The organism is Hymenobacter elongatus, from assembly GCF_004745955.1.
Classification (GTDB): Bacteria; Bacteroidota; Bacteroidia; order Cytophagales; family Hymenobacteraceae; genus Hymenobacter; species Hymenobacter elongatus.
In genome coordinates this window covers 1-44766 of sequence record NZ_SRLD01000042.1, presented here as the reverse complement: position 1 = coordinate 44766, position 44766 = coordinate 1, and the positions used below count along the sequence as shown (strand labels likewise).

General features: G+C 60.9%; 38 protein-coding genes and 2 pseudogenes. 29 read left to right on the top strand and 11 right to left on the bottom strand.

The window, feature by feature from the left end; genetic code table 11:
* Positions 1-80: 80 nt before the first annotated feature.
* Positions 81-1388: an amidohydrolase family protein gene (locus E5J99_RS17735; protein WP_135499158.1), complete on the bottom strand. Its 1308-nt coding sequence runs from the start codon at positions 1386-1388 to the stop codon at positions 81-83.
* 121 nt (positions 1389-1509) lie between these two features.
* A complete protein-coding gene (locus tag E5J99_RS17730; RefSeq protein WP_167852199.1) occupies positions 1510-2421 on the bottom strand; it encodes an arginase family protein in 912 nt (303 codons plus the stop codon).
* 75 nt (positions 2422-2496) lie between these two features.
* On the opposite strand from E5J99_RS17730, the gene E5J99_RS17725 reads away from it, so the two are divergent.
* The 7 genes from E5J99_RS17725 to E5J99_RS17695 all read left to right on the top strand — a co-directional run bounded on the left by E5J99_RS17725 (position 2497) and on the right by E5J99_RS17695 (position 8474).
* A complete protein-coding gene (locus E5J99_RS17725) occupies positions 2497-2955 on the top strand; it encodes a hypothetical protein (protein WP_135499156.1) in 459 nt (152 codons plus the stop codon).
* A 30-nt stretch (positions 2956-2985) separates the two neighbouring features.
* Complete coding sequence (locus tag E5J99_RS17720; RefSeq protein ID WP_135499155.1) at positions 2986-3426, top strand: hypothetical protein; 441 nt, start codon at positions 2986-2988, stop codon at positions 3424-3426.
* 67 nt (positions 3427-3493) lie between these two features.
* A complete protein-coding gene (locus E5J99_RS17715) occupies positions 3494-4357 on the top strand; it encodes an SDR family NAD(P)-dependent oxidoreductase (protein ID WP_135499154.1) in 864 nt (287 codons plus the stop codon).
* Between the two features lie 108 nt (positions 4358-4465).
* Positions 4466-5200, top strand: a complete 735-nt coding sequence (locus E5J99_RS17710) for a YebC/PmpR family DNA-binding transcriptional regulator (RefSeq protein ID WP_135499153.1) — start codon at positions 4466-4468, stop codon at positions 5198-5200.
* Between the two features lie 164 nt (positions 5201-5364).
* Positions 5365-6429: a serine hydrolase domain-containing protein gene (locus tag E5J99_RS17705; RefSeq protein WP_135499152.1), complete on the top strand. Its 1065-nt coding sequence runs from the start codon at positions 5365-5367 to the stop codon at positions 6427-6429.
* 228 nt (positions 6430-6657) lie between these two features.
* Positions 6658-7314, top strand: coding sequence for a pseudouridine synthase (locus tag E5J99_RS17700; RefSeq protein WP_135499151.1), 657 nt, complete (start codon positions 6658-6660; stop codon positions 7312-7314).
* Positions 7315-7406: 92 nt separating this feature from the next.
* Entirely contained in the window at positions 7407-8474 is a 1068-nt protein-coding gene (locus E5J99_RS17695; RefSeq protein WP_135499150.1) for a proline iminopeptidase-family hydrolase, read from the top strand.
* A 159-nt stretch (positions 8475-8633) separates the two neighbouring features.
* On the opposite strand, the gene E5J99_RS17690 is transcribed toward E5J99_RS17695, so the two are convergent.
* Complete coding sequence (locus E5J99_RS17690) at positions 8634-9617, bottom strand: hypothetical protein (RefSeq protein WP_135499149.1); 984 nt, start codon at positions 9615-9617, stop codon at positions 8634-8636.
* 420 nt (positions 9618-10037) lie between these two features.
* Here E5J99_RS17690 and E5J99_RS17685 point away from each other — a divergent pair, with 420 nt between their 5' ends.
* The 17 genes and pseudogenes from E5J99_RS17685 (at position 10038) to E5J99_RS17605 (ending at position 27295) form a co-directional block, all read left to right on the top strand.
* Positions 10038-10385 (top strand): hypothetical protein, encoded by a 348-nt coding sequence (locus tag E5J99_RS17685; RefSeq protein ID WP_135499148.1) that lies wholly within the window; start codon positions 10038-10040, stop codon positions 10383-10385.
* 250 nt (positions 10386-10635) lie between these two features.
* Positions 10636-11736 carry a 23S rRNA pseudouridine(2604) synthase RluF gene (gene rluF, locus E5J99_RS17680; protein ID WP_135499147.1) on the top strand — a complete coding sequence of 367 codons (1101 nt, stop codon included), beginning with the start codon at positions 10636-10638 and terminating at the stop codon, positions 11734-11736.
* Positions 11737-11927: 191 nt separating this feature from the next.
* Entirely contained in the window at positions 11928-12452 is a 525-nt protein-coding gene (locus E5J99_RS17675) for a GNAT family N-acetyltransferase (protein ID WP_135499146.1), read from the top strand.
* A gap of 30 nt (positions 12453-12482) precedes the next feature.
* Positions 12483-12884, top strand: a pseudogene (locus E5J99_RS17670) (DUF6855 family protein).
* Positions 12885-13027: 143 nt separating this feature from the next.
* Complete coding sequence (locus tag E5J99_RS17665; RefSeq protein WP_135499145.1) at positions 13028-13273, top strand: Kazal-type serine protease inhibitor family protein; 246 nt, start codon at positions 13028-13030, stop codon at positions 13271-13273.
* A gap of 614 nt (positions 13274-13887) precedes the next feature.
* Positions 13888-14322 (top strand): inner membrane protein YiaA, encoded by a 435-nt coding sequence (gene yiaA / locus E5J99_RS17660; RefSeq protein WP_135499144.1) that lies wholly within the window; start codon positions 13888-13890, stop codon positions 14320-14322.
* Between the two features lie 286 nt (positions 14323-14608).
* Positions 14609-15604, top strand: a complete 996-nt coding sequence (gene bioB, locus E5J99_RS17655) for a biotin synthase BioB (RefSeq protein WP_135499143.1) — start codon at positions 14609-14611, stop codon at positions 15602-15604.
* A 380-nt stretch (positions 15605-15984) separates the two neighbouring features.
* Positions 15985-16248, top strand: coding sequence for a hypothetical protein (locus tag E5J99_RS17650; RefSeq protein WP_135499142.1), 264 nt, complete (start codon positions 15985-15987; stop codon positions 16246-16248).
* 23 nt (positions 16249-16271) lie between these two features.
* Positions 16272-17444 (top strand): aminotransferase class I/II-fold pyridoxal phosphate-dependent enzyme, encoded by a 1173-nt coding sequence (locus E5J99_RS17645; RefSeq protein ID WP_135499141.1) that lies wholly within the window; start codon positions 16272-16274, stop codon positions 17442-17444.
* A 153-nt stretch (positions 17445-17597) separates the two neighbouring features.
* Complete coding sequence (locus tag E5J99_RS17640; protein WP_135499140.1) at positions 17598-18140, top strand: Crp/Fnr family transcriptional regulator; 543 nt, start codon at positions 17598-17600, stop codon at positions 18138-18140.
* Between the two features lie 70 nt (positions 18141-18210).
* Complete coding sequence (locus E5J99_RS17635; protein ID WP_135499139.1) at positions 18211-19062, top strand: acyl-CoA thioester hydrolase/BAAT C-terminal domain-containing protein; 852 nt, start codon at positions 18211-18213, stop codon at positions 19060-19062.
* Between the two features lie 39 nt (positions 19063-19101).
* Positions 19102-19722 (top strand): dethiobiotin synthase, encoded by a 621-nt coding sequence (bioD, locus tag E5J99_RS17630; protein WP_135499138.1) that lies wholly within the window; start codon positions 19102-19104, stop codon positions 19720-19722.
* A 495-nt stretch (positions 19723-20217) separates the two neighbouring features.
* A complete protein-coding gene (gene bioA / locus E5J99_RS17625) occupies positions 20218-21561 on the top strand; it encodes an adenosylmethionine--8-amino-7-oxononanoate transaminase (RefSeq protein ID WP_135499137.1) in 1344 nt (447 codons plus the stop codon).
* Positions 21554-22768, top strand: a complete 1215-nt coding sequence (locus E5J99_RS17620; RefSeq protein ID WP_135499136.1) for a beta-ketoacyl synthase N-terminal-like domain-containing protein — start codon at positions 21554-21556, stop codon at positions 22766-22768. The genes bioA and E5J99_RS17620 overlap by 8 nt, the downstream gene beginning before the upstream one ends.
* Positions 22769-23252: 484 nt before the next feature.
* A complete protein-coding gene (locus tag E5J99_RS17615) occupies positions 23253-24608 on the top strand; it encodes a M20/M25/M40 family metallo-hydrolase (protein WP_135499135.1) in 1356 nt (451 codons plus the stop codon).
* Positions 24609-24634: 26 nt separating this feature from the next.
* Entirely contained in the window at positions 24635-25252 is a 618-nt protein-coding gene (locus E5J99_RS17610) for a hypothetical protein (RefSeq protein ID WP_135499134.1), read from the top strand.
* A 303-nt stretch (positions 25253-25555) separates the two neighbouring features.
* On the top strand, positions 25556-27295 hold the full coding sequence (locus E5J99_RS17605) for a T9SS type A sorting domain-containing protein (protein WP_135499133.1): 1740 nt from the start codon (positions 25556-25558) through the stop codon (positions 27293-27295).
* A gap of 135 nt (positions 27296-27430) precedes the next feature.
* Here the strand turns inward: E5J99_RS17605 and E5J99_RS17600 are convergent, their stop codons facing one another.
* Together E5J99_RS17600 and E5J99_RS21390 are read right to left on the bottom strand one after the other, a co-directional pair.
* Complete coding sequence (locus tag E5J99_RS17600; protein WP_135499132.1) at positions 27431-28282, bottom strand: DUF2911 domain-containing protein; 852 nt, start codon at positions 28280-28282, stop codon at positions 27431-27433.
* 522 nt (positions 28283-28804) lie between these two features.
* Positions 28805-28957: a hypothetical protein gene (locus E5J99_RS21390; RefSeq protein WP_167852198.1), complete on the bottom strand. Its 153-nt coding sequence runs from the start codon at positions 28955-28957 to the stop codon at positions 28805-28807.
* 114 nt (positions 28958-29071) lie between these two features.
* Here E5J99_RS21390 and E5J99_RS17595 point away from each other — a divergent pair, with 114 nt between their 5' ends.
* Positions 29072-30409 carry an aspartate kinase gene (locus E5J99_RS17595; protein WP_135499131.1) on the top strand — a complete coding sequence of 446 codons (1338 nt, stop codon included), beginning with the start codon at positions 29072-29074 and terminating at the stop codon, positions 30407-30409.
* Between the two features lie 49 nt (positions 30410-30458).
* Positions 30459-31634, top strand: coding sequence for a diaminopimelate decarboxylase (gene lysA / locus E5J99_RS17590; protein WP_135499130.1), 1176 nt, complete (start codon positions 30459-30461; stop codon positions 31632-31634).
* A 205-nt stretch (positions 31635-31839) separates the two neighbouring features.
* Here lysA and E5J99_RS17585 read toward each other — a convergent pair whose 3' ends face one another.
* Positions 31840-33504, bottom strand: a complete 1665-nt coding sequence (locus E5J99_RS17585; protein ID WP_135499129.1) for an ArnT family glycosyltransferase — start codon at positions 33502-33504, stop codon at positions 31840-31842.
* A gap of 130 nt (positions 33505-33634) precedes the next feature.
* Between E5J99_RS17585 and E5J99_RS17580 the strand changes: the two genes are divergently transcribed.
* Both E5J99_RS17580 and E5J99_RS17575 read left to right on the top strand, forming a co-directional pair.
* Complete coding sequence (locus E5J99_RS17580) at positions 33635-35122, top strand: SDR family oxidoreductase (RefSeq protein WP_135499128.1); 1488 nt, start codon at positions 33635-33637, stop codon at positions 35120-35122.
* A 528-nt stretch (positions 35123-35650) separates the two neighbouring features.
* Complete coding sequence (locus E5J99_RS17575; RefSeq protein WP_135499127.1) at positions 35651-37477, top strand: prolipoprotein diacylglyceryl transferase family protein; 1827 nt, start codon at positions 35651-35653, stop codon at positions 37475-37477.
* Between the two features lie 581 nt (positions 37478-38058).
* Here the strand turns inward: E5J99_RS17575 and treF are convergent.
* The 5 genes from treF to E5J99_RS17560 all read right to left on the bottom strand — a co-directional run bounded on the left by treF (position 38059) and on the right by E5J99_RS17560 (position 43956).
* Positions 38059-39906 (bottom strand): alpha,alpha-trehalase TreF, encoded by a 1848-nt coding sequence (gene treF / locus E5J99_RS17570; protein WP_245319075.1) that lies wholly within the window; start codon positions 39904-39906, stop codon positions 38059-38061.
* 241 nt (positions 39907-40147) lie between these two features.
* On the bottom strand, positions 40148-40273 hold the full coding sequence (locus tag E5J99_RS22095; RefSeq protein ID WP_262713039.1) for a hypothetical protein: 126 nt from the start codon (positions 40271-40273) through the stop codon (positions 40148-40150).
* Positions 40274-40327: 54 nt separating this feature from the next.
* Positions 40328-40462, bottom strand: coding sequence for a hypothetical protein (locus E5J99_RS22090; RefSeq protein ID WP_262713038.1), 135 nt, complete (start codon positions 40460-40462; stop codon positions 40328-40330).
* Between the two features lie 24 nt (positions 40463-40486).
* Complete coding sequence (locus E5J99_RS17565) at positions 40487-41431, bottom strand: hypothetical protein (RefSeq protein WP_135499126.1); 945 nt, start codon at positions 41429-41431, stop codon at positions 40487-40489.
* A complete protein-coding gene (locus tag E5J99_RS17560; protein WP_135499125.1) occupies positions 41431-43956 on the bottom strand; it encodes a type IA DNA topoisomerase in 2526 nt (841 codons plus the stop codon). The genes E5J99_RS17565 and E5J99_RS17560 overlap by 1 nt, the downstream gene beginning before the upstream one ends.
* A 551-nt stretch (positions 43957-44507) precedes the next feature.
* On the opposite strand from E5J99_RS17560, the pseudogene E5J99_RS21640 reads away from it, so the two are divergent.
* Positions 44508-44766: pseudogene (locus E5J99_RS21640) on the top strand (M1 family peptidase); the annotation flags it as partial.

The following is a 44766-nucleotide window of genomic DNA, read 5'->3' as shown; positions in this document are numbered from 1 at the left end:
TGTCGCCCGCCGTGCGGCCCACGTCCCCGGCTTTGCCCGCCAGGTGCGGCGCCAACAACGCCCACGCGCGGTCACTGATTTCATCTAAACTTTGCACGAACGCAAAGATAATTGTCCGTACAACCTAGTAGCGAGGCTTCGTAGCCCGGCACCAGCCGCCCGATGCGGCGGCCGGGAAAAATGGCCTGGGCCGTGGTTTCGCTCCACAGTCGCAGCAGCATGGCATGATCGAAGACCCCGAGCTCTTCCCAGGCCAACGCCTCCCCCACCGGCGTTTCGCCCCACCAGTCGGCTCCTACCAGCGGCCGCACGCCGTGGCGCACCATGGCCCGCAGCTGCCGCCCCTGAAACGCCCGAAACGCCCGCAGCCGGGCGGAGTCGGCGGGGGCAAAATACGTACTCCCCACCCACACCGTGGGCGTTACGACGATGCCCCGGCGGCCGGCCGCGCGCAGGTCGGCGGCTGTCAGGGCCCCGCTGACCAGCGTGTCGGCGAGGTTGCCGCCGTAGGTGGGCGCGTGCGCGAAGCCATCCACACCCATCTGCACGCCCAGCCGGAAATCATCGGCGGTTTCGATGTGAGCATACACGCGCAGGCCCTTAGCGTGGGCCCGGCGCACGATTTCAGCCGCCACGGCGGGCCGCAGGCCCTGTTCGCCGGGCTTGCCGGAGCGGGGCCGGGTGTCGTATTCGCGGGCGTGCAGCAGGTAAATCTTGAGCACGTCGGGCCGGCCGGCCATGATGTGGGGCCACTTGGCGGCCACGGCGGGCAGGCTGTCCAGAAACCAGTACGCATCGTTTTCCCGCAGGCGACTCCGGGCAATCCGGTTCTGCTGGGTGGCCCACTGACTGGGGTCATACAAGCCCATGGCCCGCGGCTCGTAGGCCATAAACGGGTGGCCCAGCGTGCTGGTAAGACCACCGTGGGCGTATGCCACATCCACGCTTTGCGGCCGGTTCAGAAACGGGCGGGCCTGTTCGGCGCCGGAGCGCGAGTTGGTCAGTACCTGCACGTAGTACACGCCATCGGCCAGGTATTTCCGGATCATTTCGGGCAGCCCGGCGGTGCCGTCGAGCATGTGGTTGTGGGCCTCGGCAAAGGGCGGCACCACCCACTGGCCCCGCAGGTCCACCACGGTATCGACATGCAGCGGCCGGCGGCGCTGGAACAAACCGTTCCGAACGAAGACCGTCCGATCCTTAAACCGCTGCCCGTCAAACCAATGGCCATTGCGCAGCTCCCAGCTCCGGCTCGGGGAATTGGCGCGTACGTAGGCCGCCGGGCGCGGCAGTCGGGCAGCGGCGGGCTGCGCCTGGGAGCCATCCGGCAGCGCGGAAAGCAGCAGGCTGATCAGGAAGAGGAGCAGTGCGGGAGTTACGGATTTCATGGCGGGCAGCTAGGTAGTATGGCCCAAACATACATGACACTACTCCCCCAGCCCAGCCCGTTTCGGCCAGCCGCAGCCCGTGCCGCCGGGTGGCGGCTTCCGCCGTTCAGTAACGCCGGCGCTACTCCCCTATTGCCTTGGCGACGCCCGTCAGATAGGCGGTGATGATGGTGGCAGCCAGCCGGGCGGTCTGGTTGTCGCGGTCGAAAACCGGGTTCAGCTCCACCACCTCAAATAGCCGAACACCTGGCTGTTGCCCGGCCAGAAATGCAGCTTCCGTGGCCTGGCGCGGCGTGAAGCCATCGGTACTCGGAGCCGACACGGCCGGCGCAAACGCTTCGGCGCAGCCGTCGATATCGAAGCTCACGAAGGCGGGGCCGGCAGCCGTGGCCCGGCGCAGCGCCCGCTCCTGAAAGAGCGGCATACCATCCTGCTGCACGTGGGCCAGCGGCACGATGGTCGCGGCGTGCTGATGGAGAAAGTCGATATCCTCTTTGGTGTTGAGGTTGGAGTGCAGGCCGATTTCGGTGAAGCGGCTTCCGGCCAGGATTTCCTCGCGCAGCAGCTTGCCAAAGGGTGTTCCGCTGCTGATAACCGGCTTGTCCTTCACGTCGGCGTGGGCATCGAGGTTGATGCCGCCTACGGGCTGCCCGCCGGTGGCATCGTAGAGGCCGCGCACGGTGCTGTAGGTGCCGTCGTGGCTGCCACCGAGCACGACTACGCGTGGGTAGCGGCGCAGCAGCTCGCCCAGGCGGCGGCGAATGGTTTCGTGGTTCGTGGTGTGGTCGGGGTGGTGCAGGTCGAGGTTGCCGGCATCGGCAATGCGCAGGCGGCTTAGGTCCACGTCGTGCTCCAGATTATAGGTTTTGTGGTAGCGGCGCAGCTCCCTCCGGATGGCATCGGGGGCGTGGGCGGCCCCGGCGCGGCCGCCTTCCAGCACGGTGCCAAAGTCGAGGGGCAGGCCAACGAGGCATACGTCGGCTTCGGGCAGGTCGGCGGCGGGGCGAATCAATTCGCGGAGAAAGGTGGGCATGGCACGAATGTAGCGTGCAGCGCCGAACCATCGTTGAGCCACCGCTTGCCCGGGCGGCATTCCGTATCTTTCGCCATGCGCTACCGTTTGTTTTTCCTTTTTGTGCTGCTGCTCGCGGGCAGCTTTTCCGGGGTTGCCCAACGGGCGCAACCAGCCAAAGCCGCCCCCATCACCCCGCCGGCCACTTCGTTCTTCACCACCTACACCTACCTGAGCTACGCCATCGTGGACCGGGAAACCAAGGCGACGCTTATCCCGGCCCGCGGCGTGGGCGGCACGCTCAGCCTGCACCCCGACGGCACCTTTCAGAAGCGCCTCACGCTGCAGGGCAACGGCGGCACCCTGCACTTCGACCAGGACGGCCGCTTCACCTTCACCGGCTCGGAAATCACCTTCACCTACACCGACGCGAAGGGCCAGCCCCGCATCGACCAGGGCTCGTTTCGCCTCCAACCGGCCGTGCAGCTGCTCACGCTCACGCTGGTAGGCTTCCCGGCCGGCAACCAGGGAATTTACACGCTGCAGGCCCAATAAATTGCGCAACCATCCCCTGAGCTACGGACAATGAAACGCGTGGAGCTTACGCTGCTAACTACCGCAGGCACCCTACTCTTCACGCTGGGTTTTGGCCTATGGATTGATGCCGGGCCAGCCCTGCTGGTGGTCTACCTGGTTCTGATCGTGCTTCTGCCCCCGATCCTGGCGCTCAGTTTATCCGGTAGTGCGTGGCTGGTTCCTGCCTCGGGTAGTGGCCAGCTGCTGGTTGCGGGGTTGCTTAGCCAAGCAGCGCTACTTACCATTTTATGGCTGTTTGCGCCTCGGCCGTCAGGGGCGCTTTCGTTTGGGCTGGGTATAGTGCAGCGGCCTTCATTGGCGGCATTCCTGCTGGTACCCTTCTGGCTGGGGCTGCTGGCAGCGGGCTGGTTGCTGGGAATTTTCAGCGCTCAGAAACCTGGCCAGGAATCCGTTTCGACTACTGGAACGGCCACCGGCCAGCAGCCGTAGCGCTCAGGAAATAGCTGCACGGCGTACTACCGGGCGAAATCAACTGATTCCGGCTAGCTTGCGCTCTATGCAAACTTCCCTTCCGACCCTGCTGATTACGGGCGTTTCGAGCGGCGTGGGCCTGGCCACCGCCCGCGCTTTTCTAAGCCGCGGCTACCGCGTATTCGGCAGCCTACGCACTCCCGCCGACGCGGCCCGCGTGCAAGCCGAGCTGGGCGAGAATTTTGTCCCGCTGCTTTTCGACGTCACCGATGCCGCCGCCATAGCCCGGGCGGTGGCCGAAGTTAGCCGCCAGCTGAACGGGGAGCCGTTGCGCGGGCTCATCAACAACGCCGGCGTGGCTTTCGGCGGGCCGCTCCAGCATCAGCCTATTGCGGTAATACGGCAGCACTTCGAGGTGAACGTGCTGGGGCTGGTGCAGGTCACCCAGGCCTTTTTGCCCTTGCTCGGTGCCCGGCCCAACTTCCGGGGGCAGCCCGGCCGGGTCATCAACATTGGCTCGGTGAGCGGGCAGGTGGCCGCGCCGTTTATGGGCGCTTACGTGGGCACCAAGTTCGCGCTGGAGGGGCTTACAGCTACCTGGCGGCGGGAGCTGCTGCTCTTCGGGGTGCCCATGGTGCTGATTGGGTTGGGCGTAACCCAAACGCCCATCTGGGACAAGGGCATCGACCTGGAGCCGTACCACGCCACGCCCTACTACGGCCCGGCCCAGCGCTTCATCCGCTTCATCAACAAAACCCGCCCCCAGGGCCTGACGCCGGAGTACGTGGCCGGGCGGCTGGTGCAGATTATGGAAACGCCCCGGCCCCGGGTGCGCTACACCATTGTGCCCAACTGGCTGCGTACCTCGCTTATTCCCCGGCTGCTGCCCGCCCGCTGGCTCGATCAGCTGATGGGCCGCGGGCTTGGCCTGCTGCCGCCGCGCCGGTAGCGGCGCGGCGTTGCGCCCGGCCAGGCTTTCTGCTAACTTGCAGCCCTTTCGGCCCCCACCTCCCCGAAACCAGGCAAGAAGTACCAATAACTAAGCACTACACGACGAATGGGAAGAGCATTTGAATTCCGTAAAGGCCGCAAAATGAAGCGCTGGGACAAGATGTCCAAAGATTTCACCCGTATCGGCCGCGAAATCGTGATGGCCGTGAAGGAAGGCGGCACCAACCCGGATGCCAACTCCCGCCTGCGCACGGCCATGCAGAACGCCAAAGGCGTGAACATGCCCAAGGACCGCGTGGAATCGGCTATTAAGCGAGCCAGCAGCAAGGAGGAAAAAGACTATCAGGAAGTGGTGTACGAAGGCTACGCGCCCCATGGCGTGGCCGTGGTTATCGAAACGGCTACCGATAACCCCACCCGCACCGTGGCCAACGTGCGCATGTACTTCAACCGGGGCAACGGGGCCCTGGGCACCGCCGGCTCCTCCGACTACACCTTCACTCGCAAGGGCGTGTTTCGCCTGGCCGCCGAAGGGCTGAACCTCGACGAGCTGGAGCTGGAGCTGATTGACGCCGGTGCCGAAGACGTGTACGCCGACCAGGAAGAGGACGAGCACGGCACGGTTAAGGACTTCATCGTGGTCGAAACCGCCTTCACCGACTTCGGCCAGATGCAGCGGGCCCTGGAAGAAAAGTACCTCAACGTGGTGTCGGCCCAGCTGCAGCGCGTGCCCAATACCACTGTGAGCCTCGATGGCGACGAGCTGGAAGAGGTGATGAACCTGATTGAGAAGTTCGAAGAGGACGACGACGTGCAGGCCGTGTACCATACACTGGGCTAAGCAGCTGATTCGCCGGATTTTTTGGCTTGCGCGGATGCCGCTCCGGCGCAAGCCACTCCGAAACGCGGGCCGCTCCGGTTGGGGCGGCCCGCTTGCATAGAGTACTCTTTATAGTTATTGACACACTGATTCCCTTATCTCAAAAAAGTAAGCACCCTGATAAAATGAAGCTATTCCTACCCGTGCTATTGCTGCTCATTGGCTTCAGCTCCGTTGCCCAGCAAGCTGAAGTAGCGGCCCTGCTTAAGAAGGAAAACGTGACAGGGATGCAGCTGGTGTACAGCAAAAAAGGCGAAACGCTGGTCTACAGCCTGGGCCTGCGCAAAGCCGGCACTACCCAAGCCGTTGATGCCCGCACTACCTTCCAGGCCGCGTCCCTGGGCAAAGTAGTGCTGGCCTACACCGCGCTACGCCTCCACGACCAAGGCCTGCTGAACTTGGACAAGCCCCTGCTAGCGTACTACCCTTACCCGCGCCTGCAGGGGGAGCCCCACGCCGACAAAATAACGGCCCGCATGGTGCTAGGGCATACGACCGGCTTGCCCAACTGGGCGGGCTACCCGCTGGCGGAGAGCTGGAAAACGTCTGCTTTGCACCTGAGCTACGCGCCCGACAGCTGCTGGAGCTACTCGGGCGAAGGCTACGTTTTTCTGCAGAAAACCCTGGAACACCTGACCGGCAAGTCGTTTGAAAAGCTGGCCCAGGAGCACGTATTCGGGCCGCTGCAGATGAAAAACACCAGCTTCACCTGGCAACCCCGATTCGAGGCTAATGCGGCTTTCGGCCACGACAAAACCGGCAAAACCACCGAAATAAAGCGCTTCAAAGAGCCCAACGGCGGTTTTAGCTTGCTCACCACGGCCACCGACTACAACCGTTTTTTGCAGGCTCTCATCAGTGGTAAGGGCCTGAAGCCCGCTACTGCCAAGCTGCTCGTCACGCCCGCCAACGCGGCCAACCGCTGCACCACGCCCCCTACTGCGGCCGACGCGAACATTGCCTGGGCCAGCGGCGTGGGCCTAGCCACCACCAGCCACGGCCCGGCCCAATGGCACTGGGGCGACAACGGCGACTTTCGCGGCTTTTTCATGACTTTCCCGGATACTAAAGAAAGCCTGCTTTTTCTCACCAACAGCGCCAACGGTCTTCAACTCACCGACGAACTACTGCGCTTGTTCGTCGGCGCCGGCCAGTACCAGGCCATGCAGTGGCTGGCCGAGGAAAAGTAGAAACGCATCTTTGTGTCTCAATCGTGGCCTCTGTATTAGGTCTGCAAAAGCAGTAGCGCGAACTTTGTAGTTCACGTGCCAGAACGATAACCGTTGAATGGCAGGCGATACACGAACTACCACCGAAGAGTAGCGGAGCTACAGTACGTGCCAGCCCCCAACGACCAGACGCGAATACGCGTCTCTACATGCCCGGTTGCGCCTGCAACCGAAGCCAACACCTGTGTCATGATTGAAGAGCCAATACCAATACCCACATCCGAACCCGAAGCCGACCTCATCCACCGTCACTTTATGGTGCACAAGCCCTACGGCTACCTGAGTCAGTTTGTGTGCGAGCTGAAAAAGAAAAAGCTGCTGGGCCTGCTCCACGATTTTCCGGCCGGCACCATGTCCATCGGCCGCCTCGACGAAGCCAGTGAAGGCCTGCTGCTGCTCACCACCGACGGCAAAACCAGTGAGTTGATTCGGGACAAGAAAATCGAAAAGGAATACTATGCCCAGGTCGATGGCCTCATCACCGACGAAGCCGTGGAGCAGCTGCGGCAGGGCGTGGAAATAGGGCTGCACGGGGGCAAATACCAAACGCTGCCCTGCCAGGCGTTTCGGCTCGAAGCCGCCCCCACCTTCGGCGACCGGGGCCGCAAAATCCGCGACGACCGGCACGGGCCCACCAGCTGGGTGTCCATCATCGTGACGGAGGGCAAATTCCGGCAGGTGCGCAAGATGACGGCCGCCGTGGGCTTCGCCACGCTACGCCTGGTGCGGGTGCGCATCGGCGGCATCGAGCTGGGCGATTTGGCGGCGGGTGACGTGCGGGAAGTAGAAAGCTTCTTCCCGCTGGCCGCCGAGCGGCGGGCCCTGATGGCAGCCACCGCCCAGTAGGCTACGCGGCTTTTGGGAAGGCCAGATTTATGGGTAGGTTTAAAGCCCGGCGCGTTTTCCGGCTGTATTCCATTCTCCTTCCGCCCTGTGCCATGCTGAAAAAACTACTCGGTTCCGTCCTGTTGCTGGCCGGCCTCGGCACCGCTGCCTGCACGTCAGAAACCAAAAATGAAGCTGGGGCAACGGCTACCGCATCAGCTGACACCTACTTCCAAAGCACGGAAGAAGGCGTGCAGGATGGCGGCGTGCGCGTCATCCCGATTACGACGGCCAAAGGCACCTTCAACGTCTGGACCAAGCGTTTCGGCAACAACCCCACCATCAAAGTGCTGCTGCTCAATGGCGGCCCTGGTGCCACGCACGAGTATTTCGAGTGCCTGGAGAATTTCCTGCCGCAGGCAGGCATCGAGTTTATCTACTACGACCAGCTCGGCTGCGGCAACTCCGACAACCCCAAAGACACGGCCCTCTGGAGCCTGCCGCGCTACGTGGAAGAAGTGGAGCAGGTGCGCAAAGCCCTGAACCTGAGCAAGGATAATTTTTATCTGCTGGGCCATTCCTGGGGCGGTATTCTGGCCGCCGAATACGCCTTCAAGTACCAGCAGAACCTGAAGGGACTCATCATTTCCAACATGATGATGAGCTGCCCGGCCTATGGCACCTACGCGCAGGAAGTATTGGCCAAGCAAATGAAGCCGGCAGTACTGGCCGAGGTGCGGCAGATTGAGGCCCGAAAAGACTTCGCCAACCCGCGCTACATGGAGCTGCTGATGCCAAACTTCTACGCCGAGCACATCTGCCGGATTCCGCTCGACAAGTGGCCCGAGCCGGTAACGCGCTCCTTCGCCAAAATGAACCAGTCGCTCTACGTCACGATGCAGGGCCCCAGCGAGTTTGGCGTGGCCGGCAAACTAGTAAACTGGGACCGGGTGGCCGACCTGCCCAAGCTCACAGTCCCAGTGCTCAGCATCGGCGGCAAATACGACACCATGGACCCCGAACACATGCGCATGGTAGCCCAAAAGGTGCAAAACGGCACCGCCCTCATCTGCCCCAACGGCAGCCACATGAGCTTTTATGATGATCAGCAAACCTACATGAGCGGCCTTATCAAATTCCTAAAAGGTGTGGACCAGGGCGAGGAGAAGGTGCGGCTGTAGAGCGGCCGCTCGTGCAGATGTCTTTTCTCATTCCACCTACCCAGCAAGGAAGCAACACTTGCTTTCAGTGCTGCTACGCACACGAAAGGCCCCTTCTCCACTAGAGAAGGGGCCTTTCGTGTGCGTAGCAATTGCCTTACTGCCACTAGTAGTACTCGTTTACAGTGAGGTTCTAGCAGTAGCTCCTTTGTAAACAGCCGTATGAGTCGAGTTACTTTCTTCGATAGTGAAGGCAACGCCCAGCCCACCCAGCCAAGCCAATGTCTTGCTGGTGCTCGACGTGTTGCTGTCGTTAGAACTACCACTCACGGGTATAGCAAATGGTTGGCCTGTACCGCGCACTCTGGAATTACCTTCTACTGCCAAATAGGAAGCATCGTTACACAGCCACCCAGCAAAGCGGGATCTATATTCATACTTAGTGCGCACGCCATGAGAAGCATATACGGCGTAGGTTACATTCCACTGCTCAGCTACCATGCGCGTTTCACGGCTGTTCCACGTCTTGGGCATCGCTCGGTTGTTGACATCGGAGTACACGTTACGGGTATACCAGCCGTAGAAATTACCCGTGCGTTGCGCCGTAGAAGGCTCTTTTACTATTTCGCTTTTAGCGTCTTCAGAAACATATTTAAATTCGATGGGAATATGTTTTACTTCCGGATCGTTCCAGCTATGTTTTATTAAAATATCTTCCCGCTCTGCCGGAAATATCAGCTCCTCATACTGATTAACTTTATGAATCTCTTGGCCAACCTGAAAAACACCGTCTGCATTTAGTACTGCAGCAAATTTTTCATCAGGCACTCCTAAAAGTTTGCCCTGAGAAATCAGGTACTGTACCGTACCCTCTTCCCGCTCCTCCATATCAAACTCTTTGTAGTGTTCTACAAGGGAGGTAACACCGTTTTCAGAATCCCACTTCACAAGTGATTGATGATCTAGTGCCTGCAGCCCTTTCATGGTCTCCAAGAATTGATCTTCGCTTTCAAAAACCAAGCGTCCATTAGCGGTACTTGTGCCCTCATAAAGAGCAGAGGAAGTATTAGCTTTTTGGGACGAGGCTGGATTTACGGGCGCTTTTTCGCAGCTGAGTAGGCCCAGACCCATAGCCAACAAGAGGTATTTAGAATTATGTTTCATCAGTTAATTGAGGTAATAAAAGAAGTAGGTTTGATTTTTAAAAACCATGTATGACACAAGCAGTTAGCTACTTCTCACACATGTTGCTTTTATTTACTACTTACTACTTTTAATGTATTAAGCAGTGCTATAGGAAAGGGCCCTTTCAACAAGCTGCCGGCAAGATTGTCAGAGAAACTGGTGGCAGCTATTTTTTTACACCAACAGTGCTTTGGACTGGACCAACACTAATTTTCCCTAAAGAGGAGTTTCCGGCCAAAAGCATCCTTAAGCCGCTGTTGATCTGCTTGGCTATCTTCACCCCAATCATTGCCCTGCTCGTGTACTCGATTTCCAACGAGTAGCTAGTTTCCCCAGTGCCACTGCGGCTTTGCGCCCTGTTGGGCGCTGCTACTTTCTACTTATCTGCCGCCTCACCCCGTGCCCGTCCCCTACCGCACCCTCTTCTTCCTCGACAACGCCACCACCAGCATTGTGGAAATCAAGCGCCTCGACCTGCCCACCGAGCAGGACCCCGGGTTGCTCTACCACTGGCTCTTGTTCGATAAAGCCACTCAGAACATCATCAAGCTCGAATTTCTGTCCATGAACTCCCTGCCGCAAGTCGAGGAGCGGGAGTTTGCGCAGGGCAGCCTGCGCTTCGACCCGCAGACGGGAGCCTACACCAGCGCTACCACCGGCCAAACCCAGCAGCTCGCCGCCAGCCGCCACACCGCGCTGCCCCAGCCCCTGGCCCAGGCCGCAGAAGGATATTTGCAGGCGTTATAACAGGAGCTACTTTCAGCAAAGGGCCCGCTCAACCAGAGTTGGGCACAGGAACTGTTGTGCGGGAGCATTATGACGCTCTCTGGCCTTACGGGCCACACCGCCCGAAGCAACACCCGCGCTGCGTTCTGCGACGGCAGCCCAATACGCCGCGCCACCGCGCCGCGCCACCCGAACTGCCACCTAGCTTCTGTGTAACTTGCGGCCTTGCTCGCGCCATTTGCGGGTGTTTCATCTCCTTGCCTCCTGCCTCATGCCCAGTTCCGATTCTACCCGCCTCAACAAATACATCAGCGAAAGCGGCGTCTGCTCCCGCCGCGAGGCCGATAAGTTCATCGAGCAGGGCAACGTGTTCGTGAACGGCAAGCGCGCCAGCATCGGCGACCAGGTGACCCGCAAAGACAAGGTTATCGTGAACGGAGCCCTTATCGAGCCCCGCGCCGAGGAAGATGCCATCTACATTGCTTTCAACAAGCCGCCGGGCATTACCAGCACCACCGAAACCAGCGTCAAGGACAACATCATCCGCTACATCAAGCACAGTGAGCGGATTTTCCCCATCGGCCGCCTCGACAAAGACTCCCAGGGCCTGATTCTGCTGACCAGCAACGGCGACATCGTCAACAAGATCCTGCGCGCCGGCAATAAGCACGAGAAGGAGTACATCGTGATGGTCGACAAGCCCATCCGGGAAGAATTTATCGAAGGCATGCGCGGCGGCGTGTCCATCATGGGCATCATGACCCAGAAGTGCGAGGTCAAAAAAGAAACCAACTACATCTTCCGCATCACCCTGATTCAGGGCATGAACCGCCAGATCCGCAAGATGTGCGAAGCCTTCGGCTACGAAGTAGTGCAGCTGGAGCGCATCCGCGTGATGAACATCACCCTCAAGGGTATCGGCGTGGGCGACTGGCGCGAGCTAACCGAAAAGGAGCTGGCCGGCATCCTGGAAATGACCAAAAACTCGTCGGGCACCAAGGAAGCCTCCCTGCCCAAGCGCCGCGCCCCCGTGGTGAAGCAGCTGGGCTGGGACGTGAAAGGCCCGCGCATGGCCGAGGAAGGCGCTTTCGAGCAGCCCGCCCGCCCACCGCGCGCCTCCAGAGCCGGCGGCGCCGCCAAGCCCGCCCCTCGCAAAGCCGCTCCCGGCAAGGCGGCCGCTCCGAAAGGCAAGTTCAAAGCCAAATCGGCCCCCGACCCGGATTACTTCGACGGCAAGCCCGTCAAGCCCACCAAAAAAGCGGCGGCCAAAGCGGCCCGACCCAGCGTGGCCGGTGGCAAGCTCAGGCCCGCCGCCAAAACCCTGAACCGGGCCCCCAAAGGCAATGCTGGCCGCCGTGGCGGCAGCCGGTAGGGCCCCTTACGTGTACTCTACTACAGCCCGTCCTGCTGAGCGCCACTTCAGCAGGACGGGCTGTAGTAGGTAAGAGCATGGTTGAGAATTGGCAAAAAACATTTTGTGTTATGCTTCATCTGGCTTCCGGCAGTCGAAGCAGGGCGGAAATGCGTTTTTGCAACATTTTAACTACCCTCTAAAACCCTGCTATGGAAATATTCGCTGAAACGGAGCGCCTGCTGCTGCGCGAAATTCTGCCCACGGATGCTGATGGTCTGTTCGCCCTAAACTCGGACCCCGAAGTGCTGCGCTACCTGGGCGCCGAGCCCATCAGGACCATCGAGGAAAGCCGGGCGCAGGTCGACTTTATCCGGCAGCAATACCTCGCTAACGGTATCGGGCGCTGGGCCGTGGTCGAAAAGCAAACTAATGCCTTCATCGGCTGGTCGGGCCTGAAGCTGGTGGCCGGCCCCACCAACGGCCACTCGAATTACCACGATCTGGGCTACCGTTTTGTCCGGCAGTACTGGGGTCGGGGCTACGCCACCGAGGCCGCCCACGCCGCCCTCCGCTACGGCTTCGACACACTTCGCCTGCCCGCTATTTACGCCGTGGCCGACGTTGAAAATACCGCCTCCAACCAAGTACTGCAGAAAGTCGGGCTGCAATTCATCGAAACCTTTGCTTTGGAAGGAGTGCCGCACAACTGGTACGAATTGCGGCGGCGGCACTAATTCGCCCTCCCGCTTTTCCGCGTTACACCCATGCAAGAAGGCACCACAGAAAATCCCTGGCAGCTGAAAACGCCCTCCGGCACGGCCGCCTACACCATGCACCGCGAGCAGAAAGACGGCCGCGACCTGTTGGTGTGCACGGTCGGCAAAACGGTGCTGCACTACGACCACCGCGCCCTACACGACTTGTACGCTATGCTGAAAGCCCACAGCGACTGGCTACCACTGGGCAGCGCCGACGAGCAGAAACCGGCCGCCGCCGGCACGGTGGAAGCCGGGGGCCGGGCCGCTGACAACCCCATTGGAGGCTGATATGGGTTGAAAAAGGGCTTTTGGAGCCGCCTTGGCATGTCTATTCCGCCCCTGATGGAAGCGCTGGGGTTGGCAGAAGTTGAGCACAACGCCAAAAACAACCGGATGCGCGCTATGTGAGGAGCCTGGCAGCCAGAAGCGCAGACAGCGTGGGCGAGGGCCCGAAATAGCATGTCACAATTAGAGATACTATGGCCTGGTATCGGGCCACGATTTTGGTTACTATTGCGCTATCCATCCACTTCATTAGCTTTCATCGATATATGAAGCAATTAGCCGTTTTTGCCCTGCTCCTCTTCGCCGGAGCCTCCTGCTCCAAGGAAAATGCCGCTCCTGAGTCCGTAAAGGCCCAGACCAGCGCCAGCGCCAAAGGGGATAATATCAACTGCCCCGACGTGTACGCCCCCGTGTGTGCCAATGGCGTGACGTACCCTAATGCTTGCTACGCCGGCAAAGCCGGTGTCACAATTTACACCCAGGGAGCCTGCGGCGGCGACGGCGAAATCTAAGCGCCGCCGGACTTGACTACAGCATGAAACGCCGAGACGCATTGTTGCGTCTCGGCGTTTCTGTTTCGTAGTATGCGGTATTGACTTCGTTTCACAATGAAATGCCAGTATCTGCTCCCAGCAGGCTTGCCCTTACGGCAGTACACTCTACAGATCCATAAAACCTGTTTTTCCCTGAACGCCAATGGTCCAGAGTAGCCAAAGCTACCGTGGACCATTGGCGTTCAGGGAAAAACAGGTTTTGAAGTAGAAGAGTCCTACTCCAGGCTGTGTGGACAGCAAGTAAAAAGAACGTCCTGTCGAGCAGCGCGAGACATCTCGCGTGCTGAAGTTGCAGTAGTAAATCATGTTACCATGGCACGCGAGATGTCTCGCGCTGCTCGACAGGACGTTCTGGAAAGAGAAAGGCAAAATACCTCCCAAAGCGCTACTGGCCACGCAGCCTGGGCACAACGGAGTCGTGGACAAGGCCTCTGTCAGGCGCTCGGGTAATATATTAAGCCCGACGCCGCTGGTCAAGCCTATACCAATGCTGCAAACTCATGACTAGGTTTGAGCAGCCGGGCAGGGATGCTCAGCGCCATATTCTCCTAGCCTTTCCTTCGCTTTTTTCTATGATTCAGAAACCTTCCAATGCGTTTGTCGGGGCCTCCTGGGTGGCGCTGCTGGCCGGTATGGTGGCCTACAACATAGGCCTGTGGAACGCGACGATGCAGCTCAATGAGAAAGGCTACTACTTCACAATTTTGCTCTACGGCCTCTTCGCCGCCGTGAGCCTACAGAAAACCGTGCGCGACCAGCTGGAAGGCATTCCGGTGACCAACATCTATTACGGCCTGTGCTGGTTTGCGACCCTCTCGGCCGTGCTGCTGCTGAGCGTAGGCTTGTGGAATGCGGGGCTGACCTTGAGTGAGAAAGGCTTTTATGCTATGTCGTTTATGCTAAGCCTGTTTGCCGCCATTGCCGTGCAGAAAAACACGCGCGACAGCCGCCTGGTTGGTAATGAGCCAACCACGGCGTCCGAGCCGCCCTTCAACAACCTGAGCTAGCCCACAGCGGTAAAGCCACTGGCCGGTGGGCGGGGCAGACGGCCGGAAGTGAGGCAGCAGGAGGCAGTAGTTGCTCCCGGTTGGGGCGGTTGCGGGAGGAGCAATGGGCGGCTGCGGGCCGGAAATTCACCCCGGGCCAGGTCAGAATTTTCGTCTTCCGCAGAGCTGGGGCGCAGATAATCGGCTTCTCGCGTAACTTGCGCACCTAAGCCTACCTTTCACCGTGCCGGCAGTCTTCCCTTCCAGGCCACGACTCGCCTTCTTCCCCCCACCGAACTTTCCCGCCATGCTCCGTACCGACTGGACCCTCGACGAAGTTAAAGCCATTTATTACCAGCCCGTGCTGGAGCTCGTAGCCCAGGCCGCCGAGGTACACAAGCAGCACCAAGCCACCGGCGAAGTGCAGGTGTGCACGCTACTGAGCGTAAAAACCGGCGGCTGCCCCGAAGACTGCGCCTACTGCCCCCAGGCCGCCCGCTACCACACCGGTGTGCAGGCCCACAAGCTGCTGCCCGATGCCGAGGTGATTTCGGCCGCGCAGCGCGCCAAAGATTCGGGCTCCACGCGCTTTTGCATGGGGGCCGCCTGGCGCGAAATCCGCGACAACCGCGACTTCGACCGGGTGCTGGGCATGGTGGAGCAAGTGAATGAGCTGGGGCTGGAAGTGTGCTGTACGCTGGGCATGCTGAACGAATACCAGGCCGAGCGCCTCAAGCAGGCCGGCCTCTACGCCTACAACCACAACCTCGACACCAGCGCCGAGCACTACGCCGAAATCATCACCACGCGCACCTACGACGACCGGCTGAACACGCTGGAGCACGTGCGCAAAGCCGGTATTTCGGTGTGCTCGGGCGGCATTATCGGCCTCGGCGAAACCGATGAGGACCGCGTAGCCATGCTCCTCACGCTGGCCACGCTGCCGGCCCACCCCGAGTCGGTGCCGGTGAATGCGCTGGTGCCGGTGGAAGGCACGCCCCTGGCCGAGCAGCCCCGCGTGAGCGTGTGGGAAATGCTGCGCATGATTGCCACGGCCCGTATTCTGATGCCCGGCACGATGGTACGCCTCTCGGCCGGCCGCCAGGAAATGCCCGTTAGCGAGCAGGCGCTGTGCTTCCTGGCTGGTGCCAACTCCATTTTCAGCGGCGAGAAGCTCCTGACCACGCCCAACCCCGACTTCGACGCCGACCGGCAGATGTTTGCGGTGCTGGGCCTCAAACCCCGCAAAGCCTTCAAAGACGTGCCCGTAGGCGCTACCGTGCTAGGCAAGGAGCTTGCATAGCATAATAAAAACGTCATTCTTACCAGGCAGTGTGGACAGCAAGTAAAAAGAACGTCATGTCGAGCAGCGCGAGACATCTCGCGTGCAGTAGTAAATCATGTTACTAGGGCACGCGAGATGTCTCGCGCTGCTCGACATGACGTTCCAGAAAGGCAAAATGCCCTCCAAAGCGCTACTGTCCACACAGCCAGAACGTCCTGTCGAACATTCTGCGCTTCAAGCAGAGAGGAGACATCTCGCGTGCTGAGGTTGCCAACCTAATCCGTTCTGCTTCATCGCCTTTTCCCAACAACCTCAGCACGCGAGATTCCTCGCAAGCTCGGAATGACGTTCTTTTGGAATGACGTTCCATTTGTCGTAATCACCCTTCTTGCTCTTCTATGGATATCACCTTTGACCTCAATCTGGACCACACCTACGCCGAAGAATTGCGCCAGCAGCACGGCTCGCTCAAAGCCCAGGAGGTAATTTCGGAATTGGAAGACCAGATTGGGTCGGCCATCAACCTGGTGTTTCAGCGCACGCAGGTGTTGCCCGGCGTCGGCGACCGGGTGGAAGTTGATTCGGAGTGGGTGGTTGTCAACAGCCGGGGCTTTGGGCAGGATGGCACCATTTGGCTGTCGGTGAAGCGCTTCGTGGCTTAACCAGATATTTTTCCCTCGCTCCGATGCCTTCTGACTCCGCCCTGCTTCACCGCCTTGCCCAGCACCTGCTGCTGCGCGAGGCGGCGGGCACCCGGCGGCAGCTAACCCTGCCCCAGCCGGGCCGCGTCGATTTCAGCTCCAACGACTACCTCGGCCTCGCGCACTCCGGGGCAGTACAAGCAGCGGTGCAGCAGGCCTTGCAACAGGATAATTTGCCAGCTGGCAGTACCGGCAGCCGCCTGCTCACCGGCAACTCCGCCGCCGCCGAAGCCCTGGAAACCCACCTGGCGAAGTTCCACCGTGCCGAAGCAGCGTTGCTGTTTAACTCCGGTTACACCGCTAATCTGGGCTTTTTCAGTGCTGTGCCGCAGCGCGGCGACACGATTCTCTACGACGAAGCCAGCCACGCCTCCGTGAAAGATGGCATCCGAGGCTCCTTCGCCACGGCCTGGAGCTTCCGCCACAACGACCTGGCCGACCTGCGCCGCAAGCTGGCCCGCGCCACCGGCAGCGTGTTCGTGGCCGTGGAGGCCCTCTACTCGATGGATGGCGACGTGGCCCCGCTGCCGGAGCTGGCCGCGTTGTGCCGGGAACAGGGCCTGTATCTGGTGGTAGATGAGGCCCACACCAACGGCCTCTACGGTGCCCACGGCGAAGGCCTGGTAGCCGCGCTGGGGCTGGAAGACGCGGTATTTGCCCGCATCCTCACCTTCGGCAAAGCCCTCGGCAGCCAGGGCGCGGCGGTGGCCGGCCCCGCCGTATTGCGCGACTACCTGCTCAGTTTCAGCCGGCCCTTCATCTACACCACGGCCCTGCCGCCCCTCACCGTGGCCGCCCTCACGGCGGCCTACGCGCTGCTGCCCGCGCTGCAACCGGCCCGGCAGCAGCTGTTCGCCCTTTCCGATTCCCTCAAAGACCGCCTCAACGCGGTGCCGGGCCTGCGCGTGCCATCGGCCAGCCACGTCATTCACCCGGTATTTTTCACCGCCAGCCCCGGCCCCGCCCACGTCCGGGCAGTGGCCGCCGCCGCCCAGCAAGCCGGCTTCGATGTGCGCGCCATCGTGGCCCCCACCGTGCCGGCCGGCACCGAGCGGCTCCGCCTGATTGTGCATTCGTATAATACGGAGGCCGAAATTGCGGGGCTGGCGGGGGTGTTCGAACGGGCGGGGACCGACACAACCCTATCTGACCAGTAGAAGCTGACCAGCGAGGCGCACCTTTGCCGCTCTTACTCCATCGTGCCCATCCGTTATCGTTCAAGATAAAGGCGCAGGGATGCGGCCCCACCTATTGCTTACCGAATCCTCACCGTTGTGCCTATGCTTGCCGCCGACACCTTGCTTCCGCACATGGAACAATACATCCGCATTTCAGAAGCGTTGCGGGAGGCGCTGCTGAACCGGGTGCGGGTGGCCAGCTATGGCAAGGGCCAGCTGCTGCACGACGCCCGGCACGTGTGTACCCGCAGCGACTTCGTTCAGCGGGGCCTGGTGCGGCTCTACTACCTGCGCGACGGGGAAAAGATAACCGAGTATTTCAGCGCCGAAGGCGAGTGGGTGAATTCGCCCAACAGCTTCATCAAGCGCCTGCCCGACATCTACTACCTGGAGGCGCTGGAGCCGACGCATACCCTGAGCCTGCAGGTACAGGACCTGGGCTACCTCTTCGATACTTTTCCGGAAATGGAGCGCTACGCCCGGCTCTCGATGGGCTCGGTATTTGGCCACCTGATGGACCGCATCACGTCGCTGCGCTTCACTTCGGCCAAGGAGAAATACGCGCATTTCTGCGACACCCACCACGATATCCTGCCCCGCCTGCCACTGGGCATGGTGGCTTCCTACTTGGGCATCACGCAGGAAACCCTGAGCCGGGTTCGGGCCGGGCGCTGAGAATTTGATCTGCATCAAAGAGGTTGAGGCCAATCGCGGCTAACCTTTGCAGAAACCAACCCCTTCTGCTATGCGCCACCTCCTCCTTTCCCTCACGCTGTTCCTGGGTGTACTACTGACGGCAGCCTCCGCGGCCACGGCCCAGATCGATCTAAAAACGCCTGGTGCCCAGAGCCTGCTCTATGTGGGTTCCGGTCGGCACCAACCCCTGCTGGTCGGGCTGGGTGGCTCGGAAGGTGGCAATGCCTGGGCCAGCAAACACTGGCAGCCCACCCGCGACCAGCTGGTGGCCGACGGCTACGCCTTCCTGGCCCTGGGCTATTTCGAGGCCCAAGGCACCCCGCTCCTGCTGGACCGGATTTCGCTCGATACGGTGTACGCGGCCATTAAAGCCGCCACGCGACACCCACAAATAAATGGCCGGAAAATAGCGCTGGTGGGAGGTTCGCGCGGGGCCGACCTGGCGCTGCTGCTGGCCAGCCGCTACCCCGACATCCAGTGTGTGGTGAGCATTGTGGGAAGCCACGTGGCGTTTCCGGGAAACACCAACCACTTCACTACATCGGCGTGGTCGTACCGGGGGCAGCCCCTACCGTTTGTGCCCGTGAATGAAGCGGCGGTACCGTTCCTGATAAAAGGCGACTTGCGGGCCACCTTTGCGGCCATGCTCACGGACACGGCGGCAGTGCGGCAGTCTCGTATCCCGGTCGAAAATATCCGGGGAGCGGTGCTGCTGGTATCGGCGACCCAGGATGAGGTATGTCCCTCTACCCCCATGGCTGAACAGATGCTGGCCCAGCTAACGCGCGCGGGCTTCCGCTACCCCAGGAAGCACCTGGCTATTGCGGGCGGGCATGCCGAGCCGCTTAAGCATTTTGATAAGATAATTCGCTTTCTGCACACGAACTTTCCGGCTCACTAGGCGGCTTCCGCCCTTTCTCTACCCCCATCCTCCCCCCTTTTGGAACGACTCTTCATCACCGGTATCGGCACCGACGTCGGCAAAACCCTCATATCGGCCATTCTCACCGAGGCCCTGCACGCCGACTACTGGAAGCCCGTGCAGGCCGGCCTCACGCCCACCACCGACGCGGCCACCGTGCGCGGCCTCGTGCAGAACTCCGTCAGCCGCTTCTGGCCCGAGCGGCACCGGCTGCTACTGCCGGCTTCGCCCCACGCCGCCGCCGCCGCCGAGGGCATTACGCTGCACCCCACCGATTTTCAGCTGCCCGCCACCGATAACCACCTGCTGGTAGAAGGCGCGGGCGGCCTGCTGGTGCCCCTGGCTCCCGGCTTCCTGCTAGCCGACCTGGCCCAGCAATTCGCGCTTGACGTGGTGGTGGTATCGCGGCACTACCTGGGCAGCATCAACCACACGCTGCTCACGCTGGAAGCCCTGCAACGGCGCGGCCTGCGGGTGCGCGGCCTGGTGTTCAACGGCGAGCCGAATCCGGCCACGGAGGACTTCATTACCCAACATACCGGCGTGCCCATCATGCCCCGCGTGCGGCCGGAAACGGAAGTAACCCCGGCCGTGGTGAGCCGCTACGCCGCTGCGTTCCGGGCCTGGTTTGGGTTATAGACTTACTCCCAAAGCAGGCCGTAAGTAAGCATATCGTTCTGGCATGCGCCTCACCCCCTGACCCCCTCTCCGAAAAGGAGAGGGGACACCGGATTAGCTTCGACCGTTTGGCTCCCCCTCTCCTCTTTGGAGAGGGGGCCGGGGGGTGAGGCGACCCGGTCGCGCCGTTTGCACGGTTACTCACAGCTGATCATTGAAGTCTGATTACCGTTGCGGTAGAGATGCTTCGGCTTCGCTCAGCATAACGTTCACGTTTCGTTGTTCTGTATTCCGCCACACGGCTATTGGCTCCGGAGTTCGTCAAAACAGCGCTGCGAACCTCTGCGGAAATCTCTGCGCCCTCTGCGGAAACCGTCGTCTGCCACGCCGGAACCATCGCCTGCAACACCGGAACCATGGCCTGCCACGCCGGAACCATCGCCTGCAACACCGGAACCGCCGTGCGACCCGCTGGTTGTAGCTTTGTCCCGGCCGACACTTCCGGCTCCACCTACAATGCCTACGCTTCCCGATTCCACTCTTTCCCTGGCCGAGCGCGACCACGCCGTGCTCTGGCACCCCTACACCCAGATGCAAACCGCCCCGCTGCCCATCCCAATTGTGCGGGGCGAGGGCTCGTGGCTCATTGCCGAAGACGGCACCCGCTACCTCGACGGTATTTCGTCGTGGTGGGTGAACCTGCACGGGCACGCCCACCCGCACATTGCGGCCCGTGTGAGCGAGCAGCTGCGCACCCTGGAGCACGTACTGTTTGCCGGCTTCACCCACCCCACGGCCGTAGAGCTGGCCGAGCAGCTGCTGGCCCTGCTGCCCGCCAGCCAAGCCCGCGTATTCTACTCCGACAATGGCTCGACGGCCGTAGAAGTGGCCCTGAAAATGGTGCTGCAATACTTCCACAACCAGGGCCAGCCCGAGCGCCGCACCTTCCTGTGCTTCCGTGACTCCTACCACGGCGACACCTTCGGGGCCATGGCCGTGAGCAGCCGCGGCGCCTTCACCCAGCCCTTCTGGCCGCTGCTGTTTGATGTGGAGTTCCTGGAGGTGCCGGTGCCGGGCCGCGAAGCCGAAGTGCTGGCCCAGCTGGATGCGCTGCTGACCCGCCCCGATGTGGCCGGCTTCATCTTCGAGCCGCTGGTGCTGGGCACGGCCGGCATGGTGATGTATGAGCCGGCGGTATTGAGCGAGATGCTGCGCCGCTGCCACCACCACGGCGTGCTGGCTATTTCCGATGAGGTAATGACCGGTTTCGGGCGCACCGGGCCGCTGTTTGCCAGCAGCCTGCTCACTGAGCAGCCCGATATGATGTGCTTTTCCAAAGGCCTCACCGGCGGCACGCTGGCCATGGGCCTTACCACCTGCGCCGCGCCCATCTACGAGGCGTTTCTGAGTCAGGACAAGATGCGCGCTCTGTTTCACGGCCACTCCTACACCGCCAACCCCGTGGCCTGCGCCGCCGCCCTGGCCAGCCTGGAGCTGACGCGGGCCGACGAATGCACCCGGCAGCGGCAGCAGATGGAGGCCGCCCACGCCGCTTTCCGCCAGGAAACCGAGGGGCAGCCGGGCATTCGGGCGGTGCGGCACCGGGGCACTATTCTGGCCGTGGAATACGACCCCGGCGAGGGCACCAGCTACTTCAGCCGCCTGCGCGACGCCTTCTACCAGCTCGCCCTCGACCACCACGTAGTGCTGCGCCCCCTGGGCAACGTGGTCTATCTGCTACCGCCCTACTGCACCACGCCCGCCGAGCTGGAGCTGCTCTACGCCGTGCTGCGCCGTATGCGGGCGTTGGTGCTCGACTTCACGCCTGCCGCCAACCTGCCCGAAATCCTGCATGACTAGCGCCGCTTCCGACGACCTGATTATCATTCGCGGCCGGGGTCGGGTTTCCGCTTTGGGCGAGTCTTTGCTAATGGCTGAGGCAGCAGAATCCCCGTTTCAGTCGCGCCGGCTGGGGCCGCACACGCTGGCCGTGGGCAGCCTGCCGGCGGCGGCAGAAACGGCACTAACCGATTTGCGCCGCAACTACGCGCCCTACCGCCAGCTCGACCGCACGGTGCTGCTGGCCGTGCTGGCCGCCCGCCAGGCTACCGCGCAGGCCGGCTGGCTGCCCCAGGATTCGGCCGCTCTGGGCGTCAGCATCGGCTCATCCAGGGGCGCGACGGGGCGGCTGGAGCAGTTTCACGCAGGCTTTCTGGCCGACGGAACCGTGGCCGCCGCCGCGTCGCCGCTCACTACGCTGGGCAACGTGGCCAGCTGGGTAGCCTACGACGCGGGTACTACGGGCGGGGCGGCGCTCAGCCACTCCAGCACGTGCAGCAGCGCGTTTCAGGCCCTGGGCAATGCCGTGGCGTGGCTGCGGGCAGGCATGGCCGGGCGGTTTCTGGCCGGGGGCACCGAGGCTCCGCTCACCGATTTCACCTTGGCCCAGATGCAGGCGCTGGGCATTTATTCGCCCTTTGCCCCCGCCGACTTCCCTTGCCGACCAGGCGCGGGCAAGCCATCCACGTTCGTGCTGGGTGAGGGCGCGGCCATGTTTGCGCTGGAAAAAATCAGCCGACAGGCACTGGCACAGGAGCAGGCCGCGCACCCAACCGCAGCCCCGGTTTTTTGCCTGGAAGGCGTGGGCTTTGGCTTCGAGGCCATCGGCAGCAAAACCGGCCTCTCCGCCGATGGCCAGCACTTCCAGATGGCTATGCGGGCGGCGCTGCGCATGGCGGGCGGCACTATAGCGGATGTAGACGCGCTGGTGCTGCACAGCCCCGGCACGCCCGCCGGCGACGCGGCGGAGCGGCAGGCCATACAGGCGGTTTTTGGGCACAAGCAACCCGATTTGGTGTCGAACAAATGGCTGCTGGGCCACACGCTGGGCGCATCGGCGGCCTTGAGCCTCGACTTCGCCTGCCAGCTGCTGACTACCCAACGCTGGCCCACGGCCCCGTTTGCTACCGATTTGGCGGTGGCCCCGTCCCGCCCTATTCGGCGCGTATTGGTCAACGCGGCCGGTTTTGGAGGCAACGCGGCCAGCGTATTGGTGTCGGTGGGGTGAGGAAAGGGTTTTTCAGCTAGCTCCGTTGTTTGCACTGTCATCCTGAGTAAAGCGAAGGACCTTCCTCTTCTTACCCACTGGAGATTCTACCAACGTGCTGTAGCTCTTTACCGTCGGCACAACAGGAAGCTTTTGCGCATTGAATGAAGTTTATCATTCAGGTGAGAAAAGTCCTTCGCAAGCTCAGGATGGCAGATAAAACACTAGACTTGTTCCTCAATAAGAAATCGGTTGTTTTCCAAGCGGTATTTGAGACCAGAAACTTTGGCTTCTCAAGGAGCAACCCCATACTGGCTTAGTCAGCCAAAAAAACTTTCCGATTGCCAAAAGCAGCGAAAATTTTCAGCCATTTCTTATTCGGGAATAAGCCTCCAGAATAAACAACGCCCTTTTGCCTTTTTTCGCCTGTTTTCCGCTTACTCTCCCGTAATTTCCGCACCGAATCTTCCCCGCGACTATTTCGCGCTTTCCTTTTCCTTGTCTTATGAATTTACGTTTCGCGCTGCTGCTGTCGGCTGGTATGGTTCCGGCTCGTCTTTTCGCCCAGAACACGACTGCTCCCGACCCCGCCATCAAGCAGATGGTGGAGGCTGTTTCGGCTAAAAACCTGGAAGAAGACATCCGCAAAATGGTGTCGTTTGGCACGCGCCACACCCTGAGCGACACCAAGAGCAAAAAGCGCGGCATTGGGGCGGCCCGGGTGTGGGTCGAGCAGGAGTTCCGCAAGTATGCCAAGGCCAGCGGCGGCCGCCTGAAAGTGGAACAGGACACCTTCCTGGTGAAGCCCGACGGCCGCCGCATCAACCAGCCCGTTATCATGGCCAACGTTATGGCCACGCTGCCCGGCACCGACCCGGCCGATACGCGCGTTTTCATCGTGAGCGGCCACCTCGACTCGCGGGTGACGGACGTGATGAACGCCACGGCCGACGCGCCGGGTGCCAACGACGACGCTTCGGGCGTGGCGCTGGTGATGGAAATGGCCCGGGTAATGTCGCAGAAGCAGTATCCGTGCACGCTCATTTTCGTGGCTGTGCAGGGTGAAGAGCAAGGCCTGTATGGCTCGACGCACATGGCCAAGCGCGCCAAGAAAGAGGGCTGGAACCTGGTTGGGATGCTCAACAACGACATCGTGGGCAACTCGAAAGGCTTTGACCCCGAGATTTCCGACAATAAGCACATTCGAATTTTCAGCGAGGGCGTGCCGGCCACCGAAACCGCCGACGAGGCCCGATTGCGCCGCACCCTGAGCAGCGAAAACGACTCGCCCAGCCGCCAACTGGCCCGCTACAGCAAAATTGCCTGCGAGCAGTATGTCAACGACTTCGGCGTGCTGCTGGAGTACCGCCCCGACCGGTTTCTGCGCGGCGGCGACCACACGCCCTTCAACCAGCAGGGCTTTACGGCGGTGCGCTTCACGGAGGTGAACGAGAACTTCAACCACCAGCACCAGGACCTGCGCACCGAAAACGGCCTGCAATACGGCGACCTGCCCGAGTTTGTGGACTACGAGTACCTGCGCAAGAACACGGGCGTAAACCTGGCCACGATGGCCAGCCTGGCCCTGGCCCCCGGCTCGCCCGAAAACGTAGGCGTGCTCACGGCCAACCTCACCAACCGCACCCAGCTGAAGTGGGACGCGCCCAAAGTGGGCGAAAAACCCGCCAGCTACGTGGTACTGATGCGCGAAACCACTTCCCCGGTATGGCAGCAGCGCTTCCCGGTCACGACCAACGCGGCCGATTTGCCGCACAGCAAAGACAACTTCATCTTCGGCGTGGCCTCCGTGGATGCCGAAGGCCACGAGAGCCTGCCTGTGCTACCGAAGCCAGTGCGGTAAAGCCTCTCGCGCCAGCCAGCCCTAGTATGAGGAAGTATCTGATTTTGTTTCTGGCAGCTGCTCCTACGGCCTGTACCAGCCCAGCCGATCAGCCAGCGAAGGTGGAGCGGCCCGTGCCGGTGCCGGAGCCAACAACGGTGGCTTCTTCCACAGCAGGCCCGGACCAGACAGTCCGACAGTTTGTAGATTGGTATCTGGCGAAGTGGGAGACCTTGCCCACTGATTTTTTGCTCAATGACGACGGACAGGACAGCACCATGTTCTACGCGGTGAATTTTCCCGGCACGGAAATCTGGCTACGGGAGGTGCAAAAAAGCGGCACTGTATCTTCGACCTATCTGGCGGGCTGGCGCACCTACTTCCGACGCTACGCCGATACACTGCAGTTGCACCCGCAGAACGATGGTCCCCCAGCCGGATTCGATTACGACTTTCTGATGCTTTCCCAAGAAGCTGATGCTAGGGCGGCCGAGCTGAAAGTAGGCACCTTGGTGGTTACGCGCCGGCAGGGCCGCCGGGCGCAGGTGCAGGCCCGCGGACCGCGCCATGAAAACTGGCAGGAAGGGCTGGATTTCGAGCTAACGCAAGCTGCCGACGGCCGCTGGCTGATTGACAAAATCACGCCTGGCGGCAGCGATTTGTAGCGTTTTTTAGCAGCAAGTGCAGTAGAGCTACGTACACTCTGTATCAGCCCTAAATAGCTCAAAGGCCCGGACGAGTGTCATCCGGGCCTTTGAGCTATTCAGCTATTGTAGAGTAGCCTTGTCGAGGCGGATGATCAGGGCCGGGCAAGAATTACGGGACGACTCTCAACTAAAAATACCCACATGTGGGTATTTTTAGTTCTCTGGAGGTTCTCTAATGTTGTGCTGACCTACTAACCAACCTTGCGGTTCATGAAGCACATTTTTACCCTTCTATCTCCTCGTATTGCGAGTTCAGTTTTAGTGACTTTTGCCTTGGCGCTGGCTACTACTACCGTGACGGCCCAAACTCCAGTCTGGCAAGGCGGCGTGCAGAGTGTGGCCACGGCTGCTCCTAATGACGACTCCGGGGCTATTGGCCAATCGGTAGCAACGGACGCAGCCAACAACGTGTACGTGGGCGGCTTTCTGAACAGTGGGCAAAACAGCGGAGTACCTGCGGTACAAACTTTTGGCAGCACTACCCTCAGCAGCACCCAATTGCAGAGCGGATTCATCGCGAAGCTCTCCCCGGCCCTGCAATGGCAATGGGCGGTGCGGGCCACCACCAACCAGGATGCGTTGGGAATTCGTCTGGTAACGCCCGACGCGGCCGGCAATGTGTACGCCGCAGGAGAGGCCATCAGCTTTGGCGCCAACAGCAACGTGGTGACGGTCGGCACACTTAGCCGGACAATCAACTCGACCAATACGATGTTCGTGACCCGTCTTACACCCACTGGCCAGCCCCAGTGGATAGCCCCCGTAACGAACGCCGACGATGAAGGCTACGTGATACCCCAAACAATGAGTGTGGACGCAGTCACCGGAAACATTATTGTGGCCGGTTCCTATTCCGGTGGTGCAGCCACGTTTGGTACCATCACCTTGCCCGATCCATCGAATGACAGGAATCCCAGGGCGGTATTCGTGGCCCGCCTCAGCCCTACTGGCACATGGCTAAGTGCCATAAGCGTAGTACCCACTCTTTCGACCACTGCCCCCAACCTGGGGTTGCAGGTACGCGCCGCCGCCGTGGGGCCGCAAGGGCAAGTAACGGTGGCGGGAACCTTACAGGATGCTTCTGCCACCTTTGGCACCTCAACGTTGACCGCTGCTACTGGTAGCGGTACCAAGCTGTTTGTGGCCCAACTCAACGCTGCCAATCAGTGGCAATGGGTGGCCACCAGCACCGGCGCGCCGGCTAGTCAAGCACTGGGAGTCGCCTATGACCGTAGTGGTAGCCTCTGGGTGAGTGGCTCGGCTGCAGCAGGCACTGTGTTAGGCAGCACCACTATTTCCACTGCTTCCCCCTTTGTGGCCAGGCTTTCAGCGGCGGGCCAGTGGAGCACAGTGGGCACCGCGTCCGGTGGCCTCACATTCGGCAATATTACAACCGACCAAGCCGGTAATGCCCTCGTAACCGGCCGCCTAACCAGCACAATTAGCCAGTTGTACACCTTTGGTAGTCTGTCATTTACGGCCACCGGACGCCGCAGCTTCGTGGCCCGCTTCAGCACAGTTGGCCAATGGGAGTACGCTTTGCCAGCACCGGCTATCAATGCGGGCGCTACCACGTATTATCTGAGCTCACCAGTACTCGACCAACTCGGCAACCTCTATACGACTGGCTATTTCCAAGGCTCGCTTACGCTCGGCAGCACTACTCTTACCGGTCATACCAGCAGCACTACCTTTAGCGGCGACGTAGTGGTAGCGCGTTTGGCCAGCGCCGGCGTGCTGAGCACCCGCAAAATTACGGACCTGCAACCGGTAGCCCTGTGGCCCAACCCTACCACGGCTGCCGCCGGGGCCACGCTGCGCCTAATTACACCCGCAAGTCAACTATTGCTCGTGCAGCTCTTCGATGCCGTTGGACGACAGGTGCGCCACACCAGTCTCAAGGCTGGGCAGCAGGAAACCACGCTCCCCACCGCCGGTCTGGCTCCGGGTCTTTATACGCTTCGCTGCGGTCAGAGCCTGGAGCAGCTTATGGTAGAATAAGGCAGGTAGCGGCCACGACAGCATATTTATTATTCATAAGCTGGGACGGCAGAGCATTAGCTCCTTATTTCATCTTACAAAAAGGCCCGCACGATAGTCGTGCGGGCCTGCTTTTGTTATAGTCCTGGCCGTCGATTACTTCTTGCCCACTTCCGCCAGCACCTGCTGGCCCAGGCGGGTGTATTCGCCCTTGGTTACCTCGTTCTTTTCCAGCTTCACCAGCTCCAACGACTGCCGGGCAGCTTCGGCGGCTTCGGCGTTGCGCTTGGTGCGCTGCAATACCCGGGCTTTCCAGTAGTACGCCGAGTAGGTGGGCTTGATTTTAATGGCCTCGTCAATCCAGGTCAGCGCCTGAGGCATGTCGGGGTTGTTGCTGTTGTAATAATACTGCGCGGCACTCATGTAGGGCTTCTTCTCCCCCTTCATGGCTTCCTGAATCTGGGCCAGTACGCGGGCGTTGGCGTCGGCCAGAATCGGCACCGCCACCTGGGTTTTGTCCCAGCGCAGGGTGAGGTCGGCGGCAGCAGATTGCAGGTTTTCGAGCGTCAACGACAGGTTTTCGGCCACGCTGGCCACCGACGAGGCTTTGGCTTTTACGCGCACCACGTCCAGCTCGGGCTTATAGCCGTAGGCCCCCCACTGGGCCGTATCCTTATTCAGAATCAGTGTCCATTCCTTGGCGGCCGGAATGGTGAGCAGAGCGTAAGTGCCGGCCGCCACTTTCTGGCCGCCGAAAGTTACCTCCTCGCCAAAGCGGACTTTGGTGACGGTGTTGGCTCCGGTGCGCCACACCACATCGTAGGGCACCAGCTTACCGAATATCGCCCGGCTTTTCTTCGCCGGGCGGGAGTAGTCGAGGCCCACAAACGACGTGGAGAACTCCTGGCGAATGGTGACGCGGGGGCTGGCGGCGGGCAGGCGCAGCTGCTGCGCCTGGGCGGCCGAAACCAGCATCGCCGTAGCGCCAAACAGGTAAAAAGCTTTCATGCGGTGGTGAGAAAAAGGGATGAGTGAGCTACCAACACAGCGGCCCACCAAAAGTTGCAGATGCCCCGGCGGCTCTTTTTCCGCTTCCCGACTAGCGCGGCCCTACTCTCTCGCCCCTGGACCACCACTATTTTAATTACACTCTTCTCCTGGGGTGTGTGGACAATAGTCGAAAAGCAGTTCTGAATGCTTTTTGAACGTCCTGTCCACACAGCCTAGGGGAGAAGCTACTACTGAAGCTGTGTAGGAAGTCAAAAGAACGTCCTGCTTGATCTGGCGTCCGCGAAGTCGAAGCATCTCTACCACTCCGTCGAGTAGTTCCTACGAAGCAGTAGAGATGCTTCGACTTTGCGGACGCCAGATCAAGCAGGACGTGCTGATTACGGTTGGCGACTTCCTGCACTGAGTAGGTCTAGAACATCCTCCGGAAAGAAATTTTAGAATGAACATGCCGATACTTTCCGGCTCATGCCCGTACTTGCAGCCGCAAACTCCTGCCAGCGGCGCGTTGCCGTGGTTATTTTAGCGCATGAATACTTCCTGTTTCGGCTTCTCTTCGGCATTTTCGGTGGCTTCGGCCGGCCGCGCTGCCGTGGCCAAGCCCTTGGCAGCTACACCCATGATGCTGAAGAAATGCTGCAAACGGCCCTCGACCTGACCGTCGCACTTCTTCATGCTTCCTTCTTTTAAGCATTGAGCGCCGGTCTTCGCAGACCGGCGCTTTTTGTTTGTTGCTGCTTTATTGTCGCTCCGTCCCGTTCCTTTTCTGTTGTATTTCGTTTTTCACTGATGAAAGTTCTCAAGTTTGGTGGCACCTCCGTCGGTTCAGCTGAGCGCATGCGCGCGCTGCCGGCTCTCATTCAGGGCCCGGAGCCCCGCATCGTTGTGCTGTCGGCCATGTCGGGCACTACCAACGCGCTGGTCAACATTACGAAGCTACTGTATGAGGGCGACACGACGGCGGCCACCTACCAAACCGAGATTCTGCGCCAGCACTACCTCATCGTGGCCCGCGAGCTGCTGCCCGAGGCCGACGTAGCAGCCGAGGCCATCGGTCACCTCGATGCCTCGTTCAAAACCATCTTCAACCTGACGCGTCACCCACTGTCGGCCTCCGGCGAGCGGCTCATTCTGGCCCAGGGCGAGCTGCTGTCCACGCTGCTGTTTCACCGCTACTACACGGCCCTGCTGGGGCAGCCCGCCGTGCTGCTGCCGGCCCTGGACTTCATGCGCCTCGACAAGGACGAGGAGCCCGACGAGGCCTACATTGCCGAGCATCTGGCCGTTGTGCTGGCTCCACACGCGGAGCAGCCTCTGTTTATTACGCAGGGCTACATTTGCCGCAATGCCAACGGCGACATCGACAACCTCAAGCGGGGCGGCTCCGACTACTCGGCCTCGCTGATTGGGGCGGCGGCGCAGGCCGAGGAAATTCAGATCTGGACCGACATCGACGGACTGCACAACAACGACCCCCGGGTGGTAGACGATACCTACCCGATTCGGGAGCTGTCGTTTGACGAAGCGGCCGAGCTGGCGTATTTCGGGGCCAAAATCCTGCATCCCAGCTCCATCTTGCCGGCCAGCAAATACGGGATTCCCGTGCGCCTGCTCAACACGATGCAGCCCGAAGCGCCGGGCACGCTGATTTCGGCCAAAACCGGCGACGAAGCCATCAAGGCCGTAGCGGCTAAAGACGGGCTGGTGGCCATCAAGATCAAATCGAGCCGGATGCTGCTGGCCCACGGCTTTCTGCGCAGCGTATTCGAGGTTTTTGAGCGCTACCGCACGCCCATCGACATGATTACGACCTCGGAAGTGGCCGTGTCGCTGACCATTGACGACGCCACCCACCTGGCCGAGATTCTGGAAGACCTGCGCGGCTTTGGCGCGGTGGAAGTAGACCAGGACCAGACGATAGTATGCCTGGTGGGCAATCTGATTCAGGAAAACAACGGTTCGGCCCGCCTGGTGTTTAATGCCCTGAAGGACATTCCGCTGCGCATGATTTCCTACGGCGGCTCGCCCAACAACATCAGCCTGCTGATTCATAGCAGCTACAAAGTGCGCGCCTTGCAGGCCCTGAACGAAGGGCTGTTTCAGCCGCGGCCGGTAGCAAACGCCTAGCGGCGCTTACCGCCGCTCCTCCATTCGTTGTCCGACTAGTACCCTTTACATGAGCTTTTCTCTCCCCGCCGACGCTGCGGCCCGGCCCACTCCTTTCTACCTCTACGACCTGGCGCTGCTCGACCGCACCCTGGCGGCGGCGCAGCAGGCGGCCCGGCCGCGCGCCATGCACGTGCACTACGCCCTGAAGGCCAATGCCAACGCCCCGATTCTGGACCGCGTCCGGCAGCACGACCTGGGTGCCGACTGCGTAAGCGGGGCCGAGGTGCAGCGGGCGTTGGATACGGGTTTTGCGCCCCAAGACATTGTATTCGCGGGCGTGGGCAAGTCGGACGCAGAAATCAACCGGGCCCTGGCCGCCGATATCTGGTGCTTCAACGCCGAATCGGGGGAAGAGCTGGTGGTGCTGAACGAGCTGGCGGCGGCCCAGAACCGGCGGGCCCGGGTGGCGCTGCGCATCAACCCCAACGTGGACGCTCACACCCACCACTACATCACCACGGGCCTCGATGCCAACAAGTTCGGCATCGGCCTTTCGGACCTGGCCGAAGTGCTCGACTTGCTGGCCACGCTGCCCCAGCTGGAGCTGGTGGGTATTCACGCGCACATTGGCTCCCAGATCACCAACCTGAGCGTATTCGCGGTGCTGAGCCGCAAGCTGAACGAGGTGCAAACCTGGCTCGAAGACCGGGGCCACACGCTGCCCCACCTCAACGTGGGCGGCGGCCTGGGCATCGATTATCACAACCCCGACACCCAGGCTGTTCCCGATTTCGAAGCCTACTTCCGCATGTTCGATCAGCACCTGGAGCGCCGCCCCGGCCAGCAGGTGCACGTGGAGCTGGGCCGCTCGCTGGTAGCGCAATGCGGCACTGTGGTGAGCCGCGTGCTCTACGTGAAGCGCAGCCAGCAAACCAATTTCGCCATTCTGGACGCGGGCATGACCGAGCTGATTCGTCCGGCGCTGTATGGCAGCTACCACCTCATCCAGAACATGAGCAGCACCGGCTCCCGGCAGCTCTACGACGTCGTCGGGCCCATCTGCGAATCGTCTGACACCTTCGGGCGCGAGGTGACCATGCCCGAAACCCGCCGCGGCGACCTAATCGTGATTCGCTCGGCCGGCGCGTACGGCGAGGTAATGGCTTCCAACTACAACCTGCGCGAAAAAGCCGAAGCCGTGTATATAGGCGAAGTGCTTTCTGGGGTAAAGCAGAAGGTATAGAGAGAACCCCCTGAAACAGAACGTCATGCTGAGCGCAGTCGAAGCATCTCTACCGCAAGAGTAAATCTGATTAGTTGCACAGTAGAGATGCTTCGACTGCGCTCAGCATGACGTTCTGTTTTACCTGAATACAACAGTAAAAATGCTTCGGCAAGCCGCCGCCGGATCAGACAGGACAGGCGGCGGTAGTGGCCGGGGCGCGGTGCTACTTCCAGCCGCCGTAGTAAATAGTCCAGGGGCCCAGGTGCTCCTGCTGCGGAAAGTAGGGCAGCATCCAGGCGCGGTAGTCTTCCAGTTCGCCTCGCACGAGTAACACGGGGTGTTGGGCCAGCAGACTTTTGAGGTAAGCATCCTGTGCCGGGTCGTTCATATCGACCAGCACCTTCTGCCAGTCGTTGGTGCGCTCAAACTGCGTTTCGCGCTTGAGGTCGTCGTTGTCGTGCCGGAGCGTGATGGGCAGCTTATGCAGCTCGAAGGCCAACGACGGCAACATCTCATCATACACCAGCACCAGGCCCTGGTCGAGGTGCCGGGCACGCAGCCACTCGGCTACCGGCCGCGTGCCACCGCTGGCCAGCTGGTTCTGGCGCAGCAGGGGTTTGGCCGTAATCAGCAGCGTGAGGGCGAAAATGACGGTCAGCACCAGCAAGCGGGGTGCCACGCGCACCTCATCCCAGAGCACCTGCTGCAGCACCAGCGCCACGGTGCCCGCGGCGGGCCACAGCGGCGTGAGCGGCGAGATTTCGACCGGCAGCGCCAGCGCTACCGACAGGGCCGGCAACATGCATAGGCCCGCTAATAATAAGCCCAGCACGCTACTCATGGCCACGTACCAGCGGTAGAGCGCGGCATCGGTCAGGCGGCCCAGGTAATATACCGTCAGGAGGGCAATGCCAGGGAAAATGGGCAGCAGATAGAGCAGCAGCTTCGACTGGGCCAGGGAGAAAAACCCCAGCGGCACCACCACCCAGAATATCAGCACGTTGCGCCACTGTCGGGGCACCTCCGCCCAGCGCGTACGTACCAGCTGTACCAGCAGCGCCACCACCCACGGCAAACTCCCAACCGGCACCAGCACCAGGTAAAACCACCACGGCTTGGCCCGTTTAAACGCCCCAGCGTTGGCAAACCGCTCGGCCGTCTGATTCCAAAGGAAATAGCGCATCAGCTCCCTGTTTTCGACGACCAGATAGATGTACCAGCTCACGCCGATCAGCAGCAGCAGCCCCAGCCCCAGCGCATGATGCCAGGTGAAGGGCAGCCGGGGCCGGCTTTGGCGGAAGTAAAAGCTGACGGCTACCATCAGCGGCAACACCGCACCCACCGGGCCTTTGGTGAGAAAAGCCAGGCCAAGCCCAACCCAAAATAAGTAGAACCACCGCCAGCCGCCCCCGTGCAGATAGCGCAGAACGCCGTAGGCGGCAGCCAGCTCCAGCGTCATCAGGTAGGCATCGGTCGTGACGTTCAGGGCCGAAATCAGGACGACCGGCAGCGTGCCGTACACCACGGCGGCGGCCAGCGCGTGCCGCCCATTACCCGAAAACAGCAGCCGGCCCAGGCCATACACCAGCACCACCTGCGCCAGCACGGCCAGCACCGACAGCAGCCGCGCCCCGGTGGCCGTGGGGCCAGCCAGAGCCAACCCGGCCGCCGTGAGCCAGTACGTAAGCGGAGGCTTGTGGAAGTGCTGAATACCGAGCAGGCGAGGATGTAGCCAGTCGTGGCTGACCAGCATTTCGCGGCCAATTTCGGCGTAGCGGGCTTCGCTGCTTTCTACTACGCCCCAGCTGCCGAGGCCTAACAGTAATCCGGCTCCCAGCACCAGCACAAACAACCAGAGCCAGGTACGGGAGGAAAGCGAAGCGGGCATACGGGCAGAAGAAGTGAAATCAATACCCACAAAGGTAGCCGGTAGCCGGCAACCCCGCCCTGACCACCGGCAACTAAACCGCCCGCCGCAGGTTCTAGCTGCATCCAGTCGCCGCTTCTTTCACCACGCTATGAAAATTCTGCTCACGGGTGCCAATGGCTACATCGGCCGCCGCCTGCTGCCGCTGCTGGTGGAAGCCGGCCACGAAGTAGTGTGCCTGGTGCGCGACCCGCGCCGCTTCGAGCTGCCCGAGCGGCTGCACGCCCAAGTGCAAGTGGTGGCCGCCGACTTGCTGCAGCCAGCCACGCTCGAGGCGCTGCCCCGCGACATCGACGCGGCCTACTACTTGGTGCACTCCATGAGCGGCCACGACCAGGATTTTTTCCGGGCCGAGCAGCTTTCGGCGCGCCATTTCACCGACTACCTCGACCAGACCACGGCCCGGCAGGTCATCTACCTCAGCGGCATTGCCAACGACCGGGCCCTGTCGGCCCACCTTCGCTCCCGCAAGTCGGTGGAGAAAGTGCTGCAAAAGGCGCGGCATACGGCCGTCACGGTGCTGCGGGCCAGTATTATCATCGGGTCGGGGTCGGCATCGTTTGAGATTATCCGGGATTTGGTGGAGAAGCTGCCCGTGATGGTTACGCCGCGCTGGCTCAACTCGCGCTGCCAGCCCATCGGCATCCGCGACGTGATGCACTACCTCACCGCCGTGCTCGACCACCCCGATTGCCTGGGCGAAACCTTCGACATCGGTGGCCCCGACGTGCTGACCTACAAGCAGATGCTGCTGGGCCTGGCCGCCGAGCGCGGCTACCGACGCTACATCGTCACGGTGCCGGTACTCACGCCTAGGCTCTCGTCGTGGTGGCTGTTTCTGGTCACGCGCACCACGTTTTCCTTGGCGCAAAGTCTGGTCGAAAGCCTGCGCAACGATACCATCGTGGCCACCAAGCGCAGCATTACGCAAGTATTGCCCCATGTGTGCATGAGCTACGCCGCTGCCCTGGCGCTGGCCTTCACCCGCATCGAGCAGAACGAAGTCATCAGCAGTTGGAGCGACGCGGTGAGCAGCGGCGTGATGGAGCAGAACTACATGGATTTTGTGCAGGTGCCCCAAAACGGCATGCTCACCGACCAGCAGACGCTGCGCTTTACCCGCCCGCCGGAGGAAGTGCTGCAGAATATCTGGAGCATCGGCGGGCAGCGCGGCTGGTACAAGGTCGATTGGCTCTGGCGCATCCGGGGGCTCATGGACAAAGCCGTGGGCGGCGTGGGCCTGCGCCGGGGCCGCCGCTCCCCCACCCGCCTGCGTCCCGGCGACCCGCTCGACTTCTGGCGCGTGCTGGTAGCCGACCGCGCCGGCCGCCGCCTGCTGCTCTACGCCGAAATGAAGCTCCCCGGCGAGGCCTGGCTGCAGTTCCGCATCGTGCCCAACGACGACGGCTCGCACACCCTCGAACAGCTGGCCGCGTTTCGGCCCCGGGGATTAGCCGGTCGGCTGTATTGGTATTCGCTGGTACCTTTTCACTTTGTCATCTTTAAGGGCATGGTCGAGAATATCGTGCACTACGAGGTGGCCGCGCCGAAAACCCCGCTGCTGGCCGACCCCCAGTAGCCGGCTTGGCGGCGCGGCTGTGGCTCTACGCGCTGAGCCACGAAAAAAGGGCACCGCTTGCTGGCGGTGCCCTTCTTTCGTGGCTCGTGTTTGAGATGTCGCTTTTCGTGTCCTGCCTGATCTGACATCCGCTTGTCGAAGCATCACTCCCACTTCGCCTGGGGCTCCTTTTCAACAAAGCGGAAGAGCTGTTTCGACCAGCGAAGCATGACGAAATCGGCTTTGTTGAAAAGGCCCACACACGCTCCTGGTCACTCTCCAAAAGAGTAGATTATAGCTATGCCTACAATTAATTTACAATTTCTGACAAGTCTAAATAAAAAGATTTAATGCATTTATTAACAATGACTTGAAGTATAAACATCCTTATTTAAAGGTCTATCTATTTCACTTTCCGGGACTAATTCTCCCCAACAGACTGGTAGGTTCGAAGCGAAATCTGGGTCGTAGCTCGCCGGTGCTGCTCTCAGCCACCGGATTGAACTTTTGACTCTGTCCTTATTCTCCATTTCAGCGTCTGTCGTCCCCATGCCACCCAACCCTTATCTGTTATTCTATCTGCTTGGTTTTGCCCTGGCGGCCCTGCTGCTACTGTGGGAATGTCATCGGCGGCGCTATGCCCTGCGGCCGTGGCTGCTGCTGGTAGCGGGCTCCGTGCTGCTCCTGATTTTGGGCACCAAGCTTATCACCCTCTCCTGGCTCGATTGGCAGCATTTGCTGCAGCCCGCTGCGGGGCATGGCACGGCGCAGCGCTCGGTGCTGGGCGGCATGCTGGGGGCCGTGGTAGGCATAGCGGTGCTGCGGCGCTGGCTCGGGTTTGGCCGGGATGTTTTCGATGCGTTTGCGCTGCCTTTCGTGCTTGGGCTGGCTGTGCAGGGCGTGGGGTGCTGGCTCGTAGGCTGTTGCTTTGGCGTGGCCACCACCGGGCCCGGGGCCGTGGTATACGCGCCGGGCACGCTGCCCTTTCTGGCTCAAGTGGCCCAAGGGCATATTCCGGCCACGGCCGCCCACACCCTGCCCCTGCACGCGGTGCAGCTCTACCAGATTCTGCTGTGCCTCGGCATCGGCGCGGTACTGGGGCTCACGCGCCGCCAGCCCTGGCCGGCCGGCAGCCGCCTGGTGCTTACGTTCGGGTTGTATGCCGCCGGCCGGTTTGGGCTGGAGTTCTGGCGCGACCCGCTCGGCGATGTGCTAGGGGCCGGCGACTGGCTGGGGCTCAAACCAGTGCAGGTAGCACTGCTGCTGGCAGCCAGCGGCTTACTCGGCTATTTCTTTCACAGCATTCGTCACAAACCGGCGTTCGGGACCTGCGCGGCCCTGCCCACCGCCCCGCCCCGGCGAAACCTGCTGGGAGCGGTGGCCCTGCTGGGTGTCACGGCGCTGCTGGGTCCGCAGTGGCTCACGCTCCCCGAGCAGCTGGTGGTCAAGAGCTTGCTGCTGCCGCTGCTGGTTGTGGAAGTGGGGCTGCTGCTGCTGCACTCTACTGCGGGCCAGCGGCTCACGGGGCTGCCGCTGGGGCTGGCGGCGCTGTGCTTGCTGCTGACCAGCCAGGCCCCTGCCCCACCCGACTCTACCAGCAACAAGGCCAGCCGGACCTACACCTCCATTAGCGTGGGGGGCCTGACCGGCCGCTCGAAGCAGTACTACGAATCGCCCGACTACGGCTGCTCGGGCACTACGTTTCCCATCAGCACCTACCAGCAACGGTATGCGGTAGGCTCCGTGGGGGTTGCCCGCACGATGCCCGTGGGGCGGCACGGCACCCTTACGCTGGCCCTGGATGCCAGCAGGGGCCGCAGCCTCTTCCGGCCCTTGCAGGATACTATTATTCTGCTCCGTGGAACCCCCAATCTAAACCTGAAGCCCTACCAAGGGCGGGCTTCCCTCTATGCTGTTAGTCCTTACATCGAGCTCGCCAATCCAAACTACTTCCGCCTGGGCCTGGGCCTCCACATGGGTGCGGTTGCCTACGACCATCTGTATGAGCCAAGAGCTCTGACTACCGTCACGCCACAGTTCCTGTTTGAAATCGGCAAGTTTTCGACGCTCTATTTCCACCTCAGTACCCATTATGGCTTGCAAGGACTGGCCGATGGAACGACTACCGTTGGCGTAGGCTCGGGTTTTGGACTCTCTACCTTTCGGCTGGCGGGCGGCTTCGCGTCGGTCAACAGCAAAACCAAAGGTGGGGACGGAGCTCATTTTGAAAAAGGGTTCGCCCTGGCTTTTCTGCGGGCTAATCTTCTGCTCAACCAACGCTGGACACTAGAGCCCTACGCGACGACCAACTTCAACGACGTTTACCAGCTTTCCCTCCAAACCCGCTACCGCCTTCCCAGCCGCAAATCCCGCTAGCCCCACCGCCGCACTCCGGCCGATAGTTTCGCATCTGGTCTGAGCGAAGACGTCGAGCTGATAGTACCGATAATGGCGGCGGGTCACGACGTGAGCACCGCCCCTGTTCAGCCGGCCGAGTTTGGCTTCTGCTAGGTGAGGCTCGTTCCGTAGTTTGATTGGCAGACGCATTCTCCGAGCCTCTTCCTGTTCGACCAAGCAGTCATTGAAGCTGTTTAGGAAATAGACTTGTTCCTGAATTAGGAACCGATGCTAAAATTCGGCTGTCATGCTCATCTGGCGTCCGCTTGTCGAAGCATCTCTACCGCAATGCTACTTACCACTGCGGTAGAGATGCTTCGACTTTGCTCAGCATGACGTTCTTTTTCGTGTCGCTTTATTCAGGAACGAGTCTAATCACTAAAATCCAATAGAACGTCATGCTTGATCTGGTGTCCGCTTGTCGAAGCATGACGGTCGACAGACTTCCTACACAGCTTCATCATCAAAACTTGCTACCTGTCATAAGCCCAGGCAAGTATCAGCTGAAGATCAGCCTGCGCAAGGTACTTGCACACAGCGCTAACGCCCCTATACCACCACTATTTCGTTTGCGGCTGGTATTGATTGAGTAGCTTGAGCAGCACCCCGTTGGTCCAGCCAAAGCCGTCCTGCAGGAGGTATTCGCCCCCGCCGGCGGTGAGGTTGCTATCTACCACATTGTATTTTTCCATCAGCTTGCCCGTTTGCTGAAATACGGTGCTGTTCAAAGTTATCCAGCGGGTGGCCACGGTGCGGGCCAACTCCTCGTGGCGGTAGCGCCGCAGGCCGTCGATGGCCATCCATTGCAGCGGTGCCCAGGCATTGGGCGCGTCCCACTGCTGCTGGCTGCGGCTGAGGGTGGTTACCAGGCCGCCGGGCTTGCTAAAGTCGCGCTCCAGGCCTTTGGCGACCAGCGCGGCCTGCGCCTGGCTGGCAATGCCGAACGACAATGGGTAGACACCGGCAAGGCTTTTCACGACCGAACGTTGCCGCTGCCGGAAATTATAGTCCAGAAACCACCCGGCCTTGGCATCCCAGCAGTAGGTCATAATGGCCTTTTGCCGCCGTTGCGCCTTGCCCAGAAAAGCAGCGGCCTGCCGGGCGTTACCCTGGCTTTGGTAGGATTTGGCAATCGTCGTTTCGAGGTAGTACAGCAGGCAGTTCAAATCGACGGGCACCAAATCGGTGGTTTGAATCGTGCTTAGCTGCTCAGAAGGCCCGAACCAACGAGTGCTAAAATCCCAGCCGGACGCGGCGGCGGCGCGCACGTTGCGGTAGAACTGCGCGGGCGGCTGCTTGCTGAGCTTGGCGGCGGCCACGTCTTCGGCGTAGGATTCCTCCCGGGGCTGGTCGCTGGTGTCCCAGTAGCGGTTCAGCAGCTCGCCCTGGGGCAGGCGCACCGCCCGCAGAGTGGCCGTGCCGGCCTTCAGGCCCTCGGCACCAGCCATCCAGTGGGCGTATTCCTTGAGGAGCTGGGGCTGGTAGCGCAGCACCGTTTTGTCGCCGGCTTCTTCCGTGGCCAGGAGCGTCACCATCAGGGCAAAAAACGGCGGCTGGGAGCGGGTGAGGTAGTAGCTGCGGTTGCCATTGGGAATGAAGCCGTACTGGTCGAGGAGATAAGCAAAATTGTCGACCATGTTACGAATCACGGGCGTGCGCTTACTCTCCTGCAGCCCCAGCATGGTGAAGTACGAATCCCAGTAATACACTTCCCGAAACCGCCCGCCGGGCACGATGTAGGGGTGCGGCAGCGGCAGCAGCGACGACGCCCGGTTCACGGTGTCGGGGTTGCGCTGCAATACGGTCCAGAGCGTGTCCAGATGGTGGCGCAGCCCGGCCTCAACCCGGCTGCGGTACTGCCCGCCGGCCGGGGCCGGCGTAATGAAGTGCGTCGCCACGAAGGCCTTCAGGTCGAAGCCGGGCTTGTTTTTCTGCTCGTTGTAGGCGCGCATCACCTCGGCAGGAGCTTTCCGGGGTAGGGCATCCACGAATGTTTTGTTGTCGGGATACACCCGGGCCACCTGCACGGCTTCGAACAGGCCGGGGTAGAGCTGCCGGGGCGACGCCGGTAAGGACTGAGCTGTAGCCGGACCGGCCATAACCAGCAGCAAGGCAAAAAACAGAGTACGCATATACGAGAGGGACAAGAGGAAAGAACCGGGCCGCCAGCGGCCCACGGTATAGGTTTTGCGCTGCACGCCCACGCCGGAGAGCTTCACCGACTGCCAACCAGTGGGCAGGGTACTTTTGCGCTGGACAATGCCCGTGGGCGTGATACCGAGCCCGCCAAAACCCATAAGCATGGCGGGCAGGACTTCGTTGGGCACGCGGGTTTCGTAGTAGGCCAGGTCTTTTTTGATTTTGGCCGGGGCCGTGACGACGTTCAGCGGGTAGGCCAGCAGGTGCACGTCGCCCTGCTTGATGCCCTCGCCCTGGCAGTTTGGTGTGCCCCCGGGTCATGCTGTTGGCTAGGTGAAGGCTGGGGCTGCTGCGGGCCACCAGCAGCCAGTCGGGGTCGGCGGGCAGGCCCAGCTTGGCGACGACCGTGGCCGACAGCCGCCGCCCAGCCAGACGAAGGCGCCGAAAGCCAGCAGCCCCAGGGCCAGCAGCATCAGTATCTTCCCGGTTTGCGGCGTCATGGTTTAGGCTTTACCAGTATTGAACACCTACTACCAGCAGCACGACCAGCGCTGCGTACACGCCCAGCGCCAGCCACTCGCCCCGGTCGCGGAAGTCGTAGGAAAACTGTTTCTGGGCCTTCTGCGGCACCAGCATTGAAAAGTACAGCCCGCCCGCGGTAAGCCCCAACGCCACACCCTGCGGCACCGCCTAGCGAAACAGTAGTAGCATTCCCACTATCGGCAGCAGCCCGACGAGGTAGCCGAGCAGCCGGGCTTTGAACAGCGACCAAGCGGGCGGCGGCGTATGGCTCTTCGGCTGGGAAGTTAAGGGGAGTTTGGACATTAGTGCGTTTCTGAGTTGGTATAATTAGTGCGCAGATTGCCACTGCTGGGTTTTGCGGAGTTGGCCAAGTAGCGCATACAGGCGCATCAACCCGAAGGTGCCCGTTTCACCCCTATCACTAATCTCTACCTTTCTATTTCCCGCGTAGCTAAATCTTAGTGTTGCATACGGCACATGATTGACATTGACGCGATACTTAGGCTTCAAGTGTACCGGGTCGATATAGTAGATCAAACCGACTATATCACTGAAGCTTTGGGCACCAATAGTCCCCGTTAACTTCTCACATTGCTTTTTTGCCTCATCCAGCACCGGCCATTCACAGGAATTGTAAGATGCTTTTCCAGCAGCATCCATTGTCAGCTTCGATTCCATTACTTCGTGGTAAGCAAAGGAGGACTCGTACATCATGCTATCCAATGCCGGTACCTGAACGCTGTTCTTGTTGTATTCAATAAAGCCACCATACTTATAAATCAACGAAAATACCTTTTTACCTTGTAAGCTGTCAATGCTGAGAAATGGCTTTTCGAAGTCAGTATAGCTCACCAGTGGCTGCTTGCCATCATAGCTGATGCGGGCTATGGGGCAGGCCTGATAGAACTGCCGGTCAAACGGCTCCAATACGAGGCTTTCGCCCATATTCAACAGGCAGATTACTTTGCTTTCCTGGTCGTAGTGCGTGCCAGTAATGAGCAGATCGGTGTGGCCGTTACCGTCGAAGTCAGCTTTTTCCCAGGCTTTTACCCCTGCTTTGCGATACTGCTTTTCTACTCGTTTGTCCTCAAAGCGTAAGGATGACTTAACGGTGAAATTCGCATAATATTTATCTACTGAACGCACAAGATTCTGTACCTGCGCGTCCGTTTTGGCCGCATCTATTTGGCTGGAATTACTTTGTGCGAACCCACCAAGCTGCATCAGCACCACAGCTATGATGATTAGGAATACTCTCTTCTGCGTAGCCATTACCCCTTCTCAAACACCGGCTCAATCCGGCCTTCGGCGCTTACCTGCAACGCCGCTTCGTACCTATCCCCCGTGCGCGCCGACAGGAACCCGCGGATGACGCCGGTCTTGCCCTTGCGCAGCAACTGGTTCATCTGGCTATCCGTCAAGGTTTTGCCGCCCCACTCAAACGGCGCCCGAAACTGGCAGTCTTCGCGGAAGCGGGAGCAGCCCCAGGCCGCTTTGCCCTTGAGCATGGTGCCCAGCTTGCACACCGGGCACGGAATCTGGCCGGGGTCGGCGGGGGTAGTGGGCTTGCTTTCGGCGGCCCGCGCCAGCTCCAGCGCGTGCTGGGGCGTGAGGCGCACGGCCGCGTCGAACTTGGCGCCGGCATCGTCGAAGTAGCCCTTGATAACCGGCGTGCGGCCTTTGGCCAGCAGCGCGGCCACTTGCTTGTCGGTGAGGTTCTTGCCTTCAAACTGCACGGGCAGCCGGAACGCGCAGCCTTCGCGCCAGCGCGAGCAGCCGAAGGCCGTTTTGCCCTTCAGAATATGGCCGGCTTTGCAGGCCGGGCACGCGCCCAGGCTACCGGGCACCGCAGGCGTAGCGGCAACCGGTTTGGCCGGCAGCGTGGCGGCAGGTGTGGCACCCGAAATTTCGGCCCCCAGCACAGTGATGGAACGGCGCGAACCGTCCTGCTTCACTTCCTGCACCATCTCGCGCACCAGTGCTTTTAACTCATCCAGAAACAGCGCCGAGTCCAGATTTCCGGCCTCGATCTGGCGCAGCTTCCGCTCCCACTGCCCCGTCAGCTCGGCCGACTTCAGGGTGGGGTTGCGGATCAGGCCAATCAATTCCACGCCGGTGGGCGTGGGCAGGATGCGCTTTTTTTCGCGCCGGATGTAGCCGCGCTTAAACAGCGTTTCGATGATGGCGGCGCGAGTACTGGGCCGCCCGATGCCGTTTTCCTTCATGGCCTGCCGCATTTCCTCGTCGTCGATATTGCGGCCGGCGGTTTCCATGCCGCGCAGTAGCATGGCCTCAGTGTAGTCGCGCGGGGGCTGGGTTACTTTCTGGTCGAGGCGGGGCTTGTGGGGGCCGCTTTCGCCCTTCTCGAACGAAGGCAGCACGGTGCTCACCACGTCGTCGTCGCCTTCGCCGGGCTTGGCGGTGCTGGGCGCCTGCTGAGCCGCCGGGTCACCGTAGACGATACGCCAGCCGGGGCTGAGAATCTGGCGGCCCCGGACGCGGAACGGATGCCCGGCCGCCTCGGCCGTGACAGTGGTGTTCGAGACTTCGCAATCCGGGTAAAACGCGGCCAGGAAGCGACGCACGATGATGTCGTAGACGCTGCTCTCGGTGCCGCCCAGGCCGCCGGCGCTGGCTCCGGTCGGAATAATGGCGTGGTGGTCGGTGACCTTGTTATTGTTGAAAACCTTGGGGCTCTTCTTAATCTTGGCCGCCAGTAGCGGCTGCGTGAGGCCGCTGTAGGCACCCAGACCCTTCATGATGCCGGCAATTTTGGGGTATTGGTCGTCGGGCAGAAAGGTGGTATCGACCCGCGGGTAGCTCACCACTTTCTTCTCGTACAAAGCCTGCACGGTCTTGAGCGTCTCCTCGGCCGAGAGGCCCAGCTGGTTGTTGCACTGCACCTGCAGCGAGGTCAGGTCAAACAACGAAGGCGGCGACTCCAGCGCCTTTTTGATTTCGACGCCCGTCACGGTTAGCGGCGCACCCGTCACGGCGGCCATGGCCGCGTCGGCCTCTTCCTGGCTCACGAAGTAGCCGCGGGCTTTCAGGCGGGCCTTCTCGTCGGGCTCATCGTCGTCCTTGCCCTTTTTCAGCGGGGCAATATGGCTGAACATCGTGCCCCGGTATTCCGTCCGCAGCACCCAGTACGGCTCGGGCCGGAAGTTCTGGATTTCGTGGTAGCGGTCGACCAGCAACGCCAGCGTGGGCGTTTGCACCCGCCCGATGCTGAGCACCTGCTTCTGGCCGGCGGCGTACTTGAGCGTGAACAGGCGAGTGGCGTTGAGGCCCAAAAGCCAGTCGCCGGCGGCGCGGCTCTTGCCGGCCTGGTAGAGGTTGTCGAACTCGGAGCCCTCGCGCAGGTTGGCGAAGCCCTGACGGATAGCTTCCTCAGTGAGCGACGAAATCCAGAGGCGCTTGAAGGGCTTGCGGTACTTGGCTTCCATCAGCACCCAGCGCTGAATGACTTCGCCCTCCTGCCCGGCGTCGCCGCAGTTTATCACTTCCTCGGCACCCGCCAGCAGATTTTTAATGACGTTGAACTGCCGCACCACGCCGTCGTCGCGGCGCATGAGCTTGATGCCGAACTGCTCGGGCATCATAGGCAGGTCATGGATGCTCCAGCGCTTCCACTCGGGGCGGTAGTCTTCGGGCTCGCGCAGCTGGCAGAAGTGCCCGAACGTCCAGGTGACCTGGTAGCCGTTGCCCTCGAAATAGCCGTCCATCTTGCGGCTGGCACCCAGTACATGGGCAATTTCGCGGGCTACGCTGGGCTTTTCGGCAATACAAACTTTCAAAATCGCAGATTCTCGCTGATAGAAATACCCTTGTTGCCGACCAGAACCGGCGCAGGAATCAACAAAGGTACGGCGAGAAAAGGTCGTTGTGGAGCAGCAAGGAGCGCAACAGTTTTGGAGCTGCTGCACTGCCCGACGGGTCTACCCCAAACGCATAGGAAAAATGACTGGTAAACCAAAGACAATATTTTGGCCCGGCATATCCTGGCATCAAGAGCGGGTTATCCAGAACAAGAAAATATTTGACATTCAGAATATTACAACTGAACCTAATCGCAGCATTTAAATATATATATAAAGTACCTTGCTTTGCAAAGTACCTTGTCATATAATTGCCTCATTCCAAGGAAGACGCTTCGTCCAAACCCGTTGCATTGCGGGCCGGCGGCAGCTACGGCTAGCGGCCCTGCCCACGGAGTGCACAAGTCTGGTCAGAGTCAGAGTCATAATTCCTTCAGGCTGTAGGCCCAGGCATGGAGCATGCACCCCTTGTCCACAGCAGCCAAACCCGTTGTCCCTTTTCCTTTCACCCTTCCAACTTCCTTCTTCTCATGAGAAAAATTGTCACCGCGGTAGTTTGTCTACTGAGTACAGCAGCGGTTGCCCAACAGCCCTCCCCTACTCCCACCCCCGCCGTCCCGCAACTCTATCGGGCTTCGGCCACTAAAGTCAACGCGCTGGTACACACCAAGCTGGACGTGCGCTTCGACTACGCCAAGCGCTACCTCTACGGCAAAGCCTGGCTCACGCTCAAGCCCTATGCCTACGCCACCGACTCGTTGCGCCTCGACGCCAAGGGCATGGATATTA

What these genes read in the sequence shown, in the direction of transcription:
- E5J99_RS17735 (WP_135499158.1), bottom strand. Translation starts at nt 1,388, where the DNA reads ATGAAATCCGTAACTCCCGCACTGCTCCTCTTCCTGATCAGCCTGCTG.
- E5J99_RS17730 (WP_167852199.1), bottom strand. Translation starts at nt 2,421, where the DNA reads ATGCCCACCTTTCTCCGCGAATTGATTCGCCCCGCCGCCGACCTGCCC.
- E5J99_RS17725 (WP_135499156.1), top strand. Translation starts at nt 2,497, where the DNA reads ATGCGCTACCGTTTGTTTTTCCTTTTTGTGCTGCTGCTCGCGGGCAGC.
- E5J99_RS17720 (WP_135499155.1), top strand. Translation starts at nt 2,986, where the DNA reads ATGAAACGCGTGGAGCTTACGCTGCTAACTACCGCAGGCACCCTACTC.
- E5J99_RS17715 (WP_135499154.1), top strand. Translation starts at nt 3,494, where the DNA reads ATGCAAACTTCCCTTCCGACCCTGCTGATTACGGGCGTTTCGAGCGGC.
- E5J99_RS17710 (WP_135499153.1), top strand. Translation starts at nt 4,466, where the DNA reads ATGGGAAGAGCATTTGAATTCCGTAAAGGCCGCAAAATGAAGCGCTGG.
- E5J99_RS17705 (WP_135499152.1), top strand. Translation starts at nt 5,365, where the DNA reads ATGAAGCTATTCCTACCCGTGCTATTGCTGCTCATTGGCTTCAGCTCC.
- E5J99_RS17700 (WP_135499151.1), top strand. Translation starts at nt 6,658, where the DNA reads ATGATTGAAGAGCCAATACCAATACCCACATCCGAACCCGAAGCCGAC.
- E5J99_RS17695 (WP_135499150.1), top strand. Translation starts at nt 7,407, where the DNA reads ATGCTGAAAAAACTACTCGGTTCCGTCCTGTTGCTGGCCGGCCTCGGC.
- E5J99_RS17690 (WP_135499149.1), bottom strand. Translation starts at nt 9,617, where the DNA reads ATGAAACATAATTCTAAATACCTCTTGTTGGCTATGGGTCTGGGCCTA.
- rluF (WP_135499147.1), top strand. Translation starts at nt 10,636, where the DNA reads ATGCCCAGTTCCGATTCTACCCGCCTCAACAAATACATCAGCGAAAGC.
- E5J99_RS17675 (WP_135499146.1), top strand. Translation starts at nt 11,928, where the DNA reads ATGGAAATATTCGCTGAAACGGAGCGCCTGCTGCTGCGCGAAATTCTG.
- E5J99_RS17665 (WP_135499145.1), top strand. Translation starts at nt 13,028, where the DNA reads ATGAAGCAATTAGCCGTTTTTGCCCTGCTCCTCTTCGCCGGAGCCTCC.
- yiaA (WP_135499144.1), top strand. Translation starts at nt 13,888, where the DNA reads ATGATTCAGAAACCTTCCAATGCGTTTGTCGGGGCCTCCTGGGTGGCG.
- bioB (WP_135499143.1), top strand. Translation starts at nt 14,609, where the DNA reads ATGCTCCGTACCGACTGGACCCTCGACGAAGTTAAAGCCATTTATTAC.
- E5J99_RS17650 (WP_135499142.1), top strand. Translation starts at nt 15,985, where the DNA reads ATGGATATCACCTTTGACCTCAATCTGGACCACACCTACGCCGAAGAA.
- E5J99_RS17645 (WP_135499141.1), top strand. Translation starts at nt 16,272, where the DNA reads ATGCCTTCTGACTCCGCCCTGCTTCACCGCCTTGCCCAGCACCTGCTG.
- E5J99_RS17640 (WP_135499140.1), top strand. Translation starts at nt 17,598, where the DNA reads ATGGAACAATACATCCGCATTTCAGAAGCGTTGCGGGAGGCGCTGCTG.
- E5J99_RS17635 (WP_135499139.1), top strand. Translation starts at nt 18,211, where the DNA reads ATGCGCCACCTCCTCCTTTCCCTCACGCTGTTCCTGGGTGTACTACTG.
- bioA (WP_135499137.1), top strand. Translation starts at nt 20,218, where the DNA reads ATGCCTACGCTTCCCGATTCCACTCTTTCCCTGGCCGAGCGCGACCAC.
- E5J99_RS17620 (WP_135499136.1), top strand. Translation starts at nt 21,554, where the DNA reads ATGACTAGCGCCGCTTCCGACGACCTGATTATCATTCGCGGCCGGGGT.
- E5J99_RS17615 (WP_135499135.1), top strand. Translation starts at nt 23,253, where the DNA reads ATGAATTTACGTTTCGCGCTGCTGCTGTCGGCTGGTATGGTTCCGGCT.
- E5J99_RS17610 (WP_135499134.1), top strand. Translation starts at nt 24,635, where the DNA reads ATGAGGAAGTATCTGATTTTGTTTCTGGCAGCTGCTCCTACGGCCTGT.
- E5J99_RS17600 (WP_135499132.1), bottom strand. Translation starts at nt 28,282, where the DNA reads ATGAAAGCTTTTTACCTGTTTGGCGCTACGGCGATGCTGGTTTCGGCC.
- E5J99_RS21390 (WP_167852198.1), bottom strand. Translation starts at nt 28,957, where the DNA reads ATGAAGAAGTGCGACGGTCAGGTCGAGGGCCGTTTGCAGCATTTCTTC.
- E5J99_RS17595 (WP_135499131.1), top strand. Translation starts at nt 29,072, where the DNA reads ATGAAAGTTCTCAAGTTTGGTGGCACCTCCGTCGGTTCAGCTGAGCGC.
- lysA (WP_135499130.1), top strand. Translation starts at nt 30,459, where the DNA reads ATGAGCTTTTCTCTCCCCGCCGACGCTGCGGCCCGGCCCACTCCTTTC.
- E5J99_RS17585 (WP_135499129.1), bottom strand. Translation starts at nt 33,504, where the DNA reads ATGCCCGCTTCGCTTTCCTCCCGTACCTGGCTCTGGTTGTTTGTGCTG.
- E5J99_RS17580 (WP_135499128.1), top strand. Translation starts at nt 33,635, where the DNA reads ATGAAAATTCTGCTCACGGGTGCCAATGGCTACATCGGCCGCCGCCTG.
- E5J99_RS17575 (WP_135499127.1), top strand. Translation starts at nt 35,651, where the DNA reads ATGCCACCCAACCCTTATCTGTTATTCTATCTGCTTGGTTTTGCCCTG.
- E5J99_RS22095 (WP_262713039.1), bottom strand. Translation starts at nt 40,273, where the DNA reads ATGCTGGTGCCGCAGAAGGCCCAGAAACAGTTTTCCTACGACTTCCGC.
- E5J99_RS22090 (WP_262713038.1), bottom strand. Translation starts at nt 40,462, where the DNA reads ATGTCCAAACTCCCCTTAACTTCCCAGCCGAAGAGCCATACGCCGCCG.
- E5J99_RS17565 (WP_135499126.1), bottom strand. Translation starts at nt 41,431, where the DNA reads ATGGCTACGCAGAAGAGAGTATTCCTAATCATCATAGCTGTGGTGCTG.